Genomic DNA, 57,671 nt, shown 5'->3' on the forward strand with positions numbered 1-57,671 from the left:
GCAAGGCCCACACCACTCAGCCCAAAAATCCACAAGTACTGGCGTAGAACTCTTTAAAACCTCTGCATCAAAAGTTGCGGTTGTTACTTCTTGTGCCATTCTTATTCCTCTCGCGATTCCAAATACCTAGGATACTGGTGCAAATCCAATCTTGTCCGAATGAAACCAGCGACTTATCTGTGTGAGAGGAATCGCTCGGCATCTAGAGCTGCTTGACAACCAGAACCTGCGGCCGTGATCGCTTGGCGATACACATGGTCAACCAAATCCCCACAAGCAAAGATACCTTCTTGATTGGTAAGCGTTGATCGATCAATTACTTTCACATAACCTTCGTCATCGGTTTCGATCTGGCCCTTAACAAGTTCACTGCGTGGATCGTGCCCAATTGCAACAAAAAGTCCAGAGAAGGCCCGCGTCGTGAGTTCGCCAGTTACAGTGTTGCGAAGTTGTAATGAATCCACTTTGTTCTCACCAAGGACATCGACCACCTCGTGATTCCAAAGGAATTCAATTTTCGGGTTTGCAAACGCACGCTCGGCCATAATCTTGGATGCGCGAAGCGAATCTCGACGATGGATAAGAACTACCTTGGAGGCAAAGCGCGTAAGAAATGTTGCTTCTTCGATAGCCGAATCTCCGCCACCGACAACAGCAATCTCTTGATTGCGGAAGAAGAAGCCGTCGCACGTTGCGCACCATGAGACACCTCGTCCAGAAAGGCGCTTCTCATTAGGAAGTCCAATCTCCCGAAAGGCAGACCCCATAGCGAGAATTACCGCACGAGCATGAACTATGTTTCCAGAACCATCCTTGAGCACCTTAGTCTTTGACGCAAGATCCATCTCGACAATGTCATCAGTGATCAACTTCGTGCCGAAGCGTTCTGCTTGCTTCCGCATCGATTCCATGAGATCTGGACCCATCACACCTTCAATGAACCCTGGAAAGTTTTCAACCTCAGTTGTATTCATTAAAGCGCCACCGGCAGTGACCGAACCTTCATAGAGGACTGGAGATAGTTGGGCACGCGCGGCATAGATTGCGGCCGTGTAGCCAGCTGGTCCCGAACCGACAATGACTACATCGTGGATCTTCTGATCAGAGTTCATAATGCTATTATAACAATATTCCAAAAAAGTTTATTCCCGCGGTTCGGCATTTGGCTTACGGCGAGTGCTGAGCATTCGGTTGAATTGATTTGCCACTAATCCCCGAGTAATTACGATTTCATGTATATGCATAGCGCGGGCGACAAAGTAATACCCAAAAAGGCTAACCACCATCACGAAAAACAATTCCGAGACTCTCGCAATAGTTGAAGAAGCATCAACCCAAGAGAAATATTGAGTAACTCCAAAGATTGGGACCATAGCGATTAGGGCAGAACCCCAAAGGCGTAGATGCTGCGAGAAAAAATCACTAATTAAAATTGGTCCAACGTGTCTCTTCAAAAGTGCAAGTGTGACAAGAAGCCCCACGATATAACTAATTGAAAAAGCTAAACCAAGTCCGACTGTTACCCATTTACTACTGAGTACATTTAAAGAAAGGTAGGAAAGAGCGACGGAAATAATATTAATAATCAGAATAGAAAGTACTTGCGTCCTGGTATCTTCAAACGCATTAAATCCTCTTATGAGGATAATGTTTATGCTAAATGCAACCAAACCAACTCCGAGCGCAGAGAGCACATTTCCAATGTAGACAGCGTCGGATTTTGCGATTCCAAAGAAGAGAACGCGAGTTATAAGTGGTCCAAACAAAAGGAAGGCGACCCCACTGGGAACTGTAAGAACACCTACCATCTTGATTGCGCGAATCAACTGTTCGCGCACCTCAGTACGTTTATTGTCAATTGCCAATTTAGACAAATGAGGAAGCAGTGCAGTAACGAGTGAAATCGTAACTATCGAGTAAGGAAGCATCATAATAAGGAAAGCGTTGCTAAAAGGCGTGAAGCCAACTCCCGTTTTTACCCCCTCTTGCGCAGATCGAACCGCAGCGCTGGTTGAAACATTGACGGTTACTAGATAACCAAGTTGTGAAATAAGGACGTAGATAAGGGTCCATCCTGCTAGAGAGAAAGACCTCCCCAATCCTTGCAAGCCGAACTTAGGCACAATTCTTAGGCCGGTTCGTTTCACAACAGGGATCAAAATAAGTGCCTGTATCACTACCCCAAGGGTTGTTCCCCAACCCAAGAATTGTGTTTGCTGAGTTGAAATTGAATCTATAGTCAGATGGGGCGACTGTAGAAGGACTGTTAGGAAGATTCCGATCACAACCAGATTATTTACAATTGGCGCCCACATTAAAGGCGCAAAGGATCCCTTAGCGTTCGCCACTTGTCCCAACATAGTAAAGAGCCCTAAGAAAAATATTTGCGGCAGGCAGAATCGAGTGAAGTCCACTGCCAGTTGAAACTCTTTCTCAAAGCCAACATTGGAAAATTCTGGGGCGTAAATTCTTACAAGTGCGGGAGCGAAGAGAATTCCTAGGAGAGCCAGCATGAACAGGATTGAGCTGATAGTTGTTACTAAACGAGAGGCAAATGCTTCCCCCCCGTCTTCATCAGCAAAAGAACGAACAAGTTGTGGAACAAAGATTGCTGTAAGCGCACCGCCAATAAGTAGGTTGTACAAGATGTTTGGCATGGTGTTTGCCACGTTGTACGTGTCAGCCAGGAGGGCAGTGCCAAGAACAGCCACTGCCAAGATGTTTCTTACAAATCCAGTGAGACGCGAGAAAATCGTTCCAAGTGCCATCACGCTCGAGGCGTGGAACATATCGGCCGGTTTCATTTTCGCGACCTTCTGACTCTCCGAATGATTTGAGCTAGGGCTGCTAGTAGAAGAAGTACCGCTGCGCCTGTCGTGAACCATGCCACAGCCGGACTGATAACAGAGAGATTAAGAGTGAGAATTACGGAGTCCCCAACAGATTTTCCGGCTGAGTTTTTGAACTGAGCGAGAACTGCCGTCGAACCTGGAGCTATGACGGTAAAAGGAACTGAGATCTGAGTCTTGGAATTGGCTGGCAAAATGATGTGCTTGTCACCGACAGTGCGAATCCGAAAATTTAATGGAGTGAGTTGGAGTGAGACCGTCACCGGAGAGGCGAAGTCATTCACTAGAGTGATCGGGACGTTTTCATGTTGGGATGTCAGGCGGTATTTACCGGGAACAATTCTCAATTTATGGCGGGTATTTGCTACCGCCTCATTAGCGTTTGAAGCAAAGTAGTGCTGTTCTTGTGCACTCATTCCAGTAGCGAGCAAAATGCCTAATTTCGAGCGCAAAAGATCTAATTGCTCGGCCGGTACAACCGTTGAAAATAAAGCAATTGCTCGTCGATTGGTGGTGTACGAAAGGGTTGTATTGGCGGGGATATAGGTCTTATGAGAGGCCCATCGAAAGCTTCGATTAATTCCGATCTCACGACCAAGGACACGCGCAAGTCTTTTCTGACTAGTTTCGTAGTAGTAGGTGAGTTCAGTTGGAGCAAGGCGTTTAGTCATGGAAATATCAGGGTGTCCATATGGAAGTGCAAAAATCAGATCCGCAGCACTGATGAGCTTGAATTCAGTCAGCCAATCTTGCGCGATCGGATCTGTTTGAGCCATGAAGGAAATCTCTTCAATAAGGGCAGCATCAATCATCCACCGACGTGGTTGCGCAACGGGATTGAAAACCAATTGCCCTAACTGTCCATTGGGGAGAAGTGAAACTGTCAATTCATTATTAAGAGCCACTCCGAGCAGGTCGCTGTGTGGGGAGTTAATAAGTATTACCGTATTGCTTGCCGCCATTGCCGGCGTCGCTGAGAGAAATGGGACACAAGCAAGAAGCATAAGAAGTACTCCCGAGATTACCTTGCCTCTCCTTCTCATTTCGGCAAGTCACCGTTTCGCGCGATCAATTTCTTCTCATCGGGGTAGGCCAGGCGATCAATTATCTCATGGAGTGGAAACCAGGAGACTTCATCCACTTCGGTTACTTGAGGCGCCAGAATTCCGCCCAATTCTCGGAAGAGATAGTGATGAACCGTTTTATGAATGCGCTTCCCGCCTGCCATAAACCAGAAATCAATAATTCCTAAAGCGCGGGAAATTTCAGATTCAATTCCCGTCTCTTCCATGACTTCTCGCAATGCTGCTTGCTCGGGAGTCTCGCCCGCCTCTATGTGCCCCTTTGGGAGAGACCAAAGGAGCCGAACGCGGGCATTGTCTTTCTGATCAATCCGACCGATAAGCAAGCCTTGGGTTCCAGAAGAATCGATCACCAAACCGCCGGCGCTTACCTCATCAATTCGCTTGGTGTGGGTTGAAGCGGTACGAGAATCCCCTTTTGCAGGTCGATGATGGGCCGGATTGGTGGCAGGTTTGAGCGGTAGCGCTGGTTCATTCTTCAAATCAGGAGATTGGGGGGAGCGATTGGCGGGCCTTCTGCGCCGCCTCTTCTTCTTGGTACTTTCGCTGCCCGCACCAGGTGCAGGGATCATGAAGTAAGCGTACTGCTCTAGCCTTATCCATTATGACTAGAGCGCTGGGTGCCGCAGAGGAACTTGCTATTAGATCTTTGATTGAACGGGCTCCCTTGGCGAGTTCTTTAGCGGATGCCTTTAAGAGTGCCGGCTATCGCCTAGCGCTAGTCGGAGGCTCAGTAAGGGACGCAATTTTGGGCCGACTTGGAAATGATCTTGATTTCACGACCAATGCTCCCCCAGAGGTGACGAAAAAGATTCTTAGCCGATGGGCCGAGAATATTTGGGATACTGGAATTGCCTTTGGAACTGTGACAGGAAAACGCGGTGAGACCACCGTTGAGGTTACAACCTATCGAAGTGAAAGTTATGACGTCGATAGTAGAAAGCCAGAGGTGAAATATGGGCAATCTCTCGAAGGTGATCTTTCGCGTCGCGACTTCACAGTGAATGCAATGGCCCTGGAATTAACCCAGGGGGCGCCAATCTTTGTGGACCCGTTTAACGGACTAGAAGATTTAGCGAATCGTCTGCTTCGCACGCCGGGACGAGCAGAAGATTCCTTCTCCGATGATCCACTACGCATGATGCGTGCGGCGCGTTTTGCCGCACAACTTAATTTCATTGTTGCAGAGGATGTCATGACGGCGTTAAAAAATATGGCTGGAAGAATTTCAATCATTTCCGCAGAACGCGTGCGCGATGAATTCTCCAAGTTACTTCTTTCAAAGAATCCCCGTATTGGAATAACCATACTGGTGGAAAGTGGTTTGGCAGACATTGTCCTTCCGGAAATTCCGAAATTAAAGTTGGAAATCGACGAACACCATCACCATAAAGATGTGTACGAACATTCACTTACCGTTCTTGACCAAGCAATCGCGCTTGAATATCGCATAGGCGGAGAAAACTTGGTGAGTCGTCTTGCTGCTCTATTACACGACATTGGCAAACCGAAAACCCGCAGTCATATTGCAGGTGGAGGCGTATCCTTTCATCACCATGAAGTTGTGGGTGCACGGCTTGCGAAGGAACGACTCAAAGCACTTAGATTTGATGGGAAGACGATTGATGATGTATCAACACTCATTGCGCTCCATTTGAGATTTCATGGTTATGGGCAGGGGGAGTGGACTGATTCTGCTGTAAGACGATACGTCCGTGATGCTGGCGATTTACTAGAATACTTACACGTGCTCACGCGCGCAGACTGCACCACTCGAAATAGACGCAAAGCAGAATCTCTAGCTGCCACTTACCTAAGCCTGGAAGAGCGCATTGACGTCCTTATGAAGCAGGAGGAATTGTCAAAGATCCGACCTGATCTAGATGGCGGAGAAATAATGAAGATTCTTGAGATAAAATCTTCACCTGTCGTCGGTGAGGCACTCGCTTTTCTGCTTGAGCTGCGACTAGAGCGCGGACCTTTAGACAAAGAAAAGGCGAAAGAAGAATTGATTAACTGGTGGGCCAAGCAGCGTTAAAGCGTGCAGGTCGCAACAAAACGGCGAATGAGAGTGTGTACACGAGAGAAATCAGCCCAATGACAATTGTTGATTTACCAGAGAAAGGCAGGATTAATGCCGCTAACACTGCCCCAGAGACAATTGCCCCGTTCACGAGCACGTCATAGACGGCAAAGACGCGCCCCCGGAAAATGTCATTTATTTTTGCTTGAACTAAAGCGTCATTGGTGACTTTGAGGCTTTGTCCAAAGAGGCTGGTGAAAAAAGCTGCGATATAAAGGGTTAGTGGGCTAAAGGAGAGAATGAGTACGAGCGGCGATATTGCACTTGCCGCCATCATGTATCTAATCCAGGTATATCTACCATAGCGATCAACCCCGATTGGGGCGACGAGAGCGCCACAGATGATGCCAATGCCAGCGATGGATAAAGCAACAGCTAAACCGGATAGTCCAGATCCAGCATCACTTGCGGAGTGAAATGTGTTGCGTTCCAATAAGAGCGCAACCAGAACGAGTGAAGTGAGACCGCCGCGCTGGATCGCGGTAGCTAATATTCCCCGGGCGGCGTCTTTGTGGATGACGAGAAAATCGAAACCCTCTCGCATTTCCTTTAAGCCTTGTCCAATACTTGCTCCACTTCTCTCATGATCTAAAGGTCCTATCTCATTCTTTTTAAGTCGTAGCGCAAGTAACGCGACGAGAAAATATCCCAGGGCGGCCACGAGCACCAATAAAGCATCTGCCTGATTGGCGTTGTGAAAATTTTCCACGACTTTTCGCAAGCCAAATCCCGCGCCCCCTCCGAGGACAACCCAGAGGGAGCCGCCGGTTACCGCCATGGCGTTTGCAGAGATCAATGAATCAGTATCAATAAGAAGAGGTAAGCCGGCCGAGAGTCCGGCCAGAATAAGTCGGTTGATTCCAAAGGCGGCTAATACTGCAGCCGTAAGTTCTACGCCAGTGTGTCCCCTAAAAACGAGAAGGGCTATCAGTAGAAGATCAACCGAACGCAATAGATTTGCGTAGAAAAGAGCGCGCTGGCGTGAAACACGATCGAGAATCGTCCCCACAAACGGACCGATAATTGAATACGGAAGAAGGACAACGCCGAATGCAAGTGCTGCATCAAGCGCGTTTGCCTGCCGTTCAGGGGAGAAGAGTACGAAAGAAGCCAGAGCGCTTTGGAACAGACCATCTATCATCTGGCCAATCCAGCGGAGCGCAAAGAGTCGTGAGAGTCTCGGGTGGCGCAAAAGCCTCAGGAAACTCAAACTATGCACCTTCGAAGAGTAGTTTCTTTAACTTGAATAATCTCGTTATTCTGTGCGATGTGAATTCGGTACGTGCTTACGTTGACTACACCCTCGATAAGCGCGCAACTTTGTTGGCTCTCTTTCGCGGGAAAGTCGATGCCTGCGACGCGGATCCATATTTATTGAAAGCTGCCAAGTTTCACGGCGCCCGGGTTGAAAGAGCCTGTCCAGTCTGCAAGAAGCGCTCCCTCGTGGAGTTGAGGTACACCTTCGGGGACCAATTGGGACAATATTCGGGACGCATTAAGTCCGATAAAGAGTTGGCCGAGATGGAGAAGGAATTCGGGGAGTTCCGTGTCTACGTGGTTGAGGTCTGCCGAGAGTGTTCTTGGAATCATCTGTGTGCTTCCTTTCTCCTAGGTGATGGGATTGTCAGAAAAGCGCCGAGACGGCAGCGCACGTTAGAAGATGAGGATTGGGTTAAGCGGTAACCTTCACGCGTGCTACGTAAAATCCTTCTCCGAACCGCTATCTTCGTAGGCGGCCTGGGCTTTGTCGCGCTCGCGGCCCTTTTTGCGTTCGCCTATTTCACGGTGGATATCCCTAACCCAAATTCTTTCGTAAACAGTCAAGCGACGATCATTCAGTACTCCAACGGAGTAGAGATTGGGCGACTGGGTGCCCAGAATCGAACCAGCGTTCCGCTCGCCAGAATTCCACTCAATGTTCGCCAGGCAGTTCTCTCCGCCGAAGATCGGAATTATTACTCCGAACAAGCGTTTAGCATCTCGGGGATTTTGCGAGCAGTCCTAAATAATTTACGAGGTGGAGCACTGCAAGGCGGTTCAACGATTACCCAGCAATATGCCAAAACCGCCTTCCTGACACCGGATCGAAACATCCAGCGTAAAGTAAAAGAGTTGGTTATCGCCATAAAGTTGGAGCAGCAGTTATCGAAAGATCAGATTCTCGAAAAATATCTCAACACGATTTACTTCGGCCGCGGTTCGTATGGAGTGGAGACAGCAGCTCAACAATATTTTAATAGAAGCGTCAATCAACTCACTTTGGCACAAGCTGCTGTAATTGCCAGCATATTGCGCTCGCCTGGTTATTACGATCCGCAGTATTCCAAAGAAAATAAAGAGCGACTACACAACCGTTTCACTTATGTGATTGCGGGCATGGTGGAAGCCAAATGGATAACGCAAGCCGAAGCAACTAAAGCTAAGTTTCCAGTTATTAGTCCACCTGTGACATCTGGTTCCCTTTCAGGCCCCAAGGGATACATCATTGCCGCAGCGCAGAAGGAATTGAACACTCTCGGATTCTCTGACCAGCAATTGATGGTTGGTGGGCTCGTTGTCCGAACCACGCTTGTTCAAAAGGCTCAACAAGCTGCGGTTGATGCAGTTAATAAACAGACACCTAAGGGCGCGCCTGAAAATCTCCATATTGGACTGGTCGGGATCCGTCCCGGGACCGGAGAAATCTTGGCGCTCTATGGAGGGAAGGATTACTTGGTTCGCCAACTAAGCGATGCGACTCAATCAATCGCCTTAGCGGGTTCGACCTTTAAGCCATTTGCACTTGCGGCCGCACTCGAACAAGGAATTCCCCTTACCTCTATGTGGAATGGAAATTCACCACAAGTTTTTGATGATCTTGGGAAGCCCTACAAGGTCTCCAATTATGGAAACGAACAATGGGGCCAAGTGAGTCTACTTAAGGCGACATCCCATTCGGTTAATACCATTTACGTTCCGCTGGGAATTGCAGTTGGTCCTTTGAGAGTTGTCGACGCGGCTCGACGTGCCGGCATTCCACCCAGTGTGGAGATGATGCCAACTCCATCTGTCGTACTCGGAGCTGCAAGTCCTCATGTAATAGATGTTGCCTCCGCATATGCAACCTTTGCGGCGCAGGGCGTGTATGCAAAACCATTCCTTATTAGTCAGGTAGAAGGGTCAAATAAAGGGGTGCTGTATCAGGCACGCATTCAGGCCCAGGAAGTCTTCTCCAAGGATGTGATGGCAGATCTGACATATGCGCTGCAGCAGGTTGTTAGGAGTGGAACCGGAACATATGGCACGTCAGGTTTAGGTCGCCCCGCTGCCGGTAAGACTGGTACCAGCGAACAGAATGCATCGGCGTGGTTCAGTGGGTACACACCGCAGCTAGCGGCGTCAGTTGCCTTTTTTAGAGATAATGCATCACAGACACTCAATGGAATCGGTGGGCTCAACTCTGTTACTGGAGGAACTTTTCCTGCGAAAATGTGGACCGCTTTTATGAAAGGTGCACTCGCTGGTCAGCCTAAGTTGGCCTTTCCTAGGCCAGTCCACATCGGTGGTACTGATCCAATTATTATGACGCAGCCACCCGTGAAGGTGACGCCAACACCGACGCCAAGCGAGACTCCTCCTCTAACTCCGCTACCCATTGATCCACCGATCATAACAATAACCCCGTAGGTTGAAATTTTGCACACGCTCTTTGGAAAACATTCAATCGCTAAGACGCTAGTTCTTCTAGGAGTTCTAGCCAGTCTCGTCTCATTCGCAAAGTTTGACCACTGCCGAAATACCAATTGGGGATCACCCGATTCGTATGTCCATGCGTGCTATTCGGATATCCCAGTTCTCTTTACCGATCGATCTATGAATATTCATCAATGGGCATATAAAGGTGGCGAAAAAGCGGTCGAATATCCAGTAATTACTGGTGCGGTCATGTGGGCAACCTCTTTACTGTCTTCAAGTGGACCTGGCTCTAGCAGAAATTACTTTGACGTAAATGCCATTTTTATTGCACTTCTATTTATTGGTGCCCTTCTCGTTATGTGGAAGATCTCACCGCAGTATGGGTATCTGCTGGCACTCTCTCCCGCGGTTCTTGCCTCCCTTTATATAAATTGGGATATGTGGGGCATCATCACCATGCTGTTGGCAATCTATTGCTTTGATAGAGAGCGATTTACATGGAGTGCGGTGCTCTTTGGAATATCTATTGCCACAAAATTCTTTCCGGTATTTCTCTTTCTACCAATTCTCCTAATTTTCTGGCGTAGGAATGAAATTCGCTCCCTCGTGAAGTTCATAGCCACGGCGGGCGCAACCTGGCTCGCGGTCAACCTGCCAGTAATATTGACGACTCCCGCGGGTTGGTGGCATTTTTACAAATTGAACTTGGATCGAGGTCCAGATTGGGGTTCGCTCTGGTACGGACTCTCTCTCTTGGGTGTGAATGTGGGCCATCTCAATTACATCTCCATTCTCGCCCTCCTGGCCGTACTTACAGCCATCACCTTGCTCCTTCTGGAAATTTCCTATCCGCCCTCACTGGCCCAGATCAGTTTTATTGTGCTGGCTGCCATTTTGTGCGTGGGCAAGGTCTACTCGCCGCAGTACGTTCTCTGGCTTACCCCACTCGCGATCATCGCCCTGCGTGGGAAGAGTCAACTCGCCGCATTCTGGATCTGGCAGGCGGGTGAGGCCATCTACCATGTAGCGATCTGGCAACATCTGGCGACGGTGCAAGGCTCCCATTTTGGCCTGCCCGATACGGGGTATGCCCTTGCCTCAATTCTTAGAATCCTCACCACCCTCTATTTCATTGGAATCTTGGTCCAGGGGCTCCTCAATACCCCACAGGCTCAACTCTCCCGCAGCCGACTCGCTGATTTTCTATTCGGGCCCACCACAAGTTACCCTTAGGCTCCTTCGCAGGTCAGATCCCTGGCTTGTTGAGGAGCACTAACCCTCCTGTCACGGAAATACCGTGGCCGCTTTAGTCCAGAGGAGGTCGGGTTAACGCATGCGTCACTATGAATTAATGGTCATTCTTGATCCAGAACTTGAAGAACGCACAGTCACACCAAGCCTTGAGACTTATCTCAAGATAATCAAAGAGAGCGGCGGCCGCGTCGACAAGCTCGACGTTTGGGGCAAGCGCCGTATGTCATTTGAGATTTCTAAGAAGTCCGAAGGAATTTACGCGGTTGTTGACATGCACTGCGAGCCAGCCGCAATCAAAGAGTTGGACCGTCAACTTAATTTGAACGAAGCGGTATTACGCACAAAAGTTATCCGGCCTGAATAGTCTAAGAATTATTTAGCCAATAATTTGAGCACCACCTAAGAGAAGAGAAGAAAATGGCAGCAGGAGATACAAACATCACAATGATCGGCAATCTCGTCGATGATCCAGAGTTACGTTTCACCCCTTCCGGTGCGGCGGTAGCAAAATTTCGCGTTGCCTCGACTCCTCGTTATCTTGATAAGAACACGAATGAATGGAAAGACGGAGATAGTCTTTTCTTGCAATGCCAAATTTGGCGACAGGCAGCAGAGAATGTTGCCGAGTCTCTTACAAAGGGCATGCGTGTCATTGTCTCTGGTCGCTTGAAGCAACGTTCGTACGAAACTAAAGAAGGCGAAAAGCGCACAGTTTTTGAAGTTGAAGTTGATGAAGTAGGACCATCCCTGCGAAACGCAACCGCGAAAGTCACAAAGACAACTCGCCAAGGTGGAGCAGCCGGTGGATTCACCGCACCAGCAACAGATACTTTCAACGATGATCCGTGGGCCGCTGCTTCGACTTCACCAGCCGGCGGTGGATGGGCAACCACCACCAACGACGCACCACCCTTTTAAATCCACTATCCATCCATTCCTGCATAAGCAGGGCACCCGTAAAGGAGCACCACAATGGGAGCACGTAATAATCGAGCGCTCAAGGAGCCTAAGAACAAATCAGCAAAGGCTGCTGCGCTCAATAAGAAGTTTAAGAAGAAGCCATGCAGTTTCTGCCGCGACAAGGTTAGCTATATCGATTACAAAGATATTGCCACCCTGCGTAAGTACATCTCCGATCGTGGCAAGATCCGCGCTCGCCGGGTAACCGGTGCCTGCACCCAACACCAACGCTCGATTGCAACGGCTGTAAAAAACAGTCGCGAAGTTGCTCTCCTGCCCTATACCTCAACCGCGCGATAAGGGGATAAAACAATGAAACTCATCCTTACGCGTGAAGTATCAGGTCTAGGTCTTGCCGGTGACGTGGTCACCGTAAAAGATGGTTTTGCTCGCAATTTCCTGCTTCCTCGTGGCAACGCTATCGCGTGGTCATTGGGCGGAGAGAAGCAGATCGAAGGAATTCGCCGTGCACGTGCCTCACGTGAAGTGCGCGATATCGATCATGCCAAGGAGATCAAGGCATCTCTAGAAGCCGCAACTGTCACAGTCTCTGTGAAAGTTGGAACTTCAGGTCGCCTCTTTGGTTCCGTCACCGATAAAGACGTTGCTGCAGCCATCAAGGCCGCAACCGGGTTGGATATCGATCGACATGACGTCAAGCTCGCCGGTCACATTAAGAAGACCGGTATCCACTCTGCAAAGGTTTCACTCGCTCACCAGATCGTGGCGAATGTTTCCATCACGGTGGTAGCCGCCGCTTAAGTAACACCTACATTTAGAACGGGTTCACTGATTACAGTGGGCCCGTTTTATTTTTCACTTACTTGCTTAAGCATCTTCGTGAACATTTCGCCGGAGAACTCCGACTGAGCAAGGTCGTATTTCTCCATCCCCCATGACCAGAAATCAAAATCCAATTCAGAAATCGAACTTTGAATTGATGCCCAGAGAGTCCAGCCGTATTTCGCCATTAAAGCGTGCAACCATGCCCGAGCAAATTTCTCCGGCCTACTTTCTCCATAGTAGGCGGTGACTAGCTCCTCCAACTGTTCGACATCAAGGAATGCTTCAGCCCAGATATTTCCAAGTTCGAAACAGGCGTCGTTATTTCCGGAATATTCGTAGTCAATAATCCAAATCTTCTCTCCATCATCAATGAAGTTACCTGGAAGCAGATCGTTATTACACGGGACGGTGCCCTCATCCAGAATCCTTATTGCTTTCTGAATCTGCAGTGCGCGGTCCGCAAAGTCCAGATAATAAGCGGGAAGTCGGAATCCGCGCTCTTGCACAATGCCTAGATATGTTCTTTGAATGTCAAACATATTAAAATCTCGAACAAAGGCTGGTCCGGAATGGAGCATTCGACAACTCTGCGCTATCCGTGACAAATTTGCGGCGACGTCTGTTGCCGAATATGTGCGCCCACTCAGATAGCCAATTACGAGCAATCCTTTTCCGGGCAGATAGTCGAGTACTGGCGCGGCAATCCCAACCGAGGCTGCGATTTTAGAATTTTGATATTCGGATTCGCGGTCAATCGAAAGAAGGGCCGAACTATTGCTCGAAATACGGGCAACGTATTGATTGTCGCCGTTTTGGACGAGAAGGTTTCGATTGGTAAGCCCGCCGGATAATTCACTGAGCGAATCACGATTGGCTAGAAAGGAAACTTGATCGAGTAACGACCCATACGTTTCCTCCAGCATCTCCTCATCAGATTCCTCAAAATATGTGGTGGAGTCGCTCACGCCTTCAGGATACATTTCAGACATGGTTATGTCTGTCCTTCCGCAAAGAGCAAAAATTGTCATTATTGGTGGAGGAGTCGGCGGCACATCCGTTGCTTATCACCTGGCCGAGTTGGGTGAAAAAGATGTGATTTTGCTGGATCGCAGCGACCTCACCAGCGGATCGACCTTTCACTCTGCTGGATTGGTAGGCCAGTTGAGAGCCGATCCGACGCTTACCAAAATGAATATGCACTCGGTGGATCTGTACCGGAAACTTGAGGGCACTGATACACCGCCCGGCTGGAAAGAGTGTGGCAGTATCAAATTGGCCTCGACACCTGAACGGATGGAAGAAATTCGCAGGCAAATCGGTTGGGCGCGCACTTTTGGCCTTGATCTTAAGGAGATCTCCCCAAGGCAGGCACAAGAACTATTTCCGTTGATGGACATAGAGGGCGTTGTCGGTGCTTGTTATATGGCATCCGATGGTCAGGTTGATCCCTCTCAACTCGCGCAAGCTCTTGCTTCCGGGGCTCGCGCCAACGGAGTCCAAATCTTTACTCATACTCGGGTATTGGGAATTAAAACTGCCAATGGACGGGTGACACACGTCGAGACTGAGAAGGGCACGATTGAGTGCGAGATCGTTGTTAATTGTGGAGGAATGTTTGCCGCTGAAATCGGGCGATTAGTTGATGTGCGGATCCCAATTGTTCCGATGAGTCACCAGTACCTCATTACCGAAAACTTTATGCCGCAAGGGGAGCCGTATCTCCCCTCGTTGCGTGATCCCGATTTGCTCATCTACTTCCGACAGGAAGTGAGTGGACTTTTGATGGGGGGATATGAGCGCAATTCAAAAGCATGGACCGCTGACTACGAACACCTTGACAATATTCCCAGTGACTTCAACGGGCGACTTCTTCCAGAGGAGTGGGATCGCTTTGAAGAGATCGCAATAAATTCGCAGATTCGTGTTCCGAAGATGGGTGAAGTGGGTGTCAAGAATTTCATCAATGGCCCAGAAGGATTTACTCCCGATAACGAATTCTGCCTGGGTGAAACTTCCGTCGGAGGTTTCTACGTTGCTGCTGGTTTTTGCGCACACGGTATCGCTGGGGCGGGAGGAATCGGCAAAGTTGTAGCCGAGTGGATTATCGCAGGCGAGCCCACCATGGATTTGTGGCACATGGATATCCGTCGCTTTGGTAGTTCGTACAATTCTCCGAAATTTACTCTGGAAAGAGTGACGGAGAACTACGAGGAATATTACGACATTCATTACCCTGGCGAAGAGCGCCAAAGTGCACGCCCAGCAAGGAAATCTCCGATATATGAATGGCATAAGGAGGCTGATGCAGTTTTTGGCGAGAAAGCCAGTTGGGAACGAGTGAATTATTACAGTACCAATGTGAGCGACGATTCTCTCCGACCTTATGGCTGGGCCGGTAAACATTGGTCAAGTGCGGTGCGCACTGAGCACCTGGCAACCCGCCAGAGCGCGGGGCTCTTTGATGAATCTAGTTTCGCGAAAATGAGTGTTAAAGGAAAGGATTGTTCCGAATTTCTTAATTACCTGTGCGCTAATGATGTCGTTAAAGGTGTAGGGCGCACTGTTTATACGCAAGCTCTCAATTCCCGTGGAGGAATCGAATCTGACTTTACGGTGACTCGGCTATCTGAAGATGAGTACATGGTCGTCACTGGTACTGCCTTTGGAGTGCATGACATGGGTTGGATGGAAAAGGTGGCAAGAGAGAAGAATTTCAAGATCTCTATCGTGGATGTCACGAGTTCATTGGCCTGTTTTGGAATTTGGGGACCGCGGGCAAGAGAAATTCTGCAGCGCCTGACTGAGTACGACATGAGCCATAAGAATTTTCCATTTATGCATTCTCGCGAGATTGTTCTTGGTGGAGTCAAGGTTCGCGCTACTCGAATCACTTATGTAGGCGAACTTGGCTGGGAACTTTATTTGCCTACAGACAATGGCGAAGCGCTCTGGCAGCAAATAATTGAAGCAGGTAAGCAGTTTGATTTGAAAGTGTGCGGTTACCGAGCGATCGAATCTCTTAGACTTGAAAAGGGATATCGCGCATGGGGCGTTGAAATATCTACGGAGACAAATCCATGGGAAGCCGGACTTGATTTTGCGGTAGCACTGGGCAAGGAATCATTTCTTGGTAAAGAGGCGTTACTCGCAACTCAAGGTCGTATCACTAGAAAACTTGTACCGATACTTTTTGATGACATTCGACAAGTTCCACTTGGTAATGAGCCAATTCAGATTGGCGATGAAATCATCGGCCGAGTTAAAAGCGGGGGGCAGGGATACACCATCGATAAAGCGATTGCGTATGCATATCTGCCCATTAAACACTCAGATGTCGGGACTGTTCTTCAGGTGGAGTTCTTCGGTCAATGGCGCGAAGGTGTGGTGGCGGCTGAGCCGCTCTTTGATCCGACCAACTCGCGGATCCGTTCCTAATGTTTCAGCGGAGTATTGCGGCGGCGGGAGAGTGCCTTACGGACCTGTTTACTGAGGTCTTTCGCCAAGGGTGCAACGGCCAGGCCAGCGGCGCCCAAACCTGAGAGTCAGGAGATCAGCGGGGCCTTTCCGTACGCAGTGGCAAAGGGATGCACCACCGCCAACCCAAGAACGGTCAGGGAGGCGGTGACATCGGTAGCTTCTGAGACATTCAAATTTTTCCAGTGACGTTCATGGTTGTACGCAAGGGCAGCGGCAGGATCCACTGTGAGAATACCAAGGTCGATCAGGTCGATAATGATGTATCTGAGGTCAGATTCCAGGACCATGTTGTGCATCTGGTAGGCGATATATCCGTCATCGAAAATATTGAAGGTGCTACGTTGCCGCAATGCGGCGGCGGCATGGATATCCGCGATACTCACGGGGATGCGGACCTCATAAAGGTCCAGCAGTAGCGCTACTAGTGCGAAGTCAAGGAACTCGTCCATCCATTCTCGGCGTATATCCCAGCCGTTCTTCAGGTGAGCATCCAGAAGTTGCTTGATGGCGGTAACCGGAGAATGGGTGAAGGTTTTTGCTTTCTTGGTCGCACTCAACGTACCGTTTCGCATCTTTAATAAACCGATTGTCTTCGCCAGCGCGATGATCCGGTCCAGGTGAAATAGCTCCCGGGTACTGCTGGTACGGAAGACCATCTCCCCGATCTCCCTATCGAACTGATCGCGGGTGCCGAGCAGTTCCACCAGCGCCTTGCCATCAGCCAGTTTGAGGTTGCCCATTTTGGTGAGTTTGATCCCACTTCCGATGAATTCCACAAGCGCAACCATGCGCCTTACCTGGGTCGTGGCAACTGCGGCGGCGGCTAACTCTTCCGCGGCTGCGGCGTGCAGCGGTTCATAGATCCGGCCCACGATCCGCGGGGCCGCGGTGATAGTCGGGCCCAGAGCCCAGGCTCGCTGGATCCCCGATAGCGCATTGAAGTCATTCATCGCCTTCTTGATCCGGCGCGTGACGGTGTCCATGTCAGGCGCATCGTGCAGATCAACGTTCCTATCGTCGAAGATCCGCTTGTTCTGTCCCCAGCGACCCTTGATCTGCATTGCCTGTTCAAATTTGGGCAACAGATTCTCCGCGTGCCGGACCAGGCCTGGCGCGATCTGTCGCTGGTAGGCACCGGGAAACCCGGGTAGTCGCCGCAGCAACTCGACCACGGCTTTACCCACAGTTGGGTAGTCGGCCGACTCGAAGGTGCCGTTGCGCGGCAGCCCCCAGAGCAAGATTTCCTCGACCTTGACCTCGTCCCAGTCGGGCAACTCGGTTGGGTAGCGCGCGGCGATGCTCAGGATCTGCTCGAGGTGGGCAACCCAAGGCTCGCTCTCGCTGCCTGCCTTGACATGCTTGATGATTTCCTCGATAAGCCCCTGGTCGGGTATCTCTATCACGTCGCCTTCTCTTGCCTGCAGGTTGAGGTTGATCAGTCTTAGTGTGGATACTACAAGCGGCGATCCAGTTGGGGACCGCGGGTACGTGACATTCTGCAAGTTCCACTTGGCAATGAGCCAATTTGCAGATCCGATCCTGATTCCCATACCAATATATGAGATTGGCTAAAAAACTTTTCTTCACACCCTCTGGATAAAGGTTAAGGCTCTGACCTGGACTTTTATCTCGCAAGCGACAGATTTCCACTCTTATCCACACACCCTCCACAGGTGAGCACACAGGGAAAGCGGGGTTATTCACCCCCTTGTCTACAGGTTCTCTACAGGGCCAAAGAGATATTCTCGCTTCTTGATTGCCACATCTCTACCGTTCGGCGTGCACCCCTTGTCAGTGGTGAATGGAATGGTGGTGGATGTGAGCATTACAGAACTTCCCCAACGGTCCAATCGAGAGCAAGAGTTCGAACGCACACCTCCGCAGGATCTCATTGCAGAGCAGAGCGTGCTCGGAGGAATGCTTCTGAGTAAAGATGCGATTGCCGATGTTATTGAGATTCTCCGCGAACGCGATTTTTACAGACCTGCTCACGAGAGCATTTACGACGCGATTCTAGATTTGTACGGTCGCGGCGAACCGGCTGATGCTGTGACGGTATCGGCCGAACTCACAAAACGTGGTGAAATTGCACGCGCGGGCGGTGCACCATATTTACATACTCTGATTTCCTCAGTTCCGACGGCAGCCAATGCTGGGTATTACGCGAAGATAGTTCGCGAGAAGGCGATTATGCGCCGCCTGGTCGAGGCTGGCACGAAGATAGTTCAGCTTGGCTATCGGGACGAAGGTGATGTGGATGATTCTGTTGACCAAGCCCAAGCAGAGGTTTATTCCGTAACCGAACGACGCACGAATGAAGATTATGTTCAGCTCAGCACTTTGCTTCCACAAGCACTCGATGAGATTGAGGCCATTTCTAAAGGGGTTGGCGCAGAAGGCGTGAAGACTGGTTTTAAAGACCTAGACACATTAACCAACGGTCTTCATCCCGGAAATATGATTGTCCTCGCCGCACGTCCCGCGGTAGGTAAGTCAACCCTCGGTCTTGATATTGCACGCTATGCATCTATTCACGGTGGTAATACTGCGGTCATCTTCTCACTTGAAATGAGCCGTTCGGAAATCACCATGCGTATGTTGTCGGCCGAAGCACGCGTCGGACTCAACAATATTCGCGCCGGTAATTTGAGTGATGAAGAATGGTCCAGGCTGGCGCGCCGTATGGGTGAGATTTCGGCGGCTCCACTTTTTATAGATGACTCTCCCAATCTTTCTCTTATGGAGATTCGTGCCAAGGCGCGTCGCCTTAAACAGCGCCATGACTTGAAGTTGATTGTTATTGATTATTTGCAGTTGATGACGAGTGGAAAACGAGTCGAGAGTCGCCAGCAGGAAGTATCCGAATTCTCCCGCCAATTAAAGCTTCTGGCCAAGGAATTGGATGTTCCAGTGATCGCGATCTCCCAGCTCAACCGTTCTCCCGAACAGCGCTCGGACAAGAAGCCGATGCTCTCGGACCTGCGTGAATCAGGCTCTATTGAGCAGGACGCGGACGTAGTAATTCTTCTCCACCGCGATGATATGTATGACAGTCAGAATCGATCTGGCGAAGCCGACCTCATTATCGCTAAGCACCGTAACGGACCGACTCGAACAATTACTGTATCGGCGCAACTCCACTTTGCCCGCTTCGTTGATATGCCACAAGGTTCGGGTACAACCGACTTCACGCAACAACGGGGCGGCAACTAGCGCGCCTCTCGTCTCACGCGATCGGCCAGAATGATTCCGGCGATAACAACGCTCCCACCCATAAGCTGAATTGCAGTGAAAGTTTCATTCAGCCACCACCACGCAATCACTCCTGCGATTACCGGCTCGAGCATTCCGATTACGCTACTGGTTGAGGCGGAGAGTTGCTTGAGACCGGTCAGGATCAACAAGTACGGCAGGATTGTTCCCATCACGATAATCCAGGAGATCAGGATCCATCCGGGCAGAGTGTGCTCCTTGAATGTACCGAGCAGGTTGACGTTCTTTGAAAAAATTTGGAAAGGAAAACTCCATATAGGGGTTGCAATCGCCCAGACCAGAGAAGCGAATCCCAGTCCCCAAACGGTCAACGTGTCGGTGGAACGAGATGCTACGAGTTTCTCGCCGAGGAGAAAGTAAGCGGCCAGGGCGAAGGCATCGAGAAAGGCCGCGATGACTCCAATGCCATCTAGGGTGAGGCCCTTCCATACTTGTCCAACAAGTAGCAGCCCCGCAAAACCCAGAGCAAGGGAGAGCCACATCATTGGCGGCACAAATCTCTTTCTGATGAACCGAATATAGATCACGATCCAGATGGGTGCGGTAAATTCAATGATGAGGGCAATGCTTATTGGCATACGACCAATCGCTATGAAATAGCCGACTTGAATGAGGGCAAACCCGATAATTCCGTAAGCGGCCAACCAGGGAAGTTCACTCTTCGTTGTAAGTAGCGACCTCCAATTTCGAAATGCTACATAGACAAGCAGAACAAGAAAGGCGCCGGTGCATCGAATCTGGGTAAGGCGCCAGGCTGATAGCCCATCGGTCAGCACCAATTTAGAGACGATGCCGTTGAAGGCGAAAGCGAACGCGCCAAGTACAAGAAATGCCTCAGCGCGGAGGGCTTTAAGCATCCGCCAAGAGTACTTTAGAAAGCGCTCTCCGAAATCTCCATAATTGAGTTCTCGGTTGCCTCGACAATGACACGGTCAGCCGAAATGTGTGGCAAGTAGTTGTGAACGAAAAACTTAGCAGCAGCGATCTTTCCTATATAGAAATCGCGATCTTTGGTGGACGATGGCAATTTCTCAGCGGCAATATCTGCCTGGCGCAGAAGCAACCACGCCGTAATAACGTCGCCAACCGCCATGAGCGTCCGAGTTGTGTTAAGGCCCACTTTGTAGATCTCTTCTTCATTTTCAAGTGAAGCGATAGCGCGTTCAACGAGTGTCCCAATAATTGCGTTGACGTCATCGAGTGCTTTCTGAAGGATTTCTTTCTCGGCGGAGTGCACTCCACCCGTGCGGGCAAAAGCGGCCATTTCCTTTGCTAGCAGATTGACTGCTCGTCCGTTGTCTTTGACAATCTTTCTGAAGAAGAAATCCAACCCTTGAATTGCGGTGGTTCCCTCATAAAGTGTGTCGATTTTTGCATCGCGCACGTACTGCTCAAGTGGCCAATCTTGTGTGAATCCTGATCCTCCAAATGTTTGGAGCGACTCAGTGCCGAGAAGAGTCCAGGATTTCTCACTTCCATAGCCCTTAACAATAGGTAATAACAAGTCATTTAACGCCTCAAGATCATCGAGTTTCTCTTGACTCACACCACTTCCTTCAGCGCGGGCGAGTTTTATATGGTCTTGGATGGAGGCTGTGTAAAGGACAAGGGCGCGCATGCCCTCTGAATAGGACTTTTGAACCATCAAAGAACGGCGGATATCTGGGTGATGAATGATTGAAACACGGGGGCTTGCTTTGTCGTTTATCGCTTTCATATCTCCGCCTTGCACGCGAGTCTTCGCGTAGGCGAGCGCTTGTTGATAACCGGCAGAGAGTGTGGCAATTGCCTTTGTACCAACCATCATTCGCGCGAATTCAATAATCTTGAACATTTGAGCGATGCCATCGTGTACTTCACCAAGGAGATAGCCAACAGCGGGTTCATTCTCGCCAAGATTCATTTCGCAGGTTGAAGAGACATTAAGTCCCATTTTGTGCTCGACTTTGGTCGCATAAACTCCATTGCGTTTGCCAAGTGCACCTGTTTCGAGATCAAAGATGAATTTCGGAACGAGGAAAAGGCTAAGTCCCTTCGTTCCAGGTCCGCCACCTTCACGACGTGCAAGCACAAAGTGAACAATATTTTCGTTAAGGTCACTATCACCTGATGTGATGAACCGTTTTGTTCCTGTGATGTGCCACGTTCCATCGCTCTGTTGCGCAGCTTTGCTCCGTCCAACTCCGACGTCGCTACCTGCATCGGGTTCGGTGAGCATCATGCTCGCACCCCAGTCGCGATCAACCATCAATTTTGCAATCTTTTTCTGCTCAGCAGTGCCGAGGTAGTACGCGACATTTGCAAATGACATCCCGGAGGCATAAATATGTATTGCAGGGTTCGAACCAAGAACCATTTCGGCAATCGCCCAACGCAAGGAAGAAGGAATGGCGGTGCCACCAAGTTCGACTGGTGCATCAATGCGCCACCACTCGCCATCCATGTATGCGCGGTATGATTTTTTAAATGATTCGGGTAATTTCACATCACCAGTTGCTGGATTGAAATCAACTCCAGCGCGATCTCCTTCAACGAAAGAAGCGGCGAGATCATTCTCTGCAAGACGTTTCACCTCTTCGAGCATGCCCATTACAGTTTCGCGATCAAGATCCTTGAAAATTGACGTGCCAAGAATTTTCTCCCTCTCCAAGAGGTCGAAGAGGCAGAATTCAATATCTCGTAAGTTGGCGAGGTAATGACCCATATTCGCACTCTCCTTCTTGATGGCCCCTTTAACCCGAAAAGAGCCCATTCGGGAGCCTTTTCAGATAGAAGATAAGGATGCTACTGGTGAGTAACTTATGCAAGTAGCCGAGGGATCGGAGTCTTTCTTACAAATTCATATAACTTTCCGTAAAGTTACTCTTTACTGATTGCCTAGTTCGTGGTTATGCTCCAAGCGTGACCACTTCCTCCTTGAGTTCGCGACCCACTTCGGACGGCGATGACCAGTCAGAAGTCCCGTTTCTTACTGTTCGCACCGTTGATTTAGCAAGTGATCTTGATTCTGCGCGAGCTCGTGCGACCCTGGCCGGGATCCCCTATGTCGAATTACTCGATTACCCCATTGATCGGACGGCAATCTCCTTCGTCACCGCAGCTATCTGCCGCCGCCACGAAGTTCTACCCATTGGAATCAATAACGGTCGCCTGGTTCTGGCTATGGCCGATCCTGGCAATGTCATCGCCCTCGATGATGTTCGTGCCTCAGCAAAGATGCAGGTCTCCTCGGTTGGCGTGGAGCGGATTGATCTCCTTGCCGCTATCGATCGATTCCTCAGAGCCGATGATGAACTGAGCGATTTAACGAGCGCACTCCTTGAAAAGAATGTCCCGCAGGAGAGCCAGGATTTCGGAGTCTCTAACTCCCTAGAAGATGATGCCCCAATTGTCCGTTTTGTAAATCTGCTGGTCAGTCAAGCGATTCAAGACCACGCCTCCGATATCCATATCGAGCCCGATGAGTATGACGTTCGCGTTCGATACCGCATTGACGGCGTTCTCCATGAGATGCAGACGGCGCCCAAGAGCATTCAGAGCGGCGTGATTTCTCGACTCAAAATTATGAGCGAAATCGATATTGCGGAGCGGCGCAAACCGCAGGATGGACGGATGTCTGTCCGCCATGGCGGGCGAAAAATCGATCTCCGCGTTGCGACCCTGCCGACGGTATGGGGCGAGAAGATCGTCATGCGCATCCTCGACAATCCGAACTCAAGTTTGGATGTGCGAGACCTAGCCCTGCTCGATCGAAATTTTAGCGCGTACGAGAAGTCCTACACAAAGCCATACGGAATGATTCTGATTACCGGTCCAACCGGGTCGGGTAAATCTACAACGCTGTACACAACCCTTGGCGCGGTCTCCCGCCCAGAGATCAATGTCATCACCGTTGAAGACCCAGTCGAGTACCGGATGAAGGGGATCAACCAGGTCCAAGTCAATCCGAAGGCCGGACTTACCTTTGCTAGCGCACTCCGCTCGATCCTTCGAAGCGATCCCGATGTGGTTCTGATCGGTGAAATCCGCGACCATGAGACTGCTCAAATTGCGGTGGAGGCATCTCTTACTGGTCACCTCGTTCTCTCAACCCTGCACACCAACGATGCGCCCAGTGCGATCACCCGTCTGACCGAAATGGATATCGAACCATTCCTTGTGGGTTCAGCTCTGGATTCGGTTATGGCCCAGCGACTCACCCGCCGACTGTGCGCCCATTGCAAGAAACCAGTGGAGCACGACCCCGAATATCTAGCTAGCCTGCGCTTTGTTGTCGATCCAGATCACATGCCGCCAACGATTTATCAGCCCGTGGGTTGCCCATCCTGTTCCAACACTGGGTACCGCGGTCGAATTGCAGTGCACGAGGTCATGACTGTGACTGAGGAGATCGAGCGACTTGCTGTTGCGCGCGCATCGAGTGCAGAGATCGGTCGGATGGCCCGCGAGCAGGGCATGATCACACTTCGCGAGGATGGCTGGGCCAAGGTACAGATGGGTCTTACCTCCGTTGAAGAAATCTTGCGTGTGGTTGCGTAATGAATTCAGTTGGGCAAAGTGCAGATTCTGATTTAACCGCAGCATTGCAAGAGGTTGTTAATCAACGCGCCTCAGATTTGCACCTCACTGTCGGTGCACCGCCCATGTATCGAATTAATGGTGGATTAAAATCCACCCTCAATAGTCTTCCTTGGACAGCCGATAAAATCAGATCCGCCGTGATGAGCATCCTTACGCAATCCCAACGGGACACTTTTGAAAATGAACTTGAGCTTGACTTCGCTTACACAATTTCCAGTAAAGCGCGATTCCGGGTAAATATTTATCAACAACGCGGATCGATTGGCGGAGCCTTTCGAATCATTCCGACTGAATTGAAACAATTAAATGAACTGGGAGTTCCGGAATCGGTTGGTAGCTTTGCCCAACTCCAGCGCGGACTGGTTCTGGTTACCGGTCCGACTGGGTCTGGTAAATCGACAACGCTTGCCGCGTTGATTGACCTTGTGAACAGCACCCGAGCAGATCACATTGTCACCGTCGAAGACCCCATTGAATTTCTGCACAGTCATAAGAGATCGATCGTGAATCAACGCGAAGTGGGTACAGACACACATAGTTTTGCCGCGGCACTCAAACATGTTCTCCGGCAGGATCCAGACGTCATTCTCATCGGTGAGTTGAGAGACTTGGAGACGATCTCTGTCGCACTTACGGCTGCCGAGACCGGACATTTGGTTTTCGCGACTCTCCATACACAAGATGCGCCGCAGACGATTGATCGCATCATTGATGTCTTTCCTCCCCATCAGCAAGGACAAGTCAGAACTCAACTCGCAGCAACACTACAAGGGGTCATATGTCAGACGTTAGTGAAACGAGCCGACGGTCTTGGCAGGGCAGTTGCTACGGAAGTTCTCGTGACGACACCAGCTATCGCAAACCTCATCCGTGAGGGCAAGACCTACCAGATTATTTCAATGATGCAGTCTGGGCGCGCGCAGGGAATGCATACGATGGATCAGCATTTAGCCGAGCTTGCCAACGCGGGAACGATTGCCGTAGATGACGCATTGGAAAACGCGCATGATGTTGATGGGATCGAACGTTTACTCCAGGGTGCCAGGATCAATCACACTCGATCAACCCTCGAACCTATTGATTTTGGTGACACTTTCTCCGGAGTGCGTTGATGGCCACTACACAGATCTCTCAAAACTCTGGAGGGAGTACTCCGCGAAGAAGCGCAAAGCCGGTCGCTCCGACTGGACTCAAAAAGGAAATATCAATCCCTGGTTTTACCAAGCGGATCAAACTCAAAGAGTTGGCCGTGATGAGCCGCCAAATGGCCACGATGATCGGTGCGGGACTCTCACTCCTTCGGGCGTTGAATATTCTGGCGGCACAAACAGAGAGCAAGCCCCTAGCAAGAATTCTGGGAGAAATTCGCGACGACGTGGAAGCCGGCGTCTCCACTTCCGATGCCTTTGCCAAGTATCCAGAAGTATTTCCACCTCTCATGATTAGCATGATCCGCGCAGGCGAAGCTGGTGGATTTCTCGAGGGAGCACTCGACTCGGTAGCCGTGAATTTCGAGAAGGAAGTCAGGCTCCGCGGAAAAATAAAATCGGCCCTGACGTACCCAGTGATAGTTCTCGTCATGTCACTTGTATCCGTGGTGGCCATGTTGATATTTATCGTTCCAGTTTTTCAAAAGATGTTCACGGGTCTCGGTGGGACACTTCCCCTTCCGACCATGATGCTGGTGTACGCATCGCATGCAATGGTATGGGTCGGACCACTCATGGTCGTCTTCGCTATTGTTTTTTCTATCTGGTGGCGCAGGAACAAGAACACCGTACGGGTCCGCAAAGTAATCGACCCGATCAAACTCAAACTGCCAGTCTTCGGATTGTTAATGCGCAAAATTGCGGTTGCCCGCTTTAGCCGAAATTTCTCGGACATGATCGGGGCAGGGGTTCCCATACTCAAAGCCCTGCAGATTGTCGGTGAGACGTCGGGCAACTGGGTCATTGAAGATGCACTTAAGAAGGTTGCGGAGTCCGTCAGGCAAGGTCACTCGATCTCAGTCCCACTTGCACACCAACCCGTTTTCCCACCGATGGTGACGCAGATGATTGCAGTTGGTGAGGATGCCGGTTCACTTGAAGTGATGCTCGACAAGATTGCCGATTTTTATGATCAAGAAGTTGAAGCCGCAACCGAACAACTCACCGCAATGATCGAACCACTGATGGTGGCATTTCTCGGAGTCGTTATCGGGGGAATGGTTGTAGCTCTCTATTTACCGATCTTCAACATCTCAAAACTGATTAAGTAAGTTACCCATCGGTAGTGCCTTATCTGGGTGACTTTCCTCCCTTATCACAAGAACCTTACAAAAGGGCTTTACAAAGTGTAAATGTCGGCTGTAAAGTTTCCGTCTGGCCTAGTTGGAATCTTCCCTCCGCATATTTTCCAACTAGGCCAGACAGTTATATATCCGTGCAGTACTCGATTGAAAAGGATGTTTCTCATGATTTCTCACATTGCCGGCGGGCTACAAAGTCGCCGTACTTCCCTGCAGGAGAAGGAAAAGGGTTTCACCCTGATCGAGCTCCTCGTCGTTATCGTGATTATCGGCATTCTCGCCGCTATCGCGATTCCGGTGTATATGAACGTTCAGAACAATGCCAAGGACAGCGCGGTTCAGTCGGATCTGACCAACGCCAAGACTGCGGTGATTTCCGTTCAGACGACAAGCGGCACTCTTCCCCCAACCCCAACAGACGGCAACATCGCCTTAATACCCCTCACGGCCGCTGATGGTTATACAAAGAGCGCCAGCACAGGCACGATCACATATCTCGTAACGGGTAGCTCCTTCTGTATCGCAGCCGAGAGCGTAACGGGCTCCGAATTCTTCGTGACCGATACTGGCGGTGTCGTAAAAGTCGACGCGACCAACACGCTTCCCGCTACATGTACGGCACCATCGTTCCCATAAACCGGAACTAACTTCCCATCGTTATGGGGTGTCACACGACACCCCATAACGATCTTCCCCGATGGCAGTACAAAGGCAGGTGACATGAAGACCAATAATTTCGGATTACTACTCCAGAAATTCCGGAATAAAGAGAGCGGATTCGGAATTATCGAAGTCGTCGTCTCCATGTTCCTGCTCGGCATGATGTCAGTCTCCTTTGTTCCGCTGCTTCTGAATTCTTGGAAAGACACCAGCGCCAATACCACCATCGCCACGGCTACCCAGATCGTCAATGAACAGATCGAAGGAGCACGAGCAGTCCGTTCCGCATCCGTATCAACTCCGAGTTGCGCCGACATCATTGCCTATTTGCAAGTGACGCTTCCGCCAGTTATCGACCCGCGCGGAGTGACTCTTCAACCAGAATGGAATCCCACCACCTGTCCAACAATGTATCCAGGTGTGGTACGTGCGAGTGTTGAGGTCTCACGAGTGGGCGTCACGACACCCATTGCATCCGCCGTCACATTCATCTACGTAGGAACGGCCTGAGTGCAATGAACCAACGTCAGGAAATTGCGACGAGTCCACGCGAGCGCGGCTTCACCCTTGTGGAGTTACTCATTACAAGCACCCTCTCCATCATTGTGGTGACGATCGCCGGCGGATTACTCATCAACGGTCTGCGAACCCAGGAGATGACTCAAACGGTTACGGCGGCATCAACTACCGCGCAACAAGTTGTCCGCTCTGTTCAAGCGGGTGTCAAGAATGCATCAGCCATAACGGTGATTAGCGATGCGGTGACGGGCACTCAATTGTTGCTGGCCAGGACGATTGGTTTGGATCCAGATTCCACAGCTGCCTCATGTCAAGCCTGGTATTACACACCTTCAAATGGCGGCACCGTCTACACCCACAGAACCACCCCTGCTTCACTTATTAGCCTGCCCGCTGCTGGTCCGCAAGGAAATTGGACTGTTCTGGGCACTGGAATTACACCGTCAGATCCAGTAACCGGCAAAGTCTTTAACGCACCAAGTGGCGGTCGGGTTGAATTGAAATTTGATGTCAAAGCCGGCTCGCATCCGTACGTACTTATCAAGACAATGACTTATACAACGCAATCTTCAACTGTGAGTACACCATGCTTCTAGAATTTCTTGCTCGGATTATTGTGCCCAGAATTGCTTTGCGCAGAAATCGGGAGAGAGAGGCAGCGCACTCATTGGCGTTCTCGGCGTCATGGGCGTGGCAAGTATTATCGGCGTGACGAGCGTGACGATGTCGCTACATTCGATCGGATACACGACCTCGACCCGCGCCGGAGTGCAGGCCGAAGCCGCTGCCGAAGCGGGTATTGACTTTGCGGCGGCGAGTTTAGCGACGAGTGTCTGCCAACCTGTTTATACGAATTCGACCGCACCGGTCTTCTCTGTTCTCATCTCGTACTCCACCTTGGCCTCCTCACCTGGCGATGTCGACACTTCATGGGTGAGCGGATGTCCGACAACGACCAGTGCCGCTCGGCTCAAACTCGTCTCTACCGGATGGGCGAGTCAGTATGGAGTTGCCGGGAACTCTTCCAATGATGCACGTATGGTCGAGGCTATCTACCCATACACACCTACGCCTCCTTCATACGTAATCACCCCTTCCGGTGCTTCACTCTATGCATATGCTCAACTCGATCCAACGATCAATAATTTGACCATCACCCAAGCATCAACGGAGCGACCAAGTGTGCAGTATTACTCGGGAAGCGTGACCTGCACATCCGGAACAGTGATTCAAGGCGATGTGATTCTGGGTGGTGGAGATCTATCGGTAACAAGTGGATGCACAATCAACGGTGATCTTTGGGCATCTGGCGCGATAAGCATTTCTTCAGGAGAAGTCACTGGAAATGTGGTTACTGACAATACGAGTACTGGAGTGGGTCAATACGCGTTAACACTTTCCAGTTCTTCGACCATTGATGGAAATGTATTTTCATCCGGTGGTGTGAACATCGGCGGAAAAGTCGGTGGAAATGTGGTTGCGGGTCCAAATGCCTTATCCTCCACTTTCGCCAACCATTCATCGGTTGGGGGATCGGTCGTCACATCGGGGAGTGTCACTGCCCCAGCAGGAATAATTCAAGGGACTACTACGACAAATCAGGCGGGAATTGTCACACCGGTGATCCCCGCTGCGCCGCCCTGGATTGATTTCGCCTATAACCCGGCTGATTGGAAAACTTCCACCGGTGCTCCATTCACGGTGCTCACAATGTCGACGTGCAGTTCGGCAGACTTGCAGAACGCGCTCAACGCGGCCCAAGCATCCACAAATCCCATGATCGTCGATACGCGGGCGTGTGGGAGTGACACAGATCTGCGTGGGATTCCGTTATCGCTCCATAGCGATCTCGTCATCATTACAAACAGTTTCACAATGAGTGCAAATAATATTCAGTCTTCTGATGGAGTCGATAAGCGGTTCTGGATCATCATCCCTGATGCTGTTCTTGATCGACTCCCCACCTGTCTCAATAATGCTTCTCCGTCTATTGGACAGAATGTGACGATTAATACACATGTTGGCGCAATGGTCTACTCGCCATGTGAAGTGAGTAATTCCGGAGATGTATGGCGTGGGCAGATGTATGCGTCGTCAGTGGCGACGAGCTCTAATTTCGTTCTGGAGTATATTCCAATTGGTTTGCCTACCGTTAATCTCAGTACCGGACAGTTCTTAGCTCCCCCTGGTACTGGAGTTCTTGGCGGCCGTACTTCAATTCGAGACTTGGCGATGTGATAAATGGTGATAATCGCTGGCATTCTCGGTTTAGCGGTGGGCTCTTTTTTGAACGTGGTGATCTATCGAGTTCCGCTTCGACAATCGGTGGTTTCACCACCAAGCGCATGTCCTCACTGCAGTGCACGTATCAAGGGCTATGACAATATTCCTGTGATCTCATGGCTTCTTCTGCGTGGCAAGTGTCGCACCTGCAATTGCGCAATTTCGCCGCGGTATCCAATGGTTGAATTCGGCACGGCAATCCTCTTCGCATTGGTCGCATGGAAGTTCGAGTTCCCAAACTTGCATTTATTTTTCCTGTTGGCTGCCTTTCTTTATTTAGCTGCGATCACTATTGCCCTTGCCTTGATTGATCTGTCAACCCACACACTTCCCAATGCGATAGTCCTTCCAAGTTATATTGTTGGAGGTGTTCTTCTTGCTACCGATGGACTAATAAATGGGGACCAGCGCGCTCTAGTAAGGGCCATTATCGGAGCAGCGGTGATGTGGTTGCTCTATTTGGCTATGGCGCTGATGTACCCAGAGGGGATGGGGTTTGGCGACGTGAAATTTGCCGGAGTTCTCGGACTTTTTCTGGGCTATCTAGGATGGGATGTGCTGGTTACCGGTGCTTTCGCAGCTTTCGTATTAGGCGGAACCTTTGCTATTGCCCTCATTCTCTTTAAGAAAACGAATCTAAAGAGTGGTATTCCATTCGGGCCCTGGATGGTGGCGGGCGCGTGGTTGGGTGTCTTTTTTGGTGTGCCGATTGTCCAAAGTTACTTTTCGATCTTTTCACTTTCACCGGGTATTTGAGTAGAAGCGGAGTAAAGAGTGGCTGCGAACGTTGTTGGTCTGGACATTGGAAGTACCGCGGTGCGCGGGGTCGAACTAAGGGCTGCTAAGAAAAACAAACCTAATTTGCTGCGATTTCACGAAGTGGCTCTTCCGCCGGGAGCGGTGAGCCGTGGGGAAATATTGGACGCGGTTGCTGTTGGATCTGCCCTTAAACAACTCTGGTCCGAGGGGCGTTTTAAAACCAAAGATGTAGTTCTTGGCACGGGCAATCAGAACGTTCTCGTCCGTGACCTTACTGTCCCAAAGATGTCGCTCAGAGAAATTCGTGAATCCTTGCCTGTCCAAGTCCAGAGTCTTCTTCAGATGACTCTGGAGGATTCAATTCTCGACTTCTATCCAGTTTCAGAAGGGATGAACGAGCAGGGTCCTACGGTCAATGGATTGCTGATTGCCGCCGAAAAGGAAGGAATTCTGAGCACGATTCGAGTGGCCGAACGCGCCGGCCTCACTCCAGTCGACGTCGATCTCATACCGTTTGCCCTCAATCGACTTCTTATAGGTAAGTCAGGTGTGGAGGCAACGGTAGCAATTATCGATGTCGGGGGTAGTACGACCAGCATGATTATTGTCCGAGAGGGTGTTCCACAATTCGTCCGAATAATTCCGGCTGGCGGAGATGATCTGACTCAAGCTCTAAAAGCTGGGCTTGAAATAAATGCCAACGCAACCGAGGAACTCAAGCGAACTTTACATGTTGGTGCTGCGCTCGCTGCAGATGATGATTCTGAAACAGGCAAGTCCCAGTGTTCATGTCCTAAGTGCTTGGCCGATATTGTCACCGTCGAGGACCCGCGCGCCAATGAAATTCTCCAAAGAGTCACCGGGGAGTTGCTTAGTGGTCTCCGAAATACCGTGAGTTACTTCAACAACACTCACTTCCAGAACCCTGTCACTCAAATACTTCTTACCGGTGGTGGTTCACGACTTTCGGGATTTGCTACTGCACTGCGTGCGATGACGCAGATTCCAGTTTCACCAGCAAATCCATTATCGATGGTCAATCTCTCGCGCAAGAGCTCCAATAAGAATCAGATTGGAAATACCCAATCTCTCTCGGTCGCCTTAGGGCTCGCGATGCGGAATCTATCGTGATTCTAAAAAAGAAGAATTCGGAACTTCTCATTGGGGGAGAATCACGGGTTGATTTCCTGCCCGCAGAAGTCCGCCTTAAGCGCCGCGGTAAAGTTATTGGTCGCCGACTTGGTTTTAGCATATTCATTATCATTTTGTTGATGATTGGTTGCACAGCCTTGGTCCGAGCGCAAGCTCTCCAAGCGCATCGAAACTTGGCAATTGAAGAAGCGAACACGAGATATTTGATTGCCGAACAACAAAAATATGGTGAAGTCGCCCAGGCACAGAATGAGGTCGCAACTATCCAAGCGGCGCAACAAGTCGGAACTTCTACGGAGATTGACTGGCAGAACTATCTGACTTCTGTGCAGGCCACCCTTCCTTCTAATGTAACTATCGAAACCATAAATATTGATTCTGCTACTCCATTTGCTCCGTACACGCAGGCGACTGCGCCACTGCAAGGTTCACGCATCGCCACTTTGAGTTTCACGGCTCTAAGTCCCACACTTCCGAAAGTTCCCACGTGGCTCATTGCACTTACTTCTCTTCCCGGATATTCCGATGCCTCGCCCGGTTCTGTGACACGGATTGAATCGGGTGCATATTCGGTGAATATAACGATGCACATTAATCAAGATGCCTTCACCCATCGCTTTGCAGGTAATGCGGAGGGATTGAAATGAAAAGTAGCAAATTGAGAGTTCTTGCACTCTCTTTCTTATTGGTCGTCGTGATCATCGCGGGTTGGTTTGTGGGAATCGCGCCACAATTGGCCGATGCCTCCCGCACCAATGCAAATCGAGCAGCCGTCCTTGGCCAAAATGCCGCCAATGAAGCGATTCTACGAAAGTTAAAAGCAGACTACGCGGGAATTGACGCACTCAGGAAAGAGTTGTCCGTTCTTAAAGTTGCCGTACCAACGAGCGCAGAGATTTCAACTTTCGTCACTGAGTTAAACTCCCTTGCCAACTCAAACAAGGTTACGGTTCGTTCCATTACTGTTAATGACGCAAAGTCCTACACGCCAGTAGCGCTAGTAGCGCCGACGTCTGAAAGTGGGACCTCGGGAGCAAGTACTTCAATAACTACCAATCCGAGAATCACCTCCAGTAACTTCATTGTGATTCCCGTGCAATTTTCCGTGACAGGCGACTACTCCAGGGTTCTGGATTTTGTCCACGCGGTCCAGGTCGGTCCGCGGCTTTTCCTTATCTCCAATCTTTCGAGCATGGGTGCAACAGATGCCAAGGCAGTCACAAGTGGTGGGCAATCTGGCCCGAATATTTACCAGAAAGTCGATGCCACTGTGGGAGGCTATGTTTATGTGCTCCTAGCTGGGCAAAAGTAGCCGTTGAACCGCGCCAGCCTCGATTTCCCAGTCGTATATGTGGCAAATTGAGGCTGGACGCCCCACCATCTACGCCAGCAGATTGTTCGAACTAATGCGGGAGACGGGTGTTCACTTGAAGGCAGAAATAGATCGGGATTCGGACTGATTAATGGCTGATCTCAGTGTTGAGTTATATGGTCATCCAATAGGTTGCCTTGTCAAAACAGGAACAGAGTCATTTGATTTCCGTACGGACAGTACGACGTTTAAGAAATTTCAATTGGGGCGCGCGAATTCGATGTACTAACACTCTTGACCCATTTTGGTCGGGACGTCGCCGGGGCTGTACAAATTTATGATCCATCCAAACCAGCCTACGACACGGTGCCGTTAACTCATCACCCGGATACAGACAAAAAGATGGCATTAGCGGTTAACGGAAAGTACTTCCATGCTCAAATTACCGTGGCCGACATTGTTGCGGAAGCGGTTTCCTGGGGTCTGAAAGAATCTCGGAAAATCGTGAACGACACACTTGAAATTGTGCGTTCAGTCGCGGTGACTCAAAAGCCAGATTCACGTGCCTACAGAGACCTAGACACGGATATTGGCAGGTCCACCCAGAACCTTTTGGATGGCAAGCCCACGCTGGGTGCTTGAATGAAACGCCTTGGAAAAGCTCTTAGACAAAGATCGCGTAGATTTCGAGCGAATTTCTAGGAATCCCGCCCATCCAACAGATGTCCACTACTTGACCTTTGTACTGCTAGTGAGACCATTACAGATGAGACCATTACAGATGATGGTGTTCTAGAGCCGGGTTCGGCCGAAATCGCCAGAGGTAGGGGATCCGCTATATTAGCAAAGTCTAAATTATGCTAAGTTAAACTTTGCTAATGATTTGTGGTTTTTACCTTCACTCTATTGCTCCCAATCTGATCTCTGACAAGGGTTTATCTTAGCAAAGTCTAAACTATGCTAAGTTAAACTTTGCTAAAATAAACCCTTGTGGGAAGTCGTCACAAACTGACTATCGGAAGTGAAGTCGGGAAGCCAAGAAACGGGGTCTGGGAAATGTCGATAGAAATCTACAACTGGGAAGCTGAACCTCAGTTTCTTGGCAGGGTCTCTGTATTGAGGCGCCTTGAAGATTGGTGGGATAGCGCCGATGTCCAACCATTTAACCTCTTTGGTCGCCGTCGAGTGGGAAAGAGTTGGTTGTTCCGTAAATTTGCTCACGGGAAGCCAGCCATTGTCCTGGTAGCCGAGAACACCTTGCCCACCCTGCAGTTTTCGCGACTCGCTGACCAACTTGAGCCGCATATGGTTGCCAGACCAGACATAAGAGATATCTCTACGCTGTTTCGAGTTATCTACGAGGTTGCTAAAAACGAAAAGACTCTCGTAGTTATCGACGAGTTTCCAAATCTGCTGGGCAATACAGATTCCGATCGGCAGTCTGCGCTGTCTTCAATTCAGGCTGTGATGGAGAATTACCGGGACAAATCTCGGATCAAACTCATTCTTTGTGGGTCTGCAATTTCACAGATGGAAGCGTTGCAATCAGAAGATAGCCCACTTCATGGAAGGTTGCTGCCTCTGGAGTTGGTCCCGTTAACATTTGCAGAATCTAGGGACTACTTTGAGGGTAGCGACATCATCGACCACTTCACGCGGTATTCCATAACCGGTGGGATGCCACGATATCTCGCTCTGCTCGGAAAGGGCGACCTCGGACCTTTGTTGGCGGGTGCAATTGTGGACCCTAACGCACCCCTCTTCGGGGAAGTCCCCTCATTGCTCGCCGCAGAACTTAAAGAGACCTCTGTTTATTTCGCAATCCTTTCTGAGCTTGCTAATAATGCAAAGGATCGAGGTTCAATAGCCAACGCAATTGGAAAAGATGGTGGCGCACTGACACATTACTTTGACAAGCTTGAAGCTATGAGGTTGCTGAAGCGCAAACACCCAGTTGGAGCGGATCCGAGCGGAAGGGCAACCCAGTACGAATGTATTGATGGTTTTGTTCGTTTTTGGTTCAGATTCATAGCTCCATACTGTGCGGACCTTGAGGGTGGTGTCAACCCAGTTTCCTACGTGGACACATTTATTAAGCCAAATTTGGCAGACCACGCATCTGTTGAGTTTGAGCATGTTTTTCAAAGATGGATAAGGCAGCAGTATCCATCAGCCCGACAAGTTAGTTGGTGGTGGGGTAACACAGCAAACGTTCACCGAGTTGCGAAAACCAGATCAACGGAAGAGATTGACGCCGTTGGAATTGCGGCCAAGAAAGTGATTTTGGTGGGCGAAGCTAAATGGACAAATGGCCAACTTTCGCATGATGTCATCAACGACTTGATTCAATTCAAACTTCCCGCACTTACTGACGCCGGCTTTCGCTCGGCTGAGAGCTGCGAGATAGTGGTTACGAGCCGAGCGGGTTTCAGCCAAAGCGTAATGAAATCAGCCGAGGAGAACTCGCGTATTCGCCTCGTGGAGGCTCAAGACTTGCTTCGAGAAGTCGTGTAGCTCTTCAGGAGAGGTGGCCCATCTTTTCGGGGAAACCCCTTTGGAGCGGGCGACGGGAATCGAACCCGCGCTGTCAGCTTGGGAAGCTGACGTGATGCCATTTCACTACGCCCGCGTATGGTTCTACTAGGAAAGCATAGGCAAGAGAGGTAAAGTCGCCAACCATGTTGCTAAGTGACCGAGATATACGCGCTCAAATCCAGGAAAACCGGGTTCGAGTGGAGCCATTCGACGTTGGGATGATCCAACCCTCCAGTATTGACGTCCGCCTCGATCGTTTTTTCCGTGTCTTCGAAAATCATAAATACTCGGTCATCGATCCATCCGTTGAGCAGAGCGAACTGACTCGCGAAGTGGCGGTCGCCCCGAATGAATATTTCATTTTGCACCCCGGCGAGTTCGTTCTGGCCAGCACCTATGAAGTGATTACCCTTCCCGACGATATAGCCGGGCGGCTTGAAGGAAAATCCTCCCTTGGCCGCCTGGGATTACTTACTCATTCAACGGCGGGTTTCATCGACCCAGGTTTCTCAGGGCACATCACTCTCGAACTTTCCAATGTGGCAAACCTGCCAGTCAAGCTTTTCCCGGGCATGAAAATTGGCCAACTCTGTCTTATCAAACTCACATCGCCTGCCGAGCATCCATACGGCTCCGCACTCTACGGTTCGAGATACCAAGGTCAGCGTGGTCCTACGCCTAGTCGTTCTTGGATGAATTTCCACCAGACTCAAGTGGAATAGATAGGATTAAAAGCATGAATACCACAGTAATTGTCCTTATTGTTCTTGCGCTACTTGTCCTCTTTGTCGTTTCGATTTACAACCGGCTGGTCAGACTCAATATCAACGTTAATGAAGCGTTCTCTCAGATTGAGGTTCAACTCAAACGACGCTCTGACCTGATTCCAAATCTGGTTGAGACCGTAAAAGGATATGCCGCGCATGAGCGCGAAACCTTTGAGAAAGTTATTGCCGCACGAGCAAAGGCAACAACCGCCACGACCGTTGCTGATGTGGCTGCCGCTGATGGGATGCTCACTCAAGCGCTGCGTGGCTTGCTCGCTGTCGCTGAGGCGTACCCAGATCTCAAAGCATCAGCAAATTTCCTGGCTTTACAAGAAGAACTTTCGACCACTGAAAATAAGGTCTCTTTCGCTCGCCAGTATTACAACGACAACGTGCGTTCCTTGAATTCTGCCGTAAAAACCATCCCCACATCATTCTTTGCTGGGATGGCCAAGGTCACCGAGCGAGAGTTTTATGTTGTGGAAGATCCTCAATCTCGCCAAGCGCCAAACGTAAAGTTCTAGAGCGAACTCAATGGCGGGAGTATCTTTTCGCGCGTCTCAAAGCGCGAATCAGCGTAAAACCTATCTTCTCCTAGCAGGGATGGGAGTACTCGTCTGGCTCATCGTTTATTCTGCACTTACGTATTTCGGTAAGAGTACGACCGCTATTGTTCCGATCGCTGTAGGAATTGCGTTGATTTCTGTCTGGGGCTCTTACTACTCCTCTGATTCCATAGTTTTGCGAATGACTGGCGCTCGCCAAATTCAACAGAGCGATAATCCAAATTTGTTCAATTTAATTCATGAGGTAACAATTGCGAGTGGATTGCCGATGCCCAAAGTCGCGATTGTTGAGGATAGCGCTCCAAACGCTTTTGCCACAGGACGCAATCCCGAACATGCGGTGATTGCATTTACCACGGGGATTCTTGCCGTGATGGATCGAGATCAATTACAGGGAGTTGTTGCCCACGAAATGTCCCACGTTGGAAATCGTGACACGCTGGTTTCCGCTGTAGCTGCAACGACGGCAGGAGCCATCGCACTTCTGAGCGATTTTCTGACAAGGATGATGTGGTTTGGAGGTGGGCGACGAGATAGCCGAGATCACAACTCCAATCCGTTGGCGCTTATCGTCTCGCTCATCATTATTATTTTGGCGCCGATCGCCGCAGTACTTCTCAAGTCGGCTGTTTCGCGCCGCAGGGAAGCCTTGGCTGATGCAACTGCGGTGGCTTTTACTCGTAATCCCGCAGGTCTGCGTTCGGCCCTTGAAGTACTTGCGGCAGATTCCACGGTCGTACGCCAGCGCTCAACCGCAGTTGCCCATATCTGGATTGAGTCGCCACTTGATGCCAAGTCAGTTTCACGCTTATTCGCAACTCACCCTCCCATTGAGGAGCGAATTGCTGCATTGCGAGCGATGGAGAGTTTGGGACCTGCTACATAAAAAGAGATACAGATCAACCTTTAGTCTGTTGAATCTTCAGTATTCTCCAACGGAAATACGAGAGTGAAGGTTGCTCCTTCTCCCAGGGCAGAGGTGACACTTGCTTTTCCTCTATGCGCTCGCATCACGGCATCGACAATGGAGAGCCCAAGCCCGCTTCCTTCTTCACGCGCGCGAGCTCGTGATGGATCTGCACGGAAGAACCGTTCGAAAATTCTCTCCTGATCTTCAGAACTCAATCCAGGCCCCTTGTCTGCCACAGAAACCGTCGCACCTTCATTGGATTGCGAAACAGAGACTTCAATTGGAGTGCCGACCTCAGTATGCGTGCGCGCGTTGGCCAGCAAGTTTGCGACTACTTGGTGGATTCGATCAGGATCGCCAAGGATGTAGAACTCATCATCTGGAACATTTACTGTAATCGGGTGTCCTGGCCCAGCGGCGCGCGCGGATGCCACAGCATCATTAACTGTCTCAATTAAATTAACTGGCTCTTTCTTTAAATCTCGCGATTGGTCAAGCCGAGCAAGGAGTAAGAGATCTTCAACGAGAGACCCCATTCGAAGAGACTCTTTCTCGATGCGACCAATTAACTCTTTCGTCTGCTCTTCGCCCTTAACTGCTCCTTGGCGATGCAATTCTGCGAATCCTCGGATGGCGGTGAGAGGTGTGCGCAGTTCGTGACTCGCATCGGCTACGAATCTACGAAGACGATTTTCGCTAGCGCTACGCGCTGCGAATGACTCTTCAATTCGCGCCAGCATCTGGTTGAGCGATTCAACAAGTCGCCCTACTTCTGTGTCTGGTTTAGCATCTGGAAGACGCGCAGACAGATCGCCCGCTGCAATAGATTCTGCAGTTGCTTCGACTGCCTCCAAGGGCTTCAGTCCAATCGAAATCACTTTTCGTGATGCGAGGGCGATAAGGAGGAGCGCGATGAGTCCGACAAATATGAAGAGGACTTCAAGTCGATGCAGGGTCTGATCAATATTGTCCAATGACTGTGCAACAACGACACTACCTAGGGCCGAAGGAAGAACTCGTGCTAAAACTCGGAACTCGCCACCGGGTATATCCAGCGTGAAAGGCTTATTTTTATGGCTTATCACCTTGGCGGGGGTCAATCCTTCAATGAAATTTGTAATTGCCTGTGTATTGAGGTCACCACCAACGACACCCACTACTTTCCCCTCTGGATTAAGCAGCGTGACGGACATGGCGGTTGGAACCTGCCGTAGTGGTTGCATGGTCCCTGTGCCAGCTTGATTCTTCAGAGGGGTCGAGTCATTATCTGACTCGGAATCCATCATCATCGGATAGTTCTCATCAGGCGCAATTCCGGCGCGATCCAAACGAAGAGTTGACCCACCGGCAACACTGGTGAGTTGCGCATCAACTTGATCTATGAGGTACGAATGAAGGGCACTGCGCGCTGCGACGTCGGATGCGATAAAACCTAAAGCGGAAAGAGCTACGACACCCACAATGAGACGATTACGAAGACTCCACAAACTCAGCGGGTTGGAAACCTTGCGAAAGGGAGAGTCCATGGTGGCTGCAGTCTAGAAGAATTATGCTATTAAGACTTAGGAGGCATACGCAGTCTGTAACCAACACCTCGAACAGTATGAATTAGCGGTGGGTCGAAGATGTCAATCTTCTTACGAAGGTAGGAAACATAAGTCTCCACAATTCCCGCGTCTCCTCGGAAGTCGTACTGCCATACATGGTCAAGAATCTGTGCCTTGGATACAACTCGGTCTGCGTTAATTAAAAGATAACGCAGGAGGAGGAACTCGGTTGGGGAGAGATCAATCAACTGCCCGGCGCGACGGACTTCGTGAGTAGCTTCGTCCAACTCAAGGTCGGCAAAGCGGATTTTCTCGTCGTCCGGAAGTGATTCGATCGCGCCTGTGCGTCGGAGAAGTGCTCGCAGACGTGCAACCAACTCTTCTAAACTGAAGGGCTTTGTCATGTAGTCATCGCCACCAATTGTGAGACCGGCGACTTTGTCTTCCATTCCATCTTTCGCGGTGAGAAATAGAACGCCCACGGTGTGACCTTCGCTGCGCAACTGGCGACAGACCTCAAACCCATCAAGGTCGGGCAACATCACATCAAGGACAATGGCATGAGGTTGGAACTCCTCAGCAACCTGCAGTGCCTGGGCACCATTGGCCGCAGTCCGGACATCGAAACCGACGAAACGCAGACTGGTGGAAATCAGGTCGCTGATGCTGGACTCGTCATCAACGACCAAGATCCGATGGGTTGTCACTTCTTTCACGTCTTGCTGCACTGATCGCTCCTTGAGAGTCGTCATAGTCATCACCTCTGAGGCTGATAATGCCCTGTGAATCTGGGGATTATCTGAGAATATTCCGTCAGCAGCCTCTGGATTAGTGAGGCTTTACGGAGCGGAGCAACGCTTGAGCGACATCGAGGACTTCGACATCACTCTCACGCCCACTCACTCCATCGCTGACCATGACGCGACAGAACGGGCAGGCGACTGCGACTTCCTCCGCGCCGGTGGCGATTGCTTCATCCACGCGGTTGAGGTTAATGCGGGTGCCGAGGTTCTCTTCCATCCACATCCGCCCACCACCGCCACCACAGCAGAATGAGCGCTCGCGATTTCGGGGCATTTCCGTAATTTCAACACCAGTGGCTTCAAGAAGTTCTCGGGGAGCTTCATAAATTTGATTGTGCCGACCAAGATAACAAGGGTCGTGGTAGGTCAATTTCTTCGCGCTCTTGTTCACCGGAATAAGCCGGCCTTCTCTTACCAATTGATTGAGAAGTTGGGTGTGGTGAACCATCACCAATTCGAAACCGCTCTGTGCGTAGTCGCGGCCAATTGTGGTGAAGCAATGGGGGCAGGTGACAACTATTTTTTTTGTGCCTTTATCGGCTCGATTAGCAAATACTTCTTTGAAGGTCTCGATGTTTTCTTTTGCCAGAATTTGGTAAAGGAATTCATTTCCGGCTCGTCGAGCAGGATCTCCCGTACAAGTTTCTTTCTTTCCAAGAACCGCAAAACTCACGCCCGACATGTACAGAAGCTCGGCGACAGCCTTTGTGGTTTTTTTGGCGCGTTCTTCATATGCGCCGGCGCAACCGACCCAGAACAAATATTCGACATCATCGGGGAGTTGGCCTTCAACAACGCGTACCGGGAAGTTGCATTCGGCAATCCAACCTTCCCGATCGCTTCTATTAGCTCCCCATGGATTTCCGGCATTCTCCAAATTGCGAAATGTGCCGCCAAGTTCGGATGGGAATTGAGATTCGACGAGTACTTGAAAACGGCGCATATTAACAATGTGATCAATATGCTCGATATCTACCGGACACTCGTTTACGCACGCACCACAAGTAGTACATGACCATAGAACGTCATAGGAAATTGGGGCCAATTCTCCAACTAGAGATTCACTTTCAACCACCTTGGCCATGGCGTGATCTCGCATTGCCATAATGAGAAGTTTTGGTGAGAGTGGTTTTTCGGTATGCCAGGCTGGACATTGCGACTGGCACCGCCCGCACTCGGTGCAGGTCGTCATGTCGAGCAGGCCCTTCCAGGAAATGTCTGCTCTAGTACCGAGTCCAAATACATCGTTCTCAGAAGGATCTTCAAAATCAATGGGTCGACCGTGCGACAACATCTCTGGGAGTTCACCGAGGGATGATGTCCCATCGCTGTGGCGTTTGTAGTAAACATTGAAGAACGCCAGGAAGCGGTGCCACGCAACGCCCATCGTTAGATTCAACGCGATAACGATGAACCAGAACATCGAAACGACGATCTTCACGGCTGCGACTACCTGGATGGAAGTTTCAATAGTGTGAAGTGGAAGGTCCTTAAATAATTCAACGATCCACCATGAGAATGGATAGTGCCAGCTCCACGCAGTGTCACTTGATAACGCGCCTTCAAGTCCACGCAAAACACCTACGCAAATGGCGATCGCAACAATGGTCGCCTCAACGTAGTACGCCTTGAGTGATCCAGATCCAAAGAATCTCGACCGCCTTCCCTTTTGGAAAATGCGGGTGTACTGGCGGATGAAAATCAGTCCCAGAATTCCCAGACCGGTGAGGACGGTGATGAGTTCTGTGAAGTATTCATAGGGGACAAAATGGCCAATGAAAGGTAGCGCGAAAGTTGGATCTAAAACTTGTCCATAAGCGGTAATCAATGTTCCAAAAAGGGCGACGAATCCAACCATGACAACCCAGTGGGCAATGCCGGTTCCGGTGAAATTGAGCATCTTTGTATGCCCCAGGATTTCGCCCAACATATGCCCCATTCGCGAAGATCGATTCTCACTTCGTGTTGGGTCGGGTTGCCCACCTCTGTAAATAGCAAGGAGCTTTTTCCCGTTGACGTAGAGCAATATGAGCGCAAAAAGAGTTATCCCGTAGGAGATGAGCGGCAGGATCAGATTCAACCAATATGACATAGGGATGAGGGTATCCGCGCTTTTGAAAGAATGTCACTTTTCGCGAGGGGCAGTTCTCACAAGTTCGGGGGAGTTATAGATTCAGTTCCAATTTCGGAGTGATGGGAGTGCAATGAAAACGTACCGTCGAATTGATCGGTCACCTGCCGGGCTGAGGGAAGCTGCCTGGTTAGGCGCTGACATCAGTTTCACCCTTTCGAATGAGTCACGGCCCAGTCAAGTATCCTCTCGATATGAAGGATGAAAATAGTGAGTGGGAAATCAAAGTCTGCGATGACCTGGACGAATCGGATCTCCAACTTGTTTCACGTTTCTTCAATGAGTATTTTCCTGGCGTTTTCTACCCCGAATGTTCCCCACGAATATTTCAATGGAAGCTTGGAAGTGGGAATCCCTCGGGGAGCGGTTTCTTGACCATCGCCATACATGACGGAAAAGTGATCGGTACAACCTCTGGGACCCGTCAGAGAGTCCTTAAAGGAAAGAGATTAGTTACCGCCATAGAGATCGGAGACACCTTCACCCATCCGGACTTTCGAAGAAAAGGCACTTGTGCTTCCCTCTATCCAGGTACCGCTGGTCCAAATGACTATTTAAATAAGAGCATCTTTGGGCGTCTAGTGACGGAGACTTTAGATCGAGCACAAGCTTCGGGAATTCATTACGTCTTCGGAACTCCAAATGAGAATTCGAGACCTCCATACCTCAATAGACTTAAATTTCAAGAAATTGGTTGGGGGAGGGTGAAGTCTTGGAGTTCGCCCACACAAAAATTCAAAATGGGGTCACGAAAAAGTCTAGTGGTTTCACTCGCAACTTTTCTTCTCAAAGTGTTGCGAAAAATAAATCTATTGATTTCCGGACGAAATATCAAGATTGAAGAAGATGGATTTGAATCATTCGCGCTCGGTCTAGAGGCAATTCTTCAAAATACCCCACAAGATATATTGGAGCCTGGTTCAATTTGCATGGATCAAAACCTAGCATTTTTCAAGTACAGATACGCCTCGCATCCCAACTATAGGTATCAGTACTTTAAAATTCAGGTACGCGATAGAACTGTTGGTTGGATTATTTGTGTTGTGCTCGTTCGACAATCGGGGAGGGAAACACTTGTTGTTTCGGATTGGATTATTCCCGATCGGTCTATGGAAAAGAATCTACCTAAATATGTGGCCATTCTTTCGTCTAAATTTAAGATTGTTCAACTGATTTCTCTCTGGGCGGAAAGCACTAGGTATTCGTCATTTGAGTGGGGTCGGTTTGGATTTTTTAGTTGGAACCAAGTCTCACTCATTATAAAAACTTTGAATGTGGAAGATGGCGAAGTTATTCGTGAGTTTGCCGACTTTAGGATTGGATGGAGTGACAATGGTTAATTTCATAAAGCAGACCTATTTGTTGGCTATCTGATCATGCAATTTGCCATCAGGGAGAGGTTGATCAATCTAACTCGTACTGCAGTCGGATTTGTTTATGTTCTTTCCGGTAAGCCGTTTCTACATCAAGGAATGACTGTCTTTGTATTTCATGAGGTAAACGACAATCCTCGTCTTCACGCGAGAGAAACCAACACCTATTCAGATGTGGAACTGTTTAAGAAGCAGATGGGATGGATTAAGGAGAGTTTTCCACTCCTAAACCCCGGCGACGGGAGAGGAGCAATGCCGCAGCAGGGATGTTTGATTACCTTTGACGACGGATACAGTGGAGTGTTATCGAATGCTGTGCCTATTCTGGAGCATTACCAAATACCTGCCGTCTGCTTTGTTAACATTGCAACAATACAAGGGGATATAAATTCGTCCGCTATGACAATGTACATGGCAAAACGAGATCAAAATCCCCTGCACTGGGCGGATTCAAATCCTCAATTTCTAAAGGAATCGTTGGCACATCTCTCGGTCAAGGAAATTGAAGAAGTCAGGCAGTATCAAGGACCCTACATCAATGGGGAAGAACTCGAGCTCTTGTCACAGAATCCTCTAATAACCATTGGCGATCATCTTAACAATCATTGGTATATAAACAGCTTGGGCATAGATGAACTCGATATCGAAATTGCCGCAGGTCGATCAAAACTGCAGAACTACACGTGGGATGGTCGATTCTTCGCATCCCCTCACGGAGTAACTTCTGACCTGGCGATTCAATCGATTGAACGTGCCGGATATTCATATATCTTTTCTGGCAAATCCGCTATAACCACGAAGGAATTATCTCGCATCTATCCCCGTATTGATATGAATTTAAGGATTCGAAGTCGGTATCAACTTTTTGGGAGTATCGGGATAGCCAAGATGCGCAGTATTCGAATTTTCAGAAGTCTCAGGAAAATAGGTCTTTGAGGTAATACTTAGGTATTTGAGTGAGAAGAGTAGGAAAGAATGCTCGCATCCGAGCTACTGAATTTCTTCGTAGGATGCAAAGAGCGAGAATCATCAAGTAAAAGAAGGATCGTGGGCGACGACTAATCGCAAAGAGTTTTTCCTTTGAGAAATTTTGCCTTAAGTCTTGCAAAAAAATATAAGCATCGTGTTTGTCATCCATGTGAGTACCAAGAATACGACTCGCCTTGCCGTGTTTTTGTCGGAGGTATTCTAAATCCGAGGAGAGCATTTCAAGATTCGCGTGCCATTGACCAGTATAAATACGGTATTTCATGTAGGTGTCTTTCGCAGTAAGAATCTTTCCAAGCGCTTCTAGTCTCAAAGTGAGATCCAGCCCGGCAGAAGTTGAGAGCTGGGTGTCGAAACCCCCAAGTGAGAGCAAGAAGTTCCTGCGCGCCATCCCGGTAGATTCCGTACCAGCACCGAATCCCCGCAAATTAAGCCAATTTGTCAACATCTTTCGATTGTTCACGTGAAGAACTAGCCGACCCTTCTCTTGGCTCTCGCCTTGCTTATAGATTCGATAAGGACAGATCACCAAGGAAGAATCGCTATTTGCGTCCAATAGCTTGACTTGGACGTCGAGTTTGTTTTCAGCCCAGGTGTCATCCCCATCTAAGAAAGCAATGTATTCACCTTCGGATTTTTCGATACCGCGGTTTCGGGCGACGCACTGTCCGCTATTGCTTTGAGTAATGAGGTGCCAGTTTCCAGGGTTTACCTCAATGAATTTATGTATTACCTTATGGCTTTCGTCGGTAGACCCATCATCAATGATGATGCACTCCCAATCCTTATACGATTGATTTGCAACTGAATTCAACGTCTCTTCTATCCATTGAGACTTGTTATAAACGGGAATTATTATTGATACTTTTGGACTCATTTTTTCGTGGGCCTAAGCAAGGTTGCTTTCAGATACACGTTCAAAACCACGTAACTTATGCCGATGCCTAAGGGCACTCCGTAAATTCCCATGATTTTTGATCCAATGATCGGGAGGATGAAACTTGAAAAGATCAGTGCGAGGGATAGATTTCTCACCTGGCGCTCGGAGCCGTCTGAAATCAATTTGGAAATGACTATCTGGTAGTAGCCTCGTGCGATTTCCTGTGCAGCAAACAGAAGTAGGACAAGGGATGGTAGTTTCCAAGCATCCCCGAAGAATAAATTTACGAAAATTTGTGACAATGCCGAACCGATTAAAGCCAAACCTGAAACCGCAAACAGTCTGCGAAGAAAAGTTCGATTGATCGCGCCAAAAGTTGGGATCGAATTACCACCGACGATTAGTCGACTCGCGGCTTCAGGTAAAAACCGCAAAAATGAAATCAAGCTGGTTCCGACTGCGTACTTACCAAGGATCCCTAATGGTAGAAACCAGGCGATTATGATTCGGTCGATTCGGTCGGCGAACCCATTGGCGATCCCAAACAGGTGGTAATTCTTGCTTGAATTTATGAGGAAACGTATCGCCTGAAAATCAAGCTTAATCGAAGAGTCCTTTATGCTAATCAAAAGCAAGAGCGCTGCGGTAGTTGAGGTTATGTAGGAAATGATTAGTGCGGTAAAAAGCGACACGGCTATGCTCACCTGGTTTACCAAGAAGAGCATGGAATAGATTAATATCTGGATGCTAATAGTTAGCACGTCCAGAATTGCTGCTAATTTGAATAAGTTGAAGGCTATTAATGCTTGGTGATAGCAAAAATCTAAACAGGCGAAGAACGCATAGATGACCGTGATGAGAAGTAAGGTTTTGGGAATTTCTGTCTTCGTTTTTGAATAAATCAAGACGAATATTAAGGTGAGACCGGAGGCAAGAATTGAGAGAAATGTGGTCAAATAAAGATACGAGTTGAGTGTGAGCTTATTTTCTGCAGTGGGAACAGACCTTCGAAAAGCTAGGCTCACCCCTGAAGTTAGAATCACCGAAACGACCATTGTGGTCGCCATAATGAAGGCGACGAGTGATCTTCTTTCAACCCCCAGGTTGGTGCTGTAGACGAGGGCGAAAACCATCGCCAAGCCAGCGGCCAGTCCCCGAGCGCTCAGGTACCCATTTGTGATGCCCCGCGATAACTTCTTTGAGGGGGTTGCCATGGTCTCCCTAGATAATTTCCCAGAATGGTGGATGCTACTTTTGAGCCAGATTGCACTCTACAAGACCTCTGAATGAAACCGAGGTCATCCGCTGCCTCGCTCTCCAGTTCAAAGGAATCCAGCCTTGAGTCGGAGCGACTCAATCTTTTGACAAAACTCGACGCAAGGTTGAGAATTAACTCATGGTTCCTCTGGTTCCTAGAGGGGCCCAGAAATATGGGAAAAAGGAGTAATAAAGATGGCTAGAGCAGTTGGAATCGACCTCGGTACCACCAATAGTTGCGTGTCGGTCCTAGAGGGCGGCGAACCAACCGTGATCGCTAACGCTGAGGGCGCACGTACTACCCCCTCAATTGTGGCTTTTGCGAAAAACGGGGAAGTTCTCGTCGGTGAGGTGGCCAAGCGTCAGTCGGTCACCAATGTGGAGCGGACCATCCGTTCAGTAAAGCGACACATGGGTACTTCCTGGAGCATTGATATTGATGGCAAAAAGTACACGCCACAGGAGATCAGCGCACGCGTGCTTCAGAAGTTGAAGCGCGATGCGGAGTCCTACTTAGGAGAGACAGTGACCGATGCGGTCATTACCGTGCCGGCCTACTTCAATGACGCGCAACGTCAGGCGACAAAGGAAGCTGGTGAAATCGCCGGTCTTAATGTCTTGCGCATTATCAACGAGCCTACAGCCGCGGCCCTTGCCTACGGTCTAGATAAGGCAGATGAAGAGAACACCATTCTCGTCTTCGACCTTGGTGGTGGAACATTCGATGTCTCTCTTCTTGAAATTGGCGGCGGTGTTGTAGAAGTTAAAGCAACCAACGGCGATAACCACTTAGGTGGAGACGATTGGGATCAAGCACTTGTCGACTATCTCGTAAAGACTTTTGGATCGAAGAACGGTATCGACCTCACTAAAGACAAGATGGCGATGCAGCGAATTCGTGAAGCAGCAGAGAAGGCAAAGATCGAGCTCTCTTCTTCGCAGCAAGCATCCATCAACTTGCCTTACATCACCGTTGATGCAGAGAAGAATCCACTCTTCCTAGATGAGACCATCACGCGCGCGCAGTTCCAGGCACTCACGGCAGACTTGCTCGACCGCTGCAAGAAGCCTTTCCAATCCGTACTCAAGGACGCGGGAATTCCGGTCTCTGATATTCACCATGTTGTTCTCGTGGGTGGATCAACACGTATGCCAGCAGTTGTGGATCTTGTTCGAGATCTCACAGGCGGTCGCGAACCAAACAAGGGCGTCAACCCAGATGAGGTTGTTGCAGTCGGGGCGTCGCTACAAGCAGGCGTACTTAAGGGTGAAGTGAAAGATGTACTTCTTCTGGATGTCACACCTCTTTCCCTTGGCATTGAAACCAAGGGTGGGGTAATGACTCGATTGATCGAACGAAACACGACTATCCCAACAAAGCGAAGTGAGATTTTCACTACCGCTGATGACAACCAACCTGCAGTGCAAATTCAGGCTTACCAAGGTGAGCGCGAAATGGCTGCGTACAACAAGAAGTTGGGAATGTTCGAACTCACCGGTCTTCCTCCGGCACCACGTGGCGTGCCACAGATCGAAGTAACTTTCGATATCGATGCCAACGGAATTGTGCACGTTTCAGCGAAGGATCTCGGCACTGGTAAAGAGCAGAGGATGACTATCACTGGCGGCTCCGCACTTTCCAAGGACGAAATTGACCGCATGATGAAAGATGCTGAGGCGCACGCCGAAGAGGATCGCCAACGTAAAGAAGAAGCCGAAATTCGCAATACCGGCGACTCACTTCTTTACCAGACCGAGAAGTTCTTGGCAGAAAATGGCGAGAAGCTCAACGAAGGTGAAGCCGCTGCCAAGAAGGCTGAAACTGAGGAAGCGCTCGCTGAACTCAAAACCGCGCTTGGCGGTGCCAACTTCGAGATGATCAAGAGCGCAACCGAGAAGGTCTCAACCTTGAGCCAGGCACTTGGTTCTGCTCTCTACGCCGCAACTGCGCAGACTTCAGCCACTGAAGGTGGAGAAGAAGGCGTGGAAGACGCAGAGATTGTCGAAGAATAATGTCAACAGAGAATGAATCTCTGGCTGATGAAGTTATAGAGGATCTTCAAAGTGAGGCGGTGGAGAGCGATCTCGCCGTCCTCACTGGAGATCTGCAGCGGCTTCAAGCTGAGTACATAAATTATCGTAAACGCGTTGAGCGAGATCGTTCACTCTCGCATGAGTTGGCCGTTGGGGCAGTGCTCGCCGAACTTCTTCCAGTCTTGGACGATCTCGATCGAGCCAAGGAGCACGGCGAACTGAGCGGTGGCTTTAAAGCAGTCGCCGATCGATTGGTCGGCGTCACGACAAAGATAGGACTTGAGCAATTTGGGGAAGTCGGGACAACTTTCGATCCACAAATTCACGAAGCGCTCTCCCACACAACATCATCGGAAGTTAGTGAAACAACTGCGACGGCAATTCTGCAACCGGGTTACAAGTACAAGAACCGTATTCTTCGCCCTGCTAGAGTCGCCGTAACAGATCCGGAGTAAACCTTGGCCGCCAAAGATCTTTACGAGAAAGACTTCTATAAGATCCTTGGCGTTGCAAAGGATGCGACGAGCAAGGACATTAGAAAGCAGTACCGCCTGCTTGCTCACAAATTGCACCCAGATAAAAACACCGGAAACAAGAAACTTGAAGAAGAGTTCAAGGCCGTCTCCGAGGCCTATGAGATCTTGTCGGATGAAAAATCTCGCGCTGAATACGACGAAGCCCGTTCGTTATTCGAACGCGGCGGCTTTCGATCTCAACCGGCTGGACCTGGTGGCGGATTCGGAGGTAGTCGCGACTACACAGATTTGTTCAACGAGGGCTCACCCCAAGATATATTCGCCAATCTTTTTGGGGGACGCCGAGGTCCGCGGCGGGGTGCCGATCTCCAGACGGAGTCCACCATCTCTTTTCGAGAATCGATTTTTGGAACAAACCTAGAACTCCGCCTTTCCAGTGACGGTGGCGCGCCCGCCAATATCACTGTCCGGGTACCGCCAGGGGTGAAAAATGAGGGAAAGATCCGAATCAAGGGCAAGGGCGCGCCAGGCGAGGCGGGTCCAGGGGACCTCTTTATTCATCTCAAAGTTCGACCCCATCCGATCTTCTCCCACAAAGGCGAGAATCTTCATATGACGCTTCCAGTCACTTTCACGGAAGTCGCTCTTGGGGCGGATATCAAAGTTCCAACGCTTTCGGGGGAAGAAGTAACGGTTCGGATTGCGCCTGGAACACCCAATGGTCGAGTTCTTCGAGTCAAGGGCCGCGGAGTAAAAACCGCTAATGGAGTTGGGGACTTGTTGGTTCAGGTCGATGTTCAAATTCCCCGGCGTCTTAATTCAAAGGCGCAGAAAGCGCTAGAGGACTTCGCCCGCGAGAGCGCAGATGAGGATGTTCGCGCCGAATTCAAGTCAGAGGCAAAAGCATGAGCGAAGAATTGAAGAATCCAGAAGATGATGATGCAGCTGCCGTCTACGTCATATCCATCGCATCTCAACTTTCCGGGCTACACCCGCAGACCTTGCGTCAATATGATCGACTTGGTCTGGTTTCACCGGGCCGCGCAAGTGGCAGAGGCCGCAGATATTCATTGCGCGACATTGCCCTGCTTCGCAATGTGCAACGCCTCATCGGGGAAGGAATTAATCACGCTGGCATCAAAAGGATTATCGAACTTGAATCGGCTATGGCAAATATGGCACTTGAAGTGGCAAAGCTTCGAGTTGAAGTTGATGCCCTCCTGGAAGCGAATCCGCCTAAGACGCTGGCGCGGAGAGTTTCAACTCCGCTGGTGATTTACAAACAAGATTAGGACAAGATTAGAAAGAGCCCGACCACTCGGTAGGATTTCATTATGAATTCACGCGAAGCTCTAAAAGAAGAGATAAATAAAAAGGCCGTCGTCCACGGAAAAGTAATTTTGTCTTCAGGCATTGAGGCGGATTATTACGTTGACTTGCGCCGCGTGACTCTGGACGCAGTGGCTGCGCCACTCGTTGGTGACGTGATGCTCGATCTGTTAGAGGGTTGGGAGTTCGATGCAGTTGGTGGGCTCACCTTAGGCGCGGATCCCGTCGCAGCGGCAATAATGCACGTCGCCGCACAACGCGGTCGTCTGATTGATTCGTTTGTTGTTCGCAAAGCGGAGAAGCAGCACGGATTGCAAAGAAGAATTGAAGGACCAGATGTCAAGGGTCGACGAGTGGTTGCGGTCGAGGACACTTCCACAACAGGTGGTTCTGTGTTGACTGCGGTCGAAGCACTTCGCGAAGCGGGCGCAATAGTTGTTGGAGTGGCAGTGATCGTTGAACGTGGAGCCGAGCAGGCAATTCTGGATGCAGGATTGGAATATCGCGCTGCATTTTCACTCGGAGATTTAGGGCTATAGAAATGACTACTCGCACGATCGGCCCGTGGAAAGTTTCGGCGCTGGGGCTTGGCTGTATGCAACTCTCGGGAATGTCCACCACTAATGCACCAATACTGCATGAGAGCGAAAGAGCTTTTGGAGTTATTCATGCGGCGTTGGACGCAGGGGTGACATTGCTTGATACCGCGGATATTTACGCGCCGAGTTGGGATACTTTCGGCCATAACGAAAGCCTTGTTGGAGCGGCTTTCCAATCCTGGAACGGGTCGCCTTTTCAAAAGGCGAAGGTTGTTATCGCCACAAAAGGCGGCATCACTCGCGGGCCCGGTGAGAGTTGGGGTAGGTCTTCATCCCTTGATTACTTACTTCGTGCCGTCGAAGATTCGACGACGCGGTTAGAAGTCGAAAAAATCCAACTCTGGCAGCACCACCGCCTGGATCCTACGATGATTTTTGAAGACCAATTTGAGAATGTCCTCGAGCTTCAAGCACGTGGACTCGTGGAAAGAATTGGGGTGAGCAATTACAATGCCGCACAACTTCGTCGCGCGATAAAGATGGGTGGAACGCCGGCGCAAGGCGGTCTCGTCTCTGTTCAAAATGAATATAGCCCGAGATATCGCCATGCGGCTGAAGTTATAGAGATTTGCGAAGAGTATGGGATTGCATATCTTCCTTGGTCCCCACTTGGTGGAATTAGAAATGCCCGGCAACTCGGCGAGGGAGATTTTGCAGCTTTTGGCGATTTGGGTCAGAAGAAAGGAGTCTCGGCATTTGCAATGACAATTGCCTGGCTGCTGCATCTCTCGCCAACTATGATCCCAATTCCCGGAACCACTCGCGTTTCCTCGCTGCTTGATGATCTGGAAGGAGTTGGCATTTCACTGACCGCAGATGAGATGAAGTATTTGAACTCGAGTTTGCCAGAAAGCGTTCCAGTCGATGATGAGTTATTGGATCAACCGCCTTTTAGATACTAAATTTCCAAAATAAAAACGGAACTAAATTAACTCAGGTGTCGCCTTGTTCGTATTTCACGAATTATTTCGAGCCCAAGTGGGAGCAGACTAAGCAGGATGATCACTCCGATTATCGGAAGTAGGTAGGAGTCAATCGACCCTTTAAGTTTTTCTCCAAGCAGGTAGCCGAGCAGAGCGATTCCATCGGCCCAGATAATTCCTCCGATGACATTCCAGAGTAAGAATTTTGAAGCTGGTACGCGCACGATTCCGCAGAGCGGATTTATCAGGGTGCGCACGAAGGGTACATATCGGGCGAGAACAATTGCCCGACCCGGTCCGTACTTCTTGAGCCATTTTTCAGTAGCGACTACCCGGGAGTGATTGAAGAATCGTCCATCTGGGCGGTCAAAGAGTGGACGTCCAAAGCGATGGCCGATGTAGTGCCCCAACTGCGAGCCGAGGATTGTCGCAAGCGGGGCTCCGATGAAGAGCCCGAGGACGGAGAGGTGGGTGCCACCCAGCAGGGCGGCTGCCGAACCGGAGGCAGCTAGCCCGGCGACAAAAAGGAGGGAGTCTCCCGGCAGGATGAGCCCAATCAGCAGGCCGGTCTCGGCAAAAAGGGCCCCCAGGATTCCAAGCAGTCCCAGATCGACAATGATGGATTTAGCGTCCAGGAGGTTCATAGGTCGCAACCCTAACCCCATAGGGCCAGAATCAAAACGCGAGTGTGTCCCGATAGACCCCAATAGACCCAAATAGATAGGTACAGAACGCTCAATTTGGGGTTAAGGCGGGCCCTATGCGTACACTCTGCTCATCTTTGCCCCAAGAGGGGGTCCCGATCTCCAATGGAGGAGAAATGCGAGCTGCCAGCTCTCTCGTACATGTCACAGGAACAAACCTCACATATGTCTATATCGTCCTAGCAATCTCGCTCGGCGCACTCGCAATTGCCTGGGCATTGCGCGCCCAAGTACTTGCCGCCGATGAAGGCACCGAAAAAATGCGCGAAATTGCCGCCGCTGTTCAAGAGGGCGCCGCCGCATATCTCACACGTCAATTTAGAACACTTTCTTATTTTGTGGGAATCGTATTCCTTCTTCTCTTTGCCCTTCCCGGTACTGGAGACATCCGCATTGGCCGCTCGATCTTCTTCTTAATGGGTGCGGTATTTAGCGCGCTCGTGGGTTACAACGGAATGTGGCTGGCTGTACGGGCGAATGTTCGCGTGGCAGAAGCTGCTCGGCAAAGATCAGCAGAGAAGGCAGTTCGAATTGCTTTCCGTACCGGTGGAGTTGTGGGTATGACCACTGTCGGTCTCGGACTTGTCGGCGCTTCGCTCGTTGTAATCATTTATCGCGAGAATGCGCCAGCTGTACTTGAAGGATTCGGATTTGGTGCGGCAATGGTTGCCATGTTCATGCGGGTTGGTGGCGGTATCTTCACTAAGGCAGCAGACGTTGGAGCCGACCTCGTCGGTAAAGTTGAAAAGAACATTCCAGAAGATGATCCACGTAACGCCGCGACAATCGCAGATAACGTTGGAGATAACGTCGGTGACTGTGCTGGTATGGCGGCAGACCTCTTCGAGTCTTATGCCGTGACACTCGTCGCTGCACTCATTCTCGGCAAGGCTGGCTTCGGTGATTCGGGTCTGATCTACCCACTGATTGTTCCTGCAATCGGAACCGTCACCGCGGTTATCGGAATCTTCTTGACTCGTATGCGAAGCACCGACAAGTCTGCAATGGATTCGATCAACCGGTCATTCTTTATGTCAGCAGTTATTAGCGCCATCCTGACTGGACTTGCAACATTCATTTATCTTCCGAGTGATTTCAGTCTTCTCACTGGCCTATCTGCAACTGCAGTCACAGATGCTGGAAGTATCAACCCACGAATTCTTGCATTCGGCGCAGTCCTAATCGGCATCGTTCTTGCTGCATCAATTCAAGTACTCACTGGCTTCTTCACCTCAGTTGGCAGGCGCCCCGTCAATGATGTTGCCGCGTCCTCGCAAACAGGCGCTGCGACAGTGCTCCTGTCAGGTATCTCCGTAGGTTTCGAATCCGCGGTTTATTCAGCTATTTTGATCGCGTCGGCAGTATTTGGAGCTTTCTTACTCGGCGGTGGAAGTATCGTTCTTTCACTTCTCGCTATTGCGCTCGCGGGTACTGGTTTGCTCACAACTGTGGGTGTAATTGTGGCCATGGATACCTTTGGTCCCATTTCAGATAACGCCCAAGGCATTGCTGAAATGTCGGGTGACGTTGAGGGCGAAGGTTCGTTGATCCTTACATCCCTGGATGCAGTTGGTAACACCACCAAGGCAATCACCAAGGGAATCGCAATCGCAACCGCGGTACTTGCAGCGACCGCACTCTTTGGAGCATTTACCGATGCGATCAAGAGTGCAGTTGAGGCAGCAGGTGAGAATGCGGCAAATCTTGCCCTTCAATTCCAAGGGGTACTTGATGTTGCTAACCCGCGCAACCTGGTAGGACTGATCATCGGAGCAGCGGTTGTGTTCCTCTTCTCTGGTCTGGCAATCAATGCTGTATCGCGCGCGGCTGGCGCGGTTGTTGTAGAGGTCCGCAAGCAGTTCATCGAGCACCCCGGCATTATGGAAGGCACCGAGAAGCCTGAATACGGTCGTGTTGTTGATATCTGTACTCGTGACTCACTGCGCGAACTTGCCACCCCAGGACTTCTTGCAGTTATGGCACCTATTGCTGTCGGCTTTGGTCTCGGCGTCGGATCACTTGGCGCATACCTAGCTGGTGCAATCGGAACCGGAACCCTGATGGCAGTATTCCTCGCCAACTCTGGTGGCGCGTGGGATAACGCAAAGAAGATGGTTGAAGATGGCCATTACGGCGGCAAGGGTTCAGAAGCACATGCGGCAACAATCATCGGAGACACTGTCGGAGATCCGTTCAAAGACACCGCGGGTCCGGCAATCAACCCGTTGATCAAGGTCATGAACCTTGTTGGTCTCTTGATTACCCCAGCGATCGTCAGCATGTCACTAGGTGGTCACACCGCAACGAGTACAGCAATTGGCCTCTTCGCCTTTGCGGTCATTGTTGGCGCACTTATTCATAACCGTCGCAAATCGACAATGATTGAGTATTAAAGGGTACGGTTTCGTACCTTGAAATACCTAAGAGCACATACCTAAGGCGGTTATGGCAAAGGATCTGAAAAAGTTGGTGATTGTTGAATCCCCAGCTAAAGCGCGCAAGATTGGCGGCTACCTCGGCGATGAGTACATCGTCGAGGCTAGCGTCGGTCATATTCGCGATCTGCCCCAGCGTGCCGCCGACATCCCCAAGGAGTACAAGGGGATCGCGTGGGCAAAAGAAGGCGTCAATATTGAGGAGGATTTCGCCCCTTTATATGTAATTAACCCAGATAAGAAGGCCAAAGTGGCCGAATTAAAGGCGTTAATGAAGGATGTCGATGAGTTGATCCTGGCAACTGACGAGGACCGAGAGGGCGAGGCAATCGCCTGGCACTTGGTCGAAGTGCTACAACCGAAGATTCCAATCAAACGGATGGTCTTTAACGAAATCACAAAGGAGGCGATTCAGAAAGCGATAAACGAAACTCGCGATCTGGATTACCACCTGATCGATGCGCAGGAAACCCGGCGCGTACTTGATCGACTCTTTGGATATCGCCTTTCTCCGGTGCTCTGGAAGAAAGTCATGCCACGCATTTCTGCTGGACGAGTGCAGTCCGTGGCGACTCGACTTATCGTTGAAAAGGAACGCGAACGGATGGCCTTCATTTCATCGTCGTGGTGGGATGTGGCCGCGAAGTGCGACCTCGGATTTAACGCCAGACTGATCAGTGTTGAGGGTAAGAAAGTCGCTGCGACAAGTGACTTCGGTGCTGATGGAGCAGTTAAAGAGAAATCACTCGCCAACATTCTTCTTCTCAATGAATCTAGCGCAAGAGAGTTGGTCGATTCTCTAAAGATTTCCCCGCTCACTGTTAGATCTATTGAAGAGTCGCCGCGCACCGAACGCCCCAAACCACCTTTCACAACCTCGACGCTGCAGCAAGATGCCGGTGGACGTTTGGGCTGGGGCGCGCAGATCACAATGCGCATTGCCCAACGTCTTTACGAAAACGGGTACATCACTTATATGCGTACGGATTCGGTAAATCTTTCCGCGCAGGCGATCACTGCCGCACGTAACGCCGCAAAAGCGCTTTACGGAGCCGATCATCTTTCGGATGCTCCGCGCGTCTATGCCAGCAAGACCAAGAACGCACAGGAAGCGCACGAAGCTATCCGCCCTGCCGGAGATAGTTTTCGCACCCCTGGAGAATTGGCTCCCGAACTTTCACGCGATGAATTTGCACTTTATGATTTGATTTGGAAACGTACTGTTGCCTCGCAGATGGCCGATGCCAAGAAGATGCAGATGCGGGTGGATTTCGATGCACCAACAAATGATGGGAAGCAGACTCTATTTAGAGCAAATGGTTCGGTCATTACTTTTCATGGATTCTTAGCGGCTTATGATGATGCGACTGACGAGAAGAGCGATGAAGAAAATGTAGACCGCCGACTACCTGCGATGAGCGTCGGCCAGGCGATAAAAGTGGCGGAATATAGCTGCGAAGGCCATGACACAAAGCCTCCCGCCCGATACACCGAGCCAACTCTTGTCAAGAAATTGGAAGAACTCGGGATTGGTCGCCCATCTACATTTGCATCCATTATTCAAACAATTCAGGATCGGGGCTACGTATACAAGCGCGGTCGGGCACTCGTTCCCACCTTCCTTGCCTTCTCGGTGACGGGTTTGCTCGAGCAGCATTTTGCAAAATTAGTGGATTACGAATTCACGGCCAGCATGGAAGAAGACCTCGACAAGATTGCCGCTGGCGAAGCAGAGCGCGTGGATTGGCTCCGAGATTTCTTTTACGGTCACGATGGACAGCCAGGATTAAATGAATTGTCAGCCGATCTTGGTGCAATTGACGCGCGCGAAGTAAACACGATGCGTCTAGGTGATGATATTCAGATCCGCGTCGGAAGATACGGCGCCTATCTCCAGCAAGGCGAGGGCGAAGATCGCAAGCTTGCCAATATTCCAGAGACGATGGCACCGGATGAATTAACCCTGGAAGTAGCGAAGGAAATTCTGGCGCAGCCATCCGGCGAGCGCGAACTAGGAGTTGATCCAGCTACGGGACTTGAAGTGATTGCTAAGTCCGGACGTTTTGGTCCCTACGTTTCAGAAGTATTGCCAGAGGCCAAAAAAAAGGGCGATAAGGCAAAAACTGCCTCATTGCTTTCAACCATGACTTTGGACACGATCACATTTGAAGATGCCATGAAGTTGCTCTCGCTGCCGCGCACCCTCGGAACAGATTCTGAAACCGGCGAGGAGATAACCGTTCAGAACGGGCGTTATGGTCCTTACTTAAAGCGCGGTGCTGATTCGCGCACTCTCACAAGTGAAGATCAACTTTTCTCACTCTCTCTGGATGAAGCGATCGCAATCTACAAAGAACCGAAAATTCGACGACGAGGAGTTGCGAAGCCGCCTCTGAAGGAATTGGGCGTGGACCCGACGA

52 protein-coding genes and 1 tRNA gene (2 of these 53 cut by a window edge) are annotated in these 57,671 nt (G+C 50.1%); 36 read left to right on the forward strand and 17 right to left on the reverse strand.

Features of this window, described 5'->3' with window-relative positions:
• The 5 genes from trxA to VMW30_08820 form a co-directional block, all read right to left on the reverse strand.
• Positions 1–99 carry the start of a thioredoxin gene (trxA, locus tag VMW30_08800; protein HUW88449.1) on the reverse strand. Its footprint begins 219 nt before the window's first position, so only the first 99 of its 318 coding nucleotides appear in the window; the start codon lies at positions 97–99; its stop codon lies beyond the left edge, outside the window.
• Between the two features lie 74 nt (positions 100–173).
• Positions 174–1,112, reverse strand: a complete 939-nt coding sequence (gene trxB / locus VMW30_08805) for a thioredoxin-disulfide reductase (protein HUW88450.1) — start codon at positions 1,110–1,112, stop codon at positions 174–176.
• Between the two features lie 30 nt (positions 1,113–1,142).
• Complete coding sequence (gene murJ / locus VMW30_08810; protein ID HUW88451.1) at positions 1,143–2,804, reverse strand: murein biosynthesis integral membrane protein MurJ; 1,662 nt, start codon at positions 2,802–2,804, stop codon at positions 1,143–1,145.
• On the reverse strand, positions 2,801–3,892 hold the full coding sequence (locus VMW30_08815; protein ID HUW88452.1) for a DUF6049 family protein: 1,092 nt from the start codon (positions 3,890–3,892) through the stop codon (positions 2,801–2,803). Before VMW30_08815 ends, murJ begins: the two co-directional genes overlap by 4 nt.
• Positions 3,889–4,503 carry an NUDIX hydrolase gene (locus tag VMW30_08820; GenBank protein ID HUW88453.1) on the reverse strand — a complete coding sequence of 205 codons (615 nt, stop codon included), beginning with the start codon at positions 4,501–4,503 and terminating at the stop codon, positions 3,889–3,891. Before VMW30_08820 ends, VMW30_08815 begins: the two co-directional genes overlap by 4 nt.
• A 32-nt stretch (positions 4,504–4,535) precedes the next feature.
• Between VMW30_08820 and VMW30_08825 the strand changes: the two genes are divergently transcribed.
• Complete coding sequence (locus VMW30_08825; protein HUW88454.1) at positions 4,536–5,969, forward strand: CCA tRNA nucleotidyltransferase; 1,434 nt, start codon at positions 4,536–4,538, stop codon at positions 5,967–5,969.
• Here VMW30_08825 and VMW30_08830 read toward each other — a convergent pair.
• Positions 5,944–7,155, reverse strand: coding sequence for an MFS transporter (locus VMW30_08830; GenBank protein HUW88455.1), 1,212 nt, complete (start codon positions 7,153–7,155; stop codon positions 5,944–5,946). The genes VMW30_08825 and VMW30_08830 overlap by 26 nt on opposite strands.
• Positions 7,156–7,283: 128 nt before the next feature.
• Between VMW30_08830 and VMW30_08835 the strand changes: the two genes are divergently transcribed.
• The 7 genes from VMW30_08835 to rplI all read left to right on the forward strand — a co-directional run bounded on the left by VMW30_08835 (position 7,284) and on the right by rplI (position 12,665).
• Positions 7,284–7,697 carry a DUF5318 family protein gene (locus tag VMW30_08835; GenBank protein ID HUW88456.1) on the forward strand — a complete coding sequence of 138 codons (414 nt, stop codon included), beginning with the start codon at positions 7,284–7,286 and terminating at the stop codon, positions 7,695–7,697.
• A gap of 9 nt (positions 7,698–7,706) precedes the next feature.
• Positions 7,707–9,680 carry a transglycosylase domain-containing protein gene (locus VMW30_08840; protein ID HUW88457.1) on the forward strand — a complete coding sequence of 658 codons (1,974 nt, stop codon included), beginning with the start codon at positions 7,707–7,709 and terminating at the stop codon, positions 9,678–9,680.
• Between the two features lie 9 nt (positions 9,681–9,689).
• A complete protein-coding gene (locus VMW30_08845; GenBank protein ID HUW88458.1) occupies positions 9,690–10,922 on the forward strand; it encodes a mannosyltransferase in 1,233 nt (410 codons plus the stop codon).
• Positions 10,923–11,022: 100 nt separating this feature from the next.
• Positions 11,023–11,307: a 30S ribosomal protein S6 gene (gene rpsF, locus VMW30_08850; protein ID HUW88459.1), complete on the forward strand. Its 285-nt coding sequence runs from the start codon at positions 11,023–11,025 to the stop codon at positions 11,305–11,307.
• A 53-nt stretch (positions 11,308–11,360) separates the two neighbouring features.
• Entirely contained in the window at positions 11,361–11,861 is a 501-nt protein-coding gene (locus tag VMW30_08855) for a single-stranded DNA-binding protein (GenBank protein HUW88460.1), read from the forward strand.
• Between the two features lie 54 nt (positions 11,862–11,915).
• On the forward strand, positions 11,916–12,203 hold the full coding sequence (rpsR, locus tag VMW30_08860; protein ID HUW88461.1) for a 30S ribosomal protein S18: 288 nt from the start codon (positions 11,916–11,918) through the stop codon (positions 12,201–12,203).
• A 12-nt stretch (positions 12,204–12,215) separates the two neighbouring features.
• Entirely contained in the window at positions 12,216–12,665 is a 450-nt protein-coding gene (gene rplI, locus VMW30_08865) for a 50S ribosomal protein L9 (protein ID HUW88462.1), read from the forward strand.
• A 47-nt stretch (positions 12,666–12,712) separates the two neighbouring features.
• Here the strand turns inward: rplI and VMW30_08870 are convergent, their stop codons facing one another.
• Complete coding sequence (locus VMW30_08870; GenBank protein ID HUW88463.1) at positions 12,713–13,654, reverse strand: choline kinase family protein; 942 nt, start codon at positions 13,652–13,654, stop codon at positions 12,713–12,715.
• Positions 13,655–13,676: 22 nt separating this feature from the next.
• On the opposite strand from VMW30_08870, the gene VMW30_08875 reads away from it, so the two are divergent.
• Positions 13,677–16,124, forward strand: a complete 2,448-nt coding sequence (locus tag VMW30_08875; GenBank protein HUW88464.1) for an FAD-dependent oxidoreductase — start codon at positions 13,677–13,679, stop codon at positions 16,122–16,124.
• Between the two features lie 107 nt (positions 16,125–16,231).
• On the opposite strand, the gene VMW30_08880 is transcribed toward VMW30_08875, so the two are convergent.
• The gene (locus VMW30_08880; protein HUW88465.1) at positions 16,232–17,569 is read right to left on the reverse strand and encodes a hypothetical protein; all 1,338 of its coding nucleotides are present in this window, start codon (positions 17,567–17,569) and stop codon (positions 16,232–16,234) included.
• 415 nt (positions 17,570–17,984) lie between these two features.
• Between VMW30_08880 and dnaB the strand changes: the two genes are divergently transcribed.
• Positions 17,985–19,379: a replicative DNA helicase gene (dnaB, locus tag VMW30_08885; protein HUW88466.1), complete on the forward strand. Its 1,395-nt coding sequence runs from the start codon at positions 17,985–17,987 to the stop codon at positions 19,377–19,379.
• Here dnaB and VMW30_08890 read toward each other — a convergent pair.
• Both VMW30_08890 and VMW30_08895 read right to left on the reverse strand, forming a co-directional pair.
• The gene (locus tag VMW30_08890) at positions 19,376–20,296 is read right to left on the reverse strand and encodes a DMT family transporter (protein HUW88467.1); all 921 of its coding nucleotides are present in this window, start codon (positions 20,294–20,296) and stop codon (positions 19,376–19,378) included. The genes dnaB and VMW30_08890 overlap by 4 nt on opposite strands.
• Before the next feature lie 14 nt (positions 20,297–20,310).
• Positions 20,311–22,143, reverse strand: a complete 1,833-nt coding sequence (locus VMW30_08895) for an acyl-CoA dehydrogenase (protein HUW88468.1) — start codon at positions 22,141–22,143, stop codon at positions 20,311–20,313.
• Positions 22,144–22,340: 197 nt separating this feature from the next.
• Between VMW30_08895 and VMW30_08900 the strand changes: the two genes are divergently transcribed.
• From VMW30_08900 to VMW30_08960, 13 genes are all read left to right on the forward strand, one after another.
• Complete coding sequence (locus VMW30_08900) at positions 22,341–23,978, forward strand: ATPase, T2SS/T4P/T4SS family (GenBank protein HUW88469.1); 1,638 nt, start codon at positions 22,341–22,343, stop codon at positions 23,976–23,978.
• Positions 23,978–25,132: a type IV pilus twitching motility protein PilT gene (locus tag VMW30_08905; GenBank protein HUW88470.1), complete on the forward strand. Its 1,155-nt coding sequence runs from the start codon at positions 23,978–23,980 to the stop codon at positions 25,130–25,132. Before VMW30_08900 ends, VMW30_08905 begins: the two co-directional genes overlap by 1 nt.
• Positions 25,132–26,280, forward strand: coding sequence for a type II secretion system F family protein (locus VMW30_08910; protein ID HUW88471.1), 1,149 nt, complete (start codon positions 25,132–25,134; stop codon positions 26,278–26,280). Before VMW30_08905 ends, VMW30_08910 begins: the two co-directional genes overlap by 1 nt.
• Positions 26,281–26,475: 195 nt before the next feature.
• Entirely contained in the window at positions 26,476–26,946 is a 471-nt protein-coding gene (locus tag VMW30_08915) for a type II secretion system protein (GenBank protein ID HUW88472.1), read from the forward strand.
• A gap of 84 nt (positions 26,947–27,030) precedes the next feature.
• Positions 27,031–27,480: a prepilin-type N-terminal cleavage/methylation domain-containing protein gene (locus VMW30_08920; protein ID HUW88473.1), complete on the forward strand. Its 450-nt coding sequence runs from the start codon at positions 27,031–27,033 to the stop codon at positions 27,478–27,480.
• A 5-nt stretch (positions 27,481–27,485) separates the two neighbouring features.
• Entirely contained in the window at positions 27,486–28,085 is a 600-nt protein-coding gene (locus VMW30_08925; protein HUW88474.1) for a prepilin-type N-terminal cleavage/methylation domain-containing protein, read from the forward strand.
• An 88-nt stretch (positions 28,086–28,173) separates the two neighbouring features.
• On the forward strand, positions 28,174–29,727 hold the full coding sequence (locus VMW30_08930) for a polymer-forming cytoskeletal protein (GenBank protein ID HUW88475.1): 1,554 nt from the start codon (positions 28,174–28,176) through the stop codon (positions 29,725–29,727).
• 3 nt (positions 29,728–29,730) lie between these two features.
• Positions 29,731–30,528 (forward strand): prepilin peptidase, encoded by a 798-nt coding sequence (locus VMW30_08935; protein HUW88476.1) that lies wholly within the window; start codon positions 29,731–29,733, stop codon positions 30,526–30,528.
• An 18-nt stretch (positions 30,529–30,546) separates the two neighbouring features.
• Positions 30,547–31,662, forward strand: coding sequence for a type IV pilus assembly protein PilM (gene pilM, locus VMW30_08940; GenBank protein ID HUW88477.1), 1,116 nt, complete (start codon positions 30,547–30,549; stop codon positions 31,660–31,662).
• Positions 31,659–32,330 (forward strand): hypothetical protein, encoded by a 672-nt coding sequence (locus tag VMW30_08945; GenBank protein ID HUW88478.1) that lies wholly within the window; start codon positions 31,659–31,661, stop codon positions 32,328–32,330. Before pilM ends, VMW30_08945 begins: the two co-directional genes overlap by 4 nt.
• Positions 32,327–32,995 (forward strand): hypothetical protein, encoded by a 669-nt coding sequence (locus tag VMW30_08950; protein ID HUW88479.1) that lies wholly within the window; start codon positions 32,327–32,329, stop codon positions 32,993–32,995. Before VMW30_08945 ends, VMW30_08950 begins: the two co-directional genes overlap by 4 nt.
• A gap of 294 nt (positions 32,996–33,289) precedes the next feature.
• Positions 33,290–33,637 (forward strand): hypothetical protein, encoded by a 348-nt coding sequence (locus VMW30_08955; protein HUW88480.1) that lies wholly within the window; start codon positions 33,290–33,292, stop codon positions 33,635–33,637.
• Between the two features lie 414 nt (positions 33,638–34,051).
• Positions 34,052–35,509, forward strand: coding sequence for an ATP-binding protein (locus VMW30_08960; GenBank protein HUW88481.1), 1,458 nt, complete (start codon positions 34,052–34,054; stop codon positions 35,507–35,509).
• A 41-nt stretch (positions 35,510–35,550) separates the two neighbouring features.
• Here VMW30_08960 and VMW30_08965 read toward each other — a convergent pair.
• A tRNA-Gly gene (locus VMW30_08965) sits at positions 35,551–35,624 on the reverse strand.
• 49 nt (positions 35,625–35,673) lie between these two features.
• On the opposite strand from VMW30_08965, the gene dcd reads away from it, so the two are divergent.
• From dcd to VMW30_08980, 3 genes are all read left to right on the forward strand, one after another.
• On the forward strand, positions 35,674–36,252 hold the full coding sequence (gene dcd, locus VMW30_08970) for a dCTP deaminase (protein HUW88482.1): 579 nt from the start codon (positions 35,674–35,676) through the stop codon (positions 36,250–36,252).
• A gap of 14 nt (positions 36,253–36,266) precedes the next feature.
• The gene (locus VMW30_08975; GenBank protein ID HUW88483.1) at positions 36,267–36,821 is read left to right on the forward strand and encodes a LemA family protein; all 555 of its coding nucleotides are present in this window, start codon (positions 36,267–36,269) and stop codon (positions 36,819–36,821) included.
• Positions 36,822–36,900: 79 nt separating this feature from the next.
• Positions 36,901–37,749, forward strand: a complete 849-nt coding sequence (locus VMW30_08980; protein HUW88484.1) for a M48 family metallopeptidase — start codon at positions 36,901–36,903, stop codon at positions 37,747–37,749.
• A 20-nt stretch (positions 37,750–37,769) separates the two neighbouring features.
• Here VMW30_08980 and VMW30_08985 read toward each other — a convergent pair whose 3' ends face one another.
• The 3 genes from VMW30_08985 to VMW30_08995 form a co-directional block, all read right to left on the reverse strand.
• The gene (locus tag VMW30_08985; GenBank protein HUW88485.1) at positions 37,770–39,299 is read right to left on the reverse strand and encodes a HAMP domain-containing sensor histidine kinase; all 1,530 of its coding nucleotides are present in this window, start codon (positions 39,297–39,299) and stop codon (positions 37,770–37,772) included.
• Between the two features lie 29 nt (positions 39,300–39,328).
• Positions 39,329–40,072 (reverse strand): response regulator transcription factor, encoded by a 744-nt coding sequence (locus VMW30_08990; GenBank protein HUW88486.1) that lies wholly within the window; start codon positions 40,070–40,072, stop codon positions 39,329–39,331.
• Between the two features lie 76 nt (positions 40,073–40,148).
• A complete protein-coding gene (locus tag VMW30_08995; protein ID HUW88487.1) occupies positions 40,149–42,215 on the reverse strand; it encodes a (Fe-S)-binding protein in 2,067 nt (688 codons plus the stop codon).
• 233 nt (positions 42,216–42,448) lie between these two features.
• Between VMW30_08995 and VMW30_09000 the strand changes: the two genes are divergently transcribed.
• Together VMW30_09000 and VMW30_09005 are read left to right on the forward strand one after the other, a co-directional pair.
• On the forward strand, positions 42,449–43,594 hold the full coding sequence (locus VMW30_09000) for a GNAT family N-acetyltransferase (GenBank protein HUW88488.1): 1,146 nt from the start codon (positions 42,449–42,451) through the stop codon (positions 43,592–43,594).
• A gap of 36 nt (positions 43,595–43,630) precedes the next feature.
• Complete coding sequence (locus tag VMW30_09005; protein ID HUW88489.1) at positions 43,631–44,563, forward strand: polysaccharide deacetylase family protein; 933 nt, start codon at positions 43,631–43,633, stop codon at positions 44,561–44,563.
• On the opposite strand, the gene VMW30_09010 is transcribed toward VMW30_09005, so the two are convergent.
• Positions 44,544–45,491, reverse strand: coding sequence for a glycosyltransferase family 2 protein (locus VMW30_09010; protein ID HUW88490.1), 948 nt, complete (start codon positions 45,489–45,491; stop codon positions 44,544–44,546). The genes VMW30_09005 and VMW30_09010 overlap by 20 nt on opposite strands.
• Positions 45,488–46,708, reverse strand: a complete 1,221-nt coding sequence (locus VMW30_09015; protein HUW88491.1) for an oligosaccharide flippase family protein — start codon at positions 46,706–46,708, stop codon at positions 45,488–45,490. The genes VMW30_09010 and VMW30_09015 overlap by 4 nt, the downstream gene beginning before the upstream one ends.
• A gap of 238 nt (positions 46,709–46,946) precedes the next feature.
• On the opposite strand from VMW30_09015, the gene dnaK reads away from it, so the two are divergent.
• From dnaK to VMW30_09045, 6 genes are read left to right on the forward strand one after another with little or no spacing between them, the layout of a single operon-like run.
• Positions 46,947–48,764 carry a molecular chaperone DnaK gene (gene dnaK, locus VMW30_09020; protein ID HUW88492.1) on the forward strand — a complete coding sequence of 606 codons (1,818 nt, stop codon included), beginning with the start codon at positions 46,947–46,949 and terminating at the stop codon, positions 48,762–48,764.
• Positions 48,764–49,240 carry a nucleotide exchange factor GrpE gene (grpE, locus tag VMW30_09025; protein HUW88493.1) on the forward strand — a complete coding sequence of 159 codons (477 nt, stop codon included), beginning with the start codon at positions 48,764–48,766 and terminating at the stop codon, positions 49,238–49,240. Before dnaK ends, grpE begins: the two co-directional genes overlap by 1 nt.
• Before the next feature lie 3 nt (positions 49,241–49,243).
• On the forward strand, positions 49,244–50,170 hold the full coding sequence (locus VMW30_09030; GenBank protein HUW88494.1) for a DnaJ C-terminal domain-containing protein: 927 nt from the start codon (positions 49,244–49,246) through the stop codon (positions 50,168–50,170).
• Positions 50,167–50,553: a helix-turn-helix transcriptional regulator gene (locus VMW30_09035; protein ID HUW88495.1), complete on the forward strand. Its 387-nt coding sequence runs from the start codon at positions 50,167–50,169 to the stop codon at positions 50,551–50,553. The genes VMW30_09030 and VMW30_09035 overlap by 4 nt, the downstream gene beginning before the upstream one ends.
• A gap of 42 nt (positions 50,554–50,595) precedes the next feature.
• Entirely contained in the window at positions 50,596–51,129 is a 534-nt protein-coding gene (pyrE, locus tag VMW30_09040; protein ID HUW88496.1) for an orotate phosphoribosyltransferase, read from the forward strand.
• A 2-nt stretch (positions 51,130–51,131) separates the two neighbouring features.
• The gene (locus VMW30_09045; protein HUW88497.1) at positions 51,132–52,091 is read left to right on the forward strand and encodes an aldo/keto reductase; all 960 of its coding nucleotides are present in this window, start codon (positions 51,132–51,134) and stop codon (positions 52,089–52,091) included.
• A gap of 26 nt (positions 52,092–52,117) precedes the next feature.
• Here the strand turns inward: VMW30_09045 and VMW30_09050 are convergent, their stop codons facing one another.
• A complete protein-coding gene (locus VMW30_09050; protein HUW88498.1) occupies positions 52,118–52,756 on the reverse strand; it encodes a DedA family protein in 639 nt (212 codons plus the stop codon).
• 176 nt (positions 52,757–52,932) lie between these two features.
• On the opposite strand from VMW30_09050, the gene VMW30_09055 reads away from it, so the two are divergent.
• Together VMW30_09055 and topA are read left to right on the forward strand one after the other, a co-directional pair.
• Entirely contained in the window at positions 52,933–55,209 is a 2,277-nt protein-coding gene (locus tag VMW30_09055; protein HUW88499.1) for a sodium-translocating pyrophosphatase, read from the forward strand.
• Between the two features lie 52 nt (positions 55,210–55,261).
• Positions 55,262–57,671 carry the 5' portion of a type I DNA topoisomerase gene (gene topA / locus VMW30_09060; GenBank protein ID HUW88500.1) on the forward strand. The gene runs 356 nt beyond the window's last position, so the window shows 2,410 of its 2,766 coding nt (coding positions 1–2,410); its start codon is at positions 55,262–55,264; its stop codon lies beyond the right edge, outside the window.

This window comes from Candidatus Paceibacterota bacterium, from assembly GCA_035530615.1.
In the GTDB taxonomy this organism is placed as follows: domain Bacteria; phylum Actinomycetota; class Actinomycetes; order Nanopelagicales; family Nanopelagicaceae; genus QYPT01.

Bases quoted from the DNA above. Each gene is read 5' to 3' on its own strand.
- pyrE (HUW88496.1), top strand. From the start codon at position 50,596: ATGAATTCACGCGAAGCTCTAAAAGAAGAGATAAATAAAAAGGCCGTC.
- rplI (HUW88462.1), top strand. From the start codon at position 12,216: ATGAAACTCATCCTTACGCGTGAAGTATCAGGTCTAGGTCTTGCCGGT.
- VMW30_09050 (HUW88498.1), bottom strand. From the start codon at position 52,756: ATGAACCTCCTGGACGCTAAATCCATCATTGTCGATCTGGGACTGCTT.
- VMW30_08950 (HUW88479.1), top strand. From the start codon at position 32,327: ATGAAAAGTAGCAAATTGAGAGTTCTTGCACTCTCTTTCTTATTGGTC.
- VMW30_08815 (HUW88452.1), bottom strand. From the start codon at position 3,892: ATGAGAAGGAGAGGCAAGGTAATCTCGGGAGTACTTCTTATGCTTCTT.
- VMW30_08875 (HUW88464.1), top strand. From the start codon at position 13,677: ATGGTTATGTCTGTCCTTCCGCAAAGAGCAAAAATTGTCATTATTGGT.
- murJ (HUW88451.1), bottom strand. From the start codon at position 2,804: ATGAAACCGGCCGATATGTTCCACGCCTCGAGCGTGATGGCACTTGGA.
- VMW30_09000 (HUW88488.1), top strand. From the start codon at position 42,449: ATGAAGGATGAAAATAGTGAGTGGGAAATCAAAGTCTGCGATGACCTG.
- VMW30_08990 (HUW88486.1), bottom strand. From the start codon at position 40,072: ATGACGACTCTCAAGGAGCGATCAGTGCAGCAAGACGTGAAAGAAGTG.
- dcd (HUW88482.1), top strand. From the start codon at position 35,674: ATGTTGCTAAGTGACCGAGATATACGCGCTCAAATCCAGGAAAACCGG.
- VMW30_09015 (HUW88491.1), bottom strand. From the start codon at position 46,708: ATGGCAACCCCCTCAAAGAAGTTATCGCGGGGCATCACAAATGGGTAC.
- VMW30_08915 (HUW88472.1), top strand. From the start codon at position 26,476: ATGATTTCTCACATTGCCGGCGGGCTACAAAGTCGCCGTACTTCCCTG.
- trxB (HUW88450.1), bottom strand. From the start codon at position 1,112: ATGAACTCTGATCAGAAGATCCACGATGTAGTCATTGTCGGTTCGGGA.
- VMW30_08920 (HUW88473.1), top strand. From the start codon at position 27,031: ATGAAGACCAATAATTTCGGATTACTACTCCAGAAATTCCGGAATAAA.
- rpsR (HUW88461.1), top strand. From the start codon at position 11,916: ATGGGAGCACGTAATAATCGAGCGCTCAAGGAGCCTAAGAACAAATCA.
- VMW30_08830 (HUW88455.1), bottom strand. From the start codon at position 7,155: ATGATAGATGGTCTGTTCCAAAGCGCTCTGGCTTCTTTCGTACTCTTC.
- VMW30_09055 (HUW88499.1), top strand. From the start codon at position 52,933: ATGCGAGCTGCCAGCTCTCTCGTACATGTCACAGGAACAAACCTCACA.
- VMW30_08980 (HUW88484.1), top strand. From the start codon at position 36,901: ATGGGAGTACTCGTCTGGCTCATCGTTTATTCTGCACTTACGTATTTC.
- VMW30_08890 (HUW88467.1), bottom strand. From the start codon at position 20,296: ATGCTTAAAGCCCTCCGCGCTGAGGCATTTCTTGTACTTGGCGCGTTC.
- VMW30_08930 (HUW88475.1), top strand. From the start codon at position 28,174: ATGGGCGTGGCAAGTATTATCGGCGTGACGAGCGTGACGATGTCGCTA.
- dnaK (HUW88492.1), top strand. From the start codon at position 46,947: ATGGCTAGAGCAGTTGGAATCGACCTCGGTACCACCAATAGTTGCGTG.
- VMW30_08925 (HUW88474.1), top strand. From the start codon at position 27,486: ATGAACCAACGTCAGGAAATTGCGACGAGTCCACGCGAGCGCGGCTTC.
- VMW30_08825 (HUW88454.1), top strand. From the start codon at position 4,536: ATGACTAGAGCGCTGGGTGCCGCAGAGGAACTTGCTATTAGATCTTTG.
- rpsF (HUW88459.1), top strand. From the start codon at position 11,023: ATGCGTCACTATGAATTAATGGTCATTCTTGATCCAGAACTTGAAGAA.
- VMW30_08995 (HUW88487.1), bottom strand. From the start codon at position 42,215: ATGTCATATTGGTTGAATCTGATCCTGCCGCTCATCTCCTACGGGATA.
- VMW30_08975 (HUW88483.1), top strand. From the start codon at position 36,267: ATGAATACCACAGTAATTGTCCTTATTGTTCTTGCGCTACTTGTCCTC.
- VMW30_08895 (HUW88468.1), bottom strand. From the start codon at position 22,143: ATGGGTCATTACCTCGCCAACTTACGAGATATTGAATTCTGCCTCTTC.
- VMW30_08935 (HUW88476.1), top strand. From the start codon at position 29,731: ATGGTGATAATCGCTGGCATTCTCGGTTTAGCGGTGGGCTCTTTTTTG.
- VMW30_08960 (HUW88481.1), top strand. From the start codon at position 34,052: ATGTCGATAGAAATCTACAACTGGGAAGCTGAACCTCAGTTTCTTGGC.
- VMW30_09005 (HUW88489.1), top strand. From the start codon at position 43,631: ATGCAATTTGCCATCAGGGAGAGGTTGATCAATCTAACTCGTACTGCA.
- VMW30_09035 (HUW88495.1), top strand. From the start codon at position 50,167: ATGAGCGAAGAATTGAAGAATCCAGAAGATGATGATGCAGCTGCCGTC.
- VMW30_08910 (HUW88471.1), top strand. From the start codon at position 25,132: ATGGCCACTACACAGATCTCTCAAAACTCTGGAGGGAGTACTCCGCGA.
- grpE (HUW88493.1), top strand. From the start codon at position 48,764: ATGTCAACAGAGAATGAATCTCTGGCTGATGAAGTTATAGAGGATCTT.
- VMW30_08855 (HUW88460.1), top strand. From the start codon at position 11,361: ATGGCAGCAGGAGATACAAACATCACAATGATCGGCAATCTCGTCGAT.
- VMW30_08820 (HUW88453.1), bottom strand. From the start codon at position 4,503: ATGATCCCTGCACCTGGTGCGGGCAGCGAAAGTACCAAGAAGAAGAGG.
- VMW30_09045 (HUW88497.1), top strand. From the start codon at position 51,132: ATGACTACTCGCACGATCGGCCCGTGGAAAGTTTCGGCGCTGGGGCTT.
- VMW30_08985 (HUW88485.1), bottom strand. From the start codon at position 39,299: ATGGACTCTCCCTTTCGCAAGGTTTCCAACCCGCTGAGTTTGTGGAGT.
- VMW30_09010 (HUW88490.1), bottom strand. From the start codon at position 45,491: ATGAGTCCAAAAGTATCAATAATAATTCCCGTTTATAACAAGTCTCAA.
- VMW30_08905 (HUW88470.1), top strand. From the start codon at position 23,978: ATGAATTCAGTTGGGCAAAGTGCAGATTCTGATTTAACCGCAGCATTG.